Source organism: Ruegeria sp. BHSB172 (genome assembly GCF_059613165.1).
Genome location: NZ_JBXWRZ010000009.1, coordinates 1 through 55,690 on the forward strand (window position 1 = coordinate 1; position 55,690 = coordinate 55,690).

Genomic DNA, 55,690 nt, shown 5'->3' on the forward strand with positions numbered 1-55,690 from the left:
CGAGAGCCGGTCAAGCACCAGCACGATGCCGAACGGGGCGGGCCAGTTGCCAAGCTCGTAGACATGGATGTCGCCACCCGCCGCCTGCGCGGTGATGGTCAACGCGATACCCAGCAGGCCCACCACGCCCGCTACCGAAAAGATGCGCTGCAGGTCCAGATGATAGCGCAGGACCATGATGATGAATGGGGCCAGGATCGCGGGCAGGACGATCGGCGCAACGATCCAGTGGTTCATGCGTCTTCTCCCGCGCCGTCCACGCTGTCGCGCGCGGCCATGTCGATGTGGTCATCCTTGGCCGAGAGATAGGCGCCCAACGCGATCATCACGATCACCGCCGTCATCCCGAACGAGATCACGATGGCCGTCAGCACCAGCGCCTGCGGCAGCGGGTCGGTGTAGGGAACCTCTTCGTATTTGTTCAGAACCGCAGGAGCATTCACGGCCAGCCGTCCCGTGGCGAATAGAAATACGTTGACCGCATAGGTCAGCAAGGACAGGCCCAGGATGACCGGAAAGGTCCGACGGCGCAGGATCAGAAAAATCCCGGCGGCGGTCAGCACGCCAACGGCCGAGGCGACGAGAGCTTCCATCAGCCCTGCTCCTTCTTTTCTTGTTCTTCTTCGATCGGGTCATCGCGCAAAGGGTTGATGTCCATCGGGAATTCTTGCGCCATGCCCGGCCGCCACGCAAAGCGCGACAGGCTGTCCAGAGCCAACATCACAGCGCCCAGAACGGCAAGGAACACGCCTGTGTCGAACAGCATGGCAGTGGCCCATTCGAACTCTTCCAGTGGTGGCCAATGCAGATAGCCGAAATCGCTGGTCAGGAAGGGCCGCTCGTTGAACCAGGCGCCCAAACCAGTAGCCGCAGCGATCAATACGCCCCAGCCGATGGTGCCATGGTAGTAGAACCGTTGCCGCTCGATCGCCCAGGTGTAGCCGCTGGCCATGTACTGCATCAGGAAGGCGATCGCGACTATGAGACCGGCGATGAACCCGCCTCCGGGTTGGTTGTGTCCCCGGAAGAAGATATAGGCACCCACCATAAGGGCAATCGGCATCATCACACGTGTCGCAACAACCATCATCAGCGGGTGAGAGTCGCCCGATTGGGGCCAATGTGGCTTGCGGTTCAGCAGGTAGGCGCGAACACTGGTGCCTAGCACGGCCTCGGTCAAAGCAAAGATGATCAGTGCCGCGATCCCCAGCACGATGATCTCGCCGAAGGTATCAAATCCCCGGAAGTCCACCAGGATCACGTTGACCACATTGGTGCCGCCGCCACCCTTGTAGGAATTGGTCAGGTGGAATTCCGAAATCGTCGGGAAGGCGAAATCGCGCAGCATGAGCGCATAGATCAAGCCCCCAGTTCCGATACCGGCCACCACCGAAATGGCAGCATCACGCCAGCGCCGTGCCGCGCTGCTGTCCCATGGGGTCTCGGTCGGCAGGAAGTTCAGCGAAAGCAGCAGGAGGATCATCGTGACAACTTCGACCGAGATCTGTGTCAGAGCCAGATCAGGCGCGGACAGATAGTTGAAGGCCATCGACACGATCAGCCCCACCACCCCGATCAGGACCAGAGACAGCAGACGGTTGCGGTGGAACCACATGATGCCCATCGTCGCTACGATCAGGCACAGCCAGCCGATGATCGGGATGATGGGGGCCTCCAGCGGAACCCGCGTTTCCAACCCGATCGTGCCGGTTGCGAAAGCATAGTACCCCAGCCCGACGGTGAAGGCGATCAGGATGATCGCATAGCGGCTGATGACACCGTTGTGCAGCTCGTCAGTGATCCAGCGACTGGCGGCGGTCAGCGCACCGATGACGGCGTCGAAGATGGACTTGGCCTCGGGGCGGGGGAGGGCGTTCCAGGCGGTTTCGCCGCGACGGTGCAGGGCCAGCAGAAACAGACCGCCCAGCGTAGCGATGACCGACATATACAGCGCCGGCGTAAACCCGTGCCACAGTTTCAATGAATAATAAGGCAGCTTCTCGCCGCCGATCACCGCGGAAGACACAACCGCGACCAAGGGGCCGACGATGACAGCCGAGTTCAGGCCGATCAGGACGACCAGAACCACCAGGAACGCGGGGGCCAACCACAGGCCTGCAGGGGGGTCGTGTGGATGGGCGGGATAGTCGTCACGCTCGGGGCCCAGAAACACGTGGCTGATGAAGCGGAAGGAATAAGCCGCGGAAAAGATCGCTGCCAGCAGAGCCAGACCTGGCACCAAATAGTGGGAATTGCGCCAGACGGTGTGGACCGTCTCTTCCAACATCATCTCTTTCGACAGGAAGCCGTTCAGCGGCGGAATGCCGGCCATCGACAGCGCGGCGATGGTGCCAAAGGTGAACGTAATCGGCATCAGGTGGCGCAATCCTCCCAGCCGCTTGATGTTCCGAGTGCCGGTTTCATGGTCGACGATCCCCGCGGTCATGAACAGGGCGGCCTTGAAGGTGGCGTGGTTGATGATGTGGAAGATGGCGGCCACGACGGCGATCTTGGTGCCGAACCCCAGCAGCATCGTGACCAGTCCCAGATGCGAAACCGTCGAAAAGGCCAGCAACGCCTTGAGGTCATCCTTGAACAGCGCGATCACTGCACCGATCAGCATTGTTACAAGACCGGTGGTTGCGACGATGTAGAACCACGCCTCGGTCCCCGCCAGAACCGGCCACATGCGTGCCATCAGGAACAGGCCGGCCTTCACCATCGTGGCCGAGTGCAGATAGGCCGAAACCGGCGTTGGCGCGGCCATGGCATGAGGCAGCCAGAAATGGAACGGGAACTGGGCCGACTTGGTGAAACACCCCAGCAGGATCAGCACCAGCGCCGGCAGGTAATAGGGCGAGGCCTGGATCAGCTCGCGGTTTTGCAAGATCACGCTCAGGTCATAGGACCCCACGATGTTGCCAAGGATCAGCATACCTGCGATCATCGCCAGCCCGCCGGACCCGGTCACGGCCAGCGCCATCCGCGCGCCCTGGCGACCTTCGGGCAGGTGCTTCCAATAGCCGATGAGCAGAAACGAGCTGAGCGAGGTCAGCTCCCAGAAAATCAGCAAAAGCAGGATGTTGTCCGACAGAACGATGCCAACCATCGCGCCCTGGAACAGCAGCAGATAGGTATAGAACTGCCCCATCGGATCCTCGCGCGACAGGTAGAACCGCGCGTACAGGATGATCAACAGACCGATGCCAAGGATCAGCAGGGCAAACAGGAACCCCAGCCCGTCCAGCATGAAGTTGGCGTTCAGCCCCAGCCCGGGAATCCAATCGAACCGGGCGGTCACGACCTCACCCTGCATGACGGCGGGGATGTGGATCAACAGCCCCATGAGCGCCAGGAAGGTGGTCAGCCCGGCGGCCGAGGCTGCCGCATTGCGACCGGCCCGGACCAGCAAGGCCGGAAAGACAGCGCCAAGAAACGGAAGGGCCGCGATGAGGAATAGGGACAAGTGCGATACTCCGGGCTGAGCGGTCAGTGTGGGCTTGAATTTGTAAGGATAATTTATTGGCTGTCCAGCTATTGCAAGTTTTTCACCTTGCCCTAACGCCCGTGGATTCCGCCGACCCAAATGCGAAAAAATGACGCAAACTTGATTTCCGCGCGCGAATTTGGCGCGGCGGTGAAAGGGCCCTTGTGCTAGAAACGGGCCATCCCAACCGGAGGGTTCGAGTTGGCAGAGCAGAGGTTGAAACCGCGCAGATGGGTGTTGCTGGTTGGAACGGCCGCTTTGGCCGTGGGGTTTGCGATGCGCGAGTACCGTCTGATCCCCGAGGAGTTTTCCGGCGGCAAGCTGAGCGTCGCGCAGGCGCAGGCCAGCGCCGTGTCCGGCGACGTTCTTCTGATCGACATCCGTACACCGCGGGAATGGCGGGCGACGGGTATCGGGCGGGGCGCGATCCCCTTGGATATGCGGCGCGACGATTTCGTGGCCGCACTCGACCGTCTGACCGGCGGCGACCGCAGCCGTCCGGTTGCCCTGATCTGCGCGCGCGGTGTCCGGTCGGCCCGGCTGAGCAACGCCCTGACCCGCGCCGGTTTTTCCAACATCATCGACGTCCCCGAGGGCATGTTGGGCTCGGCGGCCGGGCCGGGCTGGATCCGGGCCGGGTTGCCGGTCGACCCCTACGAGGTGCAATCGTGAGTGCCGTTGCCCGGTGGCTGTCGGTCTGGGCCGCGTTGCTTGCCGGACCGGCGCTGGCGGCCTGCGATGAGGTCGAAGGGGCGTGTGAAACCGCGCGGGGTACCTATCTGATCGAGGTCCCCGACCAGGACCATCCGCCCTTGGTGGTGTTCCTACATGGTTACGGCGGCAGCGCGTCGGGGACCCTCAGGAACCGCGGAATGGTCGAACCGCTGCTGGCGCGCGGATACGCGGTGATGGCGCCCGATGGCGCGCTGCGCAACGGGCGCAAAAGCTGGAACTTCTATCCCGGTTGGGAGGGCCGCGACGAAGCCGCATTCCTGGCCGAAGTGGTCCGGGATGCCGTCCGCCGGTTTGACATCGACCCCGACCGCGTCATCCTTGGCGGGTTTTCGGGCGGCGGGTTCATGGTGAACTACCTGGCCTGCGCCAAGCCCGACGCGTTTTCGGCCTTTGTTCCGGTATCGGGCGGCTTCTGGCGCCCGCATCCCGACGGCTGCGCCGGGCCTGTCCGCCTGTTCCACACCCATGGCTGGACCGACAACGTGGTGCCGCTCGAGGGGCGGGCGCTGGGTGGCGGCCGGTTCCTGCAGGGTGATATTTTTGCCGGTCTGGAAATCTGGCGGCAGGCCAATGGTTGCGCCGATAACCGCCCGGACGGGATTTCCACTACGGGGCCGTTCCTGCGCCGCAAATGGACCCGCTGCGCCGATGGCAGCGCGCTTGAATTCGCCCTGTTCCCCGGTGGCCACACTGTGCCCGCAGGCTGGGCCGACATGATGCTGGATTGGTACGAAGGCCTACCGGGCGGCTGATCATTCCGCCGGGGTCAGCGTTCGTTTGCACTTGATCAGGCGCTTCAACTCGTTGCGGTGGGCACGTGCGGCGCGGCTGATCGCCGGTTCCTTGACATCCTCGGGCATCCGCAGCAATCGCCGAGCCCGGGCCGCCGAGACCCCGCTGAGCGCCGAGAGCGGCACCGCGAAGGTCAGGCTGACGGCGATCGGGGCCAGCCAGACCGAGACCAGCCCGGACAGGATGCCGACGCTCAGCGCCACGCCGCTGACCGTTTCCAGCGCATGAAACAGGATCAGCGTGCGCAGCCCGTATCGGCCACCCGCGCGCGCCTGGGGCGCCCAGCCCTTTTGCACCCCGAACATCGTGCGGAATACCGCGATCATCTGCTGGACCATCAGGATGGGGGCGAACAGGATCGACAGGATAACCTCGAACAGGAAGGACGCAAAGAAGCGCGCGGCGCCGCCGAAATCGGAATAACGGACACCGCTCAGCGGCAGGGCCAGCGCACCAAGGATCTTGGGCGCCAGCAGCATCGCGTACATCACTAGGATGATCAGAACGTGGCGCGTCTCGGTCATTTCCGGCCATTGCGGGAACAGGGGATTGTCGGGGCTGAAGTAATGCAGGACCGAGGCGTCCTTGCCCTGGCCGATCAGCGCCCACATGAGAAGCAGAGCGAACCACAGGGGTGACATCAGATATCCGACGGCCCCGTGGAACAGGTGAAAACGCGATACGGCCTTGAAACCCGCAGACCCCAGCAGCCGCAGATGCTGCAGGTTGCCCTGGCACCAGCGACGGTCGCGTAGGGCATGGTCGATCAGGGTAGGGGGTGTTTCCTCGTAGGACCCGCGGATGCGGGGCAGGAACCGGACCCCCCATCCGGCCCGGCGCAGCAGGCCGGCCTCCACGAAATCGTGGCTCATGATCAATTGCTCGCGTCCGTTGAGAGCGCGCAGTTTTGGCAGGCCTGCGCAGGCCGCAAAGGCCTTGGTGCGGATGATCGCGTTGTGGCCCCAGTAATTGCCTTCTTGCCCGCACCAGCGGGCCAGCCCCTCGGCAAAGGCGATGCCATAGACGCCGTTGGCGAATTGCTGCATCCGGGCAAAGACCGACTGGGCGCCGATCAACTGCGGATAGCTTTGGATCAGCCCGGCGCCGGGGTCACGGGCCAATGCGTCGGTCAGCCGCGCAATGGCGCGCCCGGTCATCAGGCTGTCGGCATCCAGAACCAGCATCGCATCCCAGGCGCCGCCCCAGCGGCTGACCCAATCGGCGATGTTGCCCACCTTGCGGTCGGTGTTTTCGGCGCGGCGGCGGTAACACAGTTCGAGCCCCGGGGCCAGCGTGGTGCGCAGCGCCTCGACGCTGGCCTGTTCCTGGGCGGCGATATCGGGATCGCGCGTGTCAGACAGGATGAACATCGCATAGTGATGCTGACCGCCGCGCGCGCGCAGGTCTTCCAGCATCGTGCGCGCATTGCCCAGAACGTTCCACGGCACTTCGTTGTAGACCGGCATCAGCAGGGCCACGCGCAACGGCTGCGGCCGGGCCGCGCGCCGGGGCCGGTCTTGGCGGGACAAGGAAACCATTCCCAGCAGAACCGTACTGACGGTGAATGCGATCCAGAAGAAGTTGAACGAAATAAGCGTTAGCAGAATGGCCTCGACCAGGTTGATGCCCTCGGTGTCGAACCAGTCAACCAGAAACCACAACAGGGCCAGCGTCGCGCCCATGGCGGGGGAAAACGCCATTGCCCGCCACAGGCCCGCAGACCGGTCGTCGGGCCGTTCGGGCACTTTCGCGTCGCGAAACCCGGCGCGGAAGTCCTGCGCGGGCATCGGCAGGGGGGCCTGAGGCGGCATGATATGAAGATCGGGGCTCATGCGGTCCACCGGTAAAGCCAGACCTCGGAGGCCGGGGCCTCGCCCAGACGCAGCTGCGCCCGCAATTCGACATGGTCGCGGTCGCCCGGCTGGAAGGAAAATGCCAGCCGCAGCCCGCCGGTGTCGGGGTTGCGCTGCAGTACGCCATCCGACGTTTCGGCATGGGGTGACTGCACGAAGACGCTTAGCACGTCGGGGTCTTCGAACAATTCGCTGGGCTCGAAGTCGATCACGGCCAGCCGGCCCTCGCCAAAGGTGTTCTCGCCCATGGCCGTGCGGATCACCCGGGGCATGGCCGTGCGCTGTGGCTGCTCGCCCCAAGTCAGGCGATAGGCCAGATCGACCTGCGTGCCCGCCGCCATCGGCTCGGCCGGGCGCCAATAGGCGACGATGTTGTCATAGATCTCCCGGTCTGCCGGAATTTCCACCAGCGTCACGGTGCCCTTGCCCCAATCGCCGATCGGTTCGACCCACAGACCCGGGCGTTTGTGGTATTGCGCCTCGAGATCGGCATAGTCGGAAAAGGCGCGCTTGCGCTGCATCAGGCCAAAGCCGCGCGGGTTCATGTCGACGAAAGATGAAATCTGCAGCCGCGTGGGGTTGGCCAGTGGCCGCCAGATCACTTCGCCGGCGCCATTGCGGATCATCAGCCCGTCGCTGTCATGCACCGCGGGGCGGAAATCGTCGAACCGGTTGTGGTTGGTCTGGTCGAACAGGAACATCGAGGTGCCCGGCGCGATGCCCACATGGGTCAGGTCGGTGCGCGGGAACAGGGTTGCCTCGACCTGCATCTGGCAGTCTTCTCCGGCGGTAATGTCAAACCGGTAGGCCCCGGCCACGCTGGGGCTGTCCATCAGCGCATGCACGATCATGTTGCGTTGGCCGGGCCTGGGCCGTTCCAGCCAGAACCGGATGAATTCGGGGAATTCTTCGCCCTCGGGGTCGCCGGTTTTCAGCGCCAAACCACGCGCCGACAGGCCATAGACCTCGTGCAGCCCGATGGCGCGGAAATAGCTGGCGCCTTGGAACACGCAGAACTCGTCGGTCTTGCCGGGGCGGTGCATCTCGGTGCGCAGACGGAACCCCGAGAAGCCAAGTGTGTCGCTGACAGGCAAGGGCGGGACGTCCTCGGCCCGGTCGAACATCTCGAGATCGAAGGGTACGGCCTCGACCCGGCCGCCCTCGACGGTCGAGATCTGGACCGGGCGGGGGAAGTACAGGCCGGGTGCAAAGAAATCCACGTTGAACGGGGTGTCGGACCCGAACCAAAGCCCGTGATCCAGCCGGAACCGGATCGACCGGTACTGCTCATAGGTCAGGTCCAGCCACTCTTGCGGAACCTGGGCGCGCGCCTGATAGGGGCGGCTGGCCAGGTCTCGGGCCATGGCGATTACATCGGCCCGGTCAAACGCAACGTCGCCGCCCGTGGCCCATGCGGCCCGGGCGAAGGCGAGCGCCGTTGTCGATGCCAGAAAGGAACGACGCGTAAGCTTCATGTCTTCGACTTCCACGGGTGTGATTTGAACCAAGCGGCCAGATAGGCAACGCCGATCAGCATTGCAAATCCAAAAAGATTGGCGGTCAGAACGGCGGCGAAATCCCGCCCGAATTCATCCAGGAAAACGCCGATAAGTCGTGCCACTGCCATGGAAAATACGAACACGGCAAGCGATTGCTGGCCGACTTTGGTGATCAGCTTCAGGACCACTTGCCAGATCCGCGCGTAGGCGCCGTGTCCCGTTGCGATCAGCCGGTGCCCATGGGTGCCCGCCGCGACCCAGCCCAGATAGGCCAGCGACAGAAAGTGCACATAGCGGAACAGGCCGAAATCCGTCTTTTCGCGCAGTTCGGCCGTCAGCGGCCAGACCTTGCGGATTTCGGCCGCCAGGTCGGGGGCTGCGGCCTGAACCCACAGAAACACTTTCCATGATCCGAAGGGCGCAGACAGGACCAGAAACGCCACCGCCGCCCAGATCAGGGTCTTGGACACCGGGGGCGCCGGCAGCCAGCCGCGCATGAAGGCAAAGCCTGTGAAGAACAGAAGCTGCCAGCCGAACGGGTTGAAGAACCACTGCCGGTCCGACCACGGCTCGGCCGGCAGGGCCAACGCGCCGGTTTGCGCGACCAGCCAGATCGCGACCGAAACCAGCCCGACCGCCCAGACCCCGACCCGAGACAGCCCCATCAACAGCGGCATCATCGCCAGAACCACCAGGTACATGGGCAGGATGTCGAAATAGTTCGGAACATAGGTCAGCGTGAAAAGACCCACCATCTGCGGCGCCGGGTCGTTGAAGAAATGCTGCAGGTTCAGAGCGTTGACATAGCTTTTGTCGAAGGTACCCGACAGATCCAAGGCCGCCATGGACATGGCGACGAAGAAGAACAGGCAGATATGCGCCCAGTAGACCTGCCAGATGCGGAAGCTGACCCGCGCCGTGCCCATCCACCAGCCCTTGCGCAGGAACGCTCCGCCAAAGGCGATGGCCGAGGCCATGCCCGAACAGAAGACGAAAATCTCTGTGGCGTCGGAAAAGCCGAACCGCGCCGGAATCCAGCGCGACCACGGGTTGTTCGGAATATGTGCGATCAGGATGATGAACATCGCGATGCCGCGATAGAAATCCAGCCGCGGGTCCCGCGTCGCGGGGCGGGCTTCGGCGGGGGTTTCCACCGGGGCGAAATCAGAAACGGGCGATGCGGTCGCCATGCGGTCTCGGGTCCTTCTTGGTCTTGTCGTTATTCTGCAGGCACGCTTTGCGCATCCGACTGGTCGCGCGCGGCGTCGATCAGCGCACGCCGGGCTAGGGCATAATTGTCCTCGGCGCCTCCGCGCTTGGCCCGCCTGTCGTCCAGAATGCGCTCGACCGCGTCGAACCGCCCCGCGCGCAGGCCGGAATCGATGGTGATGCGTTCGAAGACGTCGCGTTGCGCGTGGCTGCCGCCCGCCTGCTGCATGCTGTCGCGCGCGGCCAGCAGGTGGTCAAAGGCGCGGGCATGGTCGCCCTCTCCGAACGCCTCGAGCCCCTTGGCAGCCGCTAGGCCGGGATCGGCCATGCGGCTTGCCGTGTCGGTCTCGGGGGTCTGGGCATCCTTGTGAATGCGCCCCAGCAACTTGGCCGTGGCATCGGCGCGGCTGTCTCCGGTAAGGGCCAGCAGATAGTGCAGATCGGCAAAGATCAGGCAACCGTCCTCGGTGCGCGCCGCGCTCAGATCGGCCAGTTCTTCCCACCTGCTGCCGACATCGACGCCTTCCAGTTCAAGCCGCGACAGCAGCGAAGTCGCGTTCGAGATGTCGCGGTAATCATCCGTCTTGTCCTTGCGGATCTCGTGATCGTAGAGCGCGATCACCTGATCGACCTGACCCAGATCCAGATGCATCAGCGCCTTGTGCCACCAGACGTGATAGCGGAAATTGTTGCAATGCGCCCAGGCTGCCTCGCGCCCCGCGAACCAGTCCAGGCCGGCCTTGGCGTTGCCGGTCATCTCGTGCACATGCGCCACCGCGTGCAGGCCCCAGGCATCGTCCGACACCATCCATAGCGCCTGCCGGCCCGCGATCTCGGCCTTGTCATAGTCGCCGGTTTCCTCGAGCGCGAAGGAATGGCAGCCCAGCAGATAGCCGCGGCCCGGATGATCGGGCGCATAGGCGGGCAGCACCCTCTCGATCGAGCGGCGCATGCCAGCCGCGTCGCCCAGAACGAACCGGGTGGCATGGCTGAGCTTCATGGCCAGCGCGTCTTCGGGGTGGGCGCGCAGGATGGTCTCGAACGTCTGGATCGCGCGCGACGGATGACCCGCCAGCCACTGATCCAGGGCGTCCAGATACAACGCCTCGCGCGGGGTGATCGGCTGGTGATCGGCGGCGGCGCGGGCGGTTGCGGCGGCCTCTTGGGCGACAGCCGTCATTTCGCGCCGGCCCAGCAGCACCATGAACAACCCCTTGACCGCATGGCCCAGCGCAAATTCCGGTTCCAGTTCCAGCACTCTGCCCAGATGCTGGGGTGTTACGGCCGCGTGGGCCAGGAAACCAAGCAGCACACCGTTCCACGCCTCGACCGCGATCGGGTCGGTCAGGGTGTTCATCTGTCCAAAAAGGTCTTGTTTCATGCTTGGGTCCAATCCGGCTGCGCAAAGTGACACCTCTGGGCTTAGCAGAGTGTTCGGGTGCGACGTACCAGTATCGGGCCTGCTCTCGAATTGGTGAAAGCCCGTGTGCGGCAAACGCGAAAAAATCCGCCTGTTCCGGCACATTTTCAGCAACTTGCCGCCGAAACGGGCCAGAGTGTTTCAGTTGCAGGCTGTGTTTGCCGCGCGATCACCCAGAGGTATCTCGCAAGGGACGGTCGGTTTGCCTTTCGGGGCCACAGTTGCCACAGTACGGCGCATAACATGGAGGTGCCCCGTGACAAACGACCTGACCCGCAAGGATTTTGCCGTTGCAATCTGCAAGCAGGCCGGTGAACTCGCCATGCGCTATTTTGCGGATCGCAGTGCGCTGGTCGTCGACCGGAAGGGCGCGCAGGACTGGGTCAGCGAGGCCGACCGGAATGTCGAGACTTTCATCCGCCAGAAGATCGCCGAAACATGGCCCGAGGATGGGGTGGTGGGTGAGGAACACGGCCGCACGCCGGGGACCAGCGGGTTCGATTGGGTGATCGACCCGATAGACGGCACAACGAATTTCGTCAATGGAATCCCGGTCTGGACGGTGGTTCTGGCCGGGCTCGCTGATGGGCGGACCCAGATCGGCGTGATCCATGATCCGAATGTGCACGAAACCTTTGCGGCCGCGCGCGGTGGCGGCGCCACGCTGAACGGAGCACCGATGCAGGTTGCTTCCGGCATCGCGTTGAACTCGGGCACGGTGGCGGTGGGCTATTCGAACCGGATCGAGGCGCGCCATGTCGTGCCGATCGTGTCAGACCTGATTGCGCGCGGGGCGATGTTTCACCGCAATGCCAGTGGGGCCTTGTCTTTGGCCTATGTCGCGGCGGGGCGGTTGTTGGGCTATGTCGAAGAGCACATGAACGCCTGGGACTGCCTGGCGGGGCAACTGATGATCGCCGAGGCCGGTGGCTGTGTCGAAGATCAGGATGCCGATGCCATGATCCGCCAGGGCGGCCGCGTGATCGCGGGCACGCCCGACGTGTTCGACACCCTGCGCGAGATCGCCGAGCAGGCCTGGGCGGACTGACCGCTAGCCGATCGAGCGCCACCCGGTCCGAGGCCGCAAGGTAGCCAGATCCGCGCGCCAGAAATGTCCTTGGAAAGGTTGGTCGAATTGGCGGTCGATGGGCCGGTGCGACAAGGCACACCACAATAGCGTGCCGACGGCCCCATGGGTCACGACCGCAAGATCCGCCCCGTCATGCGTTGCGACAATCCGGGAAACGGCACCGAGCATCCGGGTCTGCGCGGCGCGAGCGGTTTCCCATCCGCAAAAGCTCTGGTCGGGCTGGGCAAAAAACGCGTCGGCCGCGCTTTCGAATACGGTGTGGGGCAAATATCCTGTGGCGCTGCGATCATTTTCGCCCAAGGCCGCGTTTTGTGCCACAGGCAAGGCGCGAGGCGCCGCAAGGATCGCAGCGGTTTCGCGGGCCTTTCTTTCGGTGCTGACCCATATATGTGAAACTTTGTCCATTTCGGGGCTGGCGGCGAATGCCTTGGCCCGGCGGCGGCCCAGGTCGCACAGAGGCCAGTCCACCACCAGGATGTCGGGGTCGACGACGACTTCGGGGTGCGTGATCACCAGCAGGTCGGGCATCTATGTCTCGGGCAGCAAGACCGGGCCTTTGTCGGCGAAGGCCATCCGCACCTGCGCGCCAGGGGCCAGCGGGGTGTCCACGTCCTCGTGCACCGCGAAGACCTGGCCGAAATTGCCGGTCAGCGTGTATTCCATCCGCACACCGACATAGGTTGCTTTGGCCACCGTGGCCGGAATTCCCCGCTCGGCCCCGATCACCAGCCGCGACGGGCGGACGGCGACGGTGCCCGGCCCTTGGGGCAGCCCGCGGGATGGCAGGGAATGGCGATAGCCTTCGATTTCGATCGTTGCGGTTTCGCCTTCGATGGCAACGATCTGACAGGCCAGCAGGTTGGCCTCGCCGATGAAATCGGCCACGAAGCGGTCGTTGGGGGCATCATAAAGCTGTCGGGGCGTTCCGATCTGGGCAATGGCGGCGTTGCGCATCACCACGATCTCGTCCGATACGGCCAGTGCCTCTTCCTGGTCATGGGTGACATAGACCACTGTCAGGCCGAGATCCTGCTGGATGGCGCGGATGTCCTCGCGCACCTGGCGGCGCAGCTTGGCATCCAGATTCGACAGCGGCTCGTCGAACAACAGTACTTGCGGTTCCAGAACCAGCGCACGCGCCACGGCGACCCGCTGCTGCTGACCGCCCGACAGTTCCGATGGCAACCGCGCGTCAAACCCCTTGAGGCCCACCAGATCCAGCCCCTGCAACGCGCGGCTGCGGGCCTCGTCCTTACCGAAGCCCGAAAAGGTCAGGCCATACATGACGTTTTCCAGCACGCTCATGTGCGGGAACAGGGCATAGGACTGGAACACCATCGACACGTCGCGGTCGGTCGCCGGTAGCTTTGTCACGTCGCGGTCGCCGATAAGGATGCGGCCCGAACTGGCCATCTCGAGCCCCGCGATCATGCGCAGGGTCGTGGTCTTGCCGCAGCCCGACGGACCCAGCAACGTGACCAGCTTGCCCGCTTCGACATGCAGGTCGATGGCGTCGACGGCGACGACATCCTTCCCGAAAACCTTGGACACGCGTTCAAAGCGGACCGGGGCGGCCTTCGAGCCGATATGAGTGTCGGTCATGGCAATGTCTCCGTTTCGTGCACTGTGCGCCGCCCGATGCGGACCCGGCCCACCAGAAGTTGCAGCAGCCCGACCGCCGCAAGCATCACGAAGATCAGGGTCGTGGAATAGGCGATGGCCAGGCCGTAATCGTTGTTCTCGACCCGCCCGATGATATAGCTGGTGGCCATGTCATATTCGGCACTGACCAGGAAGATCACGGCCGAGATGGCGGTCATCGCGCGGACGAAGCTGTAGACCAGCGCAGCCAGGATCGCCGGCCGCAGCAGCGGCAGGATGACCCGCCGGAAGGTCTGCCAGGAATTCGCCCCCAGCGTCAGCGAGGATTCATCCAGGCTGCGGTCCAGCTGTGACATGCTGGCGATGCCGGCACGCACACCCACCGGCATGTTGCGAAAGATGAAGCTGACCACCAGGATGACACCGGTTCCCGTGATCTCGATCGGGGGCACGTTAAATGCCAGAATATAGCTGACGCCGATCACCGTGCCGGGAATGGCAAAGGACAGCATGGTGCCGAATTCAAAGGCGTTCTTGCCCGCGAAATTCTGCCGGGTCAGAAGGTAGGCCGTCACCAAACCCACGGCGGCGGTCAGCGGGGCGGCGATGGCGGCGATGGTTATGGTGGTCCAGAAACTGTCCCAGGCGGCGCCGGTCCAGCGGATGCCTTCCGCGTCCAGCCGCACCGAGAAGGCGGTGACGTAGTGCTTGAAGGTCAGCGTGTTGTTGACCCCCCACAGCTCGACCACGCTGCCGTAGACGATCATCGCATAGACGACCACCGTGAACAGCGCCCAGCCCAGCGCGATTACCGCTACCGGGATCGACAGGCCCGTGGGCATCAGTGGATGCACACCGGAATCGCCCTTGCCGGTCACGGTGGTATAGCTTTTCTTGCCCAGCCAGACGCGCTGGGCGTAGAAGGCCGACAGGGTAAAGAACAAAAGCACCATCGCCAGCACCGCCGCGCGGCCCTGATCGTACTGGGCGCCGACGATGGCAAAGAAGATCTCGGTCGACAGCACGTCGAAATTGCCGCCAAGAACCAGCGGGTTGCCGAAATCGGCCATGCTCTCGATGAAGCCCAGCAGGAAGGCGTTCGCCAGGCCCGGTCGCATCAAGGGCAGCGAGACGGTTCTGAAGGTCTGCCACCGGTTGGCCCGCAAGGTCTGTGCGGCCTCCTCCATCGAGGGCGAGACACCCTCGACCACGCCGATCAGCACCAGGAAGGCGATGGGCGTGAAGGCAAGGGTCTGTGCGATCAGGATGCCGGGCATTCCGTACAGCCAGCGCGTGGGCTGGGTGCCGAACAGATCGGCGACGAAGCGCGTTACCGATCCGGACAGGCCGAACAGCAGGATCAGCGCCAGTCCGATCACGAAGGGCGGGGTGATGATCGGCAGCACCGTCAGGGCGCGCAGCGCTCGTTTGTAGCGAAAGCCCGACCGGGTGACGACCAGCGCGAAACACAGGCCCAACGCGGTGGTGAGCAGCCCGACCAGAACCGCCAGCACCAGCGAATTCCAGGCCGCACCGCATTTCGCGCCCCATAGGCACCCTAGCCCCCACAGCCGGTCGTCGAAGAATTTCGAGAAGAAGACCGCCACCGAATAGGCCCCGTCCTCGGTCACGAAGGCGGCAAACAGCATTCTGGCGATCGGGAAGAAGACAAAGGCGGTGACGATGGTGATGACGCCGCCGATGGCGCTGACGACGAACACGTCTCCGTTCACGGCGCCGCGCGCGGCGATCCCTTGGGTCAGCAAAAACAGAAAGCTCGAGGCGCAGATCATCGCGCCATAGCCCATGCCGAACTGCCGGTCGCCCAGCTCTCCGAACAGGGCGGTCAGCCAGTCGAAGTTGAAACCGCGGATGCCGATGCCGAACCCCTGCGCGATCAGCCAGGCAAAGCCGAACGCCCCCGATAGGATCAGGATGCGGGCGTGCAGCGGGTCGGATTTCGGCCGGCCCAGCGCCAGCAGTGGCAAGGCCAGCGCAAGGACCATCGGCGCCAGCCAAAGCTTCTTGCCCTGTGCAATCAGAAAGGCCGCGGGGGCATAGTCGTCGTCAAACGGATAGCCATCGACCAGCCAGTGGAACGACCAGAAGCCGTCCTCGACCATGTACCACGGCAGCAGGCAATAGCCGACCCACCCGGCGGCGATCCAGAAGATCAGCACCGAATGGGCCGTTTTTGTGGTGGAACGCGTCATTTACTGCGGCAGAACCGAAACCTCTTCGTCCCATTTCTGCAGCAGGCGTTTGCGTTCGTCGGACGAGCCGTATTTCTTGAAATCATAGTCGATCAGCTTGATCTGGCTCATGTCCGGCGCGCTGTCCGAGGTCTTGGCTGCCTTGTTCGACGGTACTTGGAAAGCGTTGACCTCGAGCGCCAGGTTCTGCGCCTCGGCGCTCAGGGCCCAGTCATAGAATTTCTTGGCTTCTTCGACGTTGCGGGCGCCGTCGATGATCGACATCGACCCGATCTCATAGCCGGTGCCTTCGCACGGGGCGACCACCTGGATGGGAAAGCCCGCCACGGCTTGTTTTACCGCGTCATGCATGAAGACGATCCCGATGGTCGTCTCGCCACGGGCCGCCGCCTTGATCGGGGCCGAGCCCGATTTGGTGTATTGATTGATGTTCTTGTGCAGGCCCTTCATGAAGTCGAACCCTTCGTCCTCGCCGAAGATCTGCACCATCGAGGCCAGCGTCGTGTAGGCGGTCCCTGACGAGTTCGGGTTCGCCATCTGGATATGGCCCTTGTATTCGGGCTTCAGCAGATCCTTCCAGCAGGACGGCTCGGCCAGGTTGTTGGCTGCCAGCAACTCGGTGTTGTAGCCATAGCCCAGCGCGCCCGAATAGATGCCGATCGTCCGGTTTCCGGCACTTTCGGCCTGCGCGAGCGCCCAGTCATGCAACTGGTCGCGCATGGGCGAGAGATACTCCATCGTCAGGCCCTCTTCTGCGGCCTGCAAGTGCGGATCACCCGTACCGCCCCACCACACGTCGCCCTTGGGGTTGGACGCCTCGGCGCGGATCTGGGCAAAGGTCTCGCCCGAGGATTTGCGGGTCATGTTGACATCGATGCCGGTGGCGTCCTCGAAGCTGCGCGCCATCAGCTGGCACCAGTCTTCCTGCGCCGAGCAGTACAGGGTCAGCTTGTCCGCGTAGGAGGCCGAGACCGAGGTGGTCAGGGCCACGAGTGAACCTGCGAATGTCAGTGTGAGTCGTTTCATGTCTTTCCTCCCAGTTGCATGTCGGTGGCCGGGTTGGCCGCCTCGTACTCGTCCTCACACGGTCTTGCGCCGCTTTGTTTCAGTCCGCTTCCTTCAGGATGCGCCTCCGATCTTGCGGGGGCGGGCCAGTCGGCTGCCCAGCAGATCACCGGTTTCCTCGGCGATCGGATAGGCCACGAAGGCGAGGGCCGCGTTCACCTGCTTGAGCAGGCGCAGTGTTTCCTGATGGATGTTCGTGGTTTCAATGCTGGCCGCCGCGCCGTTCTGCAGACGTTTCAGGTGCCGTTCCTGCAGGTTCTGTTCCTCGATCCGGATCCGGTCCTTCTCGGCCACCAACTGACGGGCGGCCTCGGCGTCGCCGGTTGTCAGAACGCTTAGCGCCAACTGGCCGTTCGTAACGACTTGATCGTGGAAATGTTCGATGTCGGCCAACCCTTCCTTGGAAAAGGTCAACGCTTCGTCGGCCAGTTTTTGCGCCACCGCCACCAGGTTGACCGCGAGCCGGTCGGCGGCCTCTTCCAGGTTGTTGGCCGTGGCCACGATGCCCAGCGATTTCTTTTCCTGCTCCGGCGTCAGGTCGTTTTCGCGCATGCGCGAGATGTAGATCTTGATGGCGAAGTGCATTCGGTCGACCTCGTCCTCGCGCAGCTGGATCACCCGGGCCAGTTCCGGATTCCAGTTCCGAAACAGTTGAACCACCGGCACCAGCATGGCCTGCACCGTTTCTGCCATACGCAGCAGCTCGCGCTGTGCGCAGGCCATTGCCAGAGGCGGGTGGTCGAGGGCGCCGGGATCCAGCGCCGAAACGCTTTCGGTGGTTGACGCCGCGTGGCGCGGCAGAAACCTGTCGACCAATGCAACCAGAGGTTCGGTCAGCGGCAGTGCGACCACCAGAAGGATGGCGTTCAGCAGGATATGCAGCAAGACAACCTGCTGGCCCGGCGCAGCAGCGAGCATGTCCATGTTCAGTATCCCGGCCAGCAGCAGTGTCAGGGCAACCAGCGTCAGACCCGCACGTGCCACGAGGTTCGATAGAACCACCAGCCTGGCCGGGCGCTCGTGTCCCCACAGCAGGGCTACCGGAATCACCGCTCCGCCCAGATTGGCCCCGATCACCAGTGCGGCCGCGACCGGGGCGGCGATCAGTCCCGATGCAGTGAAGGTTGCGAACGTCAGTACCGAGGCCAGGCTGGAATGCATCACCCAGGCCAGCAATGCGCCGATCACATAGGCGCTGAGCAGATCGTTCTCAAAATAGGCGGCAATGCTCTGGACGATCGGGTTGGCCCCGATCGACGCGGTGGCCTCGCGGATCATGCCAAGCGACAGCAGCACCAGGGCAAATCCGATCACGATGCGGCCGACCTGTTTGGTCTTGCGGCGCTGCGCCTTCAAGAAGGTGACCACGCCCGCAAGTAAGGCAAAGGGTATCACCGCCTCGACCGGCAGGAACAGAACCTGCGTCATCAAGGCCGAGCCCAACTCGGCCCCCAGAATCAGGGCCAGAGCCGATTGTGCCGCCAACATCCCCGATACGGCGAATCCTGCGCCGATCAGGGCCACCGCAGTCGCGCTTTGCATCAGCATGGCCGTCAGGCTGCCGCCAAGTGCGGCCGACAGCTTGCGTTCGGATAAGGTTTTCAGTCCACGCTTCAGTTCCGGCAGAAAGGCGCGTTCGATGCCCGTTCGGATCAGCCGGACTGACCACAACAGCAGCGCCACCGCCGCCGCCAGATGTGTGGCAAGTACGATCATGTGGAGGTCGCCCGCTTCAGTCTTTGGTGGCGCATTGTTGACCAACCGCGTTTGTATTCTCGAAGTTTGGCAAGTGTCACCACCAATTTGAGGGTTTTGCAACAAAATATTTGCAAAAATGCTGGAAAGCCCACAGTTTTGCTATGTTGACCGGGCCGGAGTTAAAGATGTCAAACACCAAGGCAAAACAGAAAGACGCCCGGAAGGGAAAGGACCGGCTGAAGAAATCAGACCGGCGGCGCCAGATCCTGCTCGAGCTGAAATTGCGGCCGCATGTCCGGATCAGCGATTTGGCCCGAAGCTTCAACGTCTCGACCGAGACCGTCCGGCGGGATTTTGACGCCCTCGCCAAGGATGGCCTGCTGGCGCGCGCGCATGGCGGGGCCTCGACCGCGTCGCAAGGCCATTACCCCAGCCTTGACGAGCGTACGGCCGCCCGCGCCGCCGAGCGTACGCGTATCGGGGAAACGGCGGCTGCGCTGGTGCAGGAGGGCGACACGGTAATGATCGACTCCGGGTCAACAACGATTCAACTGGCCCGCGCTCTGGCGTTGCAGGGGCGGTCTTGTACGGTGATAACGAACTCGATTCCGGTCGCCGCAGCGCTGGGTGACAGCGCGGCCGACGTGATCCTCTGTCCGGGGGAATTCCTGCCGGCTGAATCGGCCGTGATCGGCGCCGATACGCTCGAGTATCTCTCGCGGTTCAATGTCGATCGCTGCCTGATCGGCGCGACGGGCCTGACCGACGAGGGGGTGTCAGAGGCGATCAGCGGCTTTGCGGCGATCAAGAGGACGATGCTGCAGCGCGCGGCCAACAGGCACCTGCTGATCGATGCACAGAAATTCGGCTGCAAGGGTTTGGTCCGCGCCGGCGCGCTGGCCGATCTGGACAGCGTCGTGGTCGATACCGCGCCGACGGGGCCGCTGCGCGCGGCGCTCGACGCTGCAAACGTGGAAATCGTGTTGGCGGACTTTGGCTGAAACCGGCAAGCTCTGGTCCAAGAAGGGCCGCACAGAGCCGCGCCAAACTTCCGTTGTCCAAATTTGCGCCCAGTTCAGTGTGATCGTCGGGGCGATGGCCCCACATACGCCCGATCAAGGCAGTTCCTGGTCATGCCTCGAACGGGTCGTCCGCGTCCAGGACGGCTTGGGTATCCGCCCCAAAGGTCGGAGGTGCCGTTCGATAGGTCACGGGCGTGCGGGACAGCTTCAGCGGGTTTCCGATCAGTTTGACGGGGGCGGGGCCGGCCTGCATGTCGATCTGCATCTGCCGCGCGGCCACCTGGTCCGAGGCAAAGACCTGATCCAGCGTCTGAACCGGGCCGACCGGCACTTTCAGCGCCTCGAGGCCATCGATGACGGCCTTGGTGTCCAGCCGCTGCAGCGCGGGCCGCAGTACCGCGTTCAGGGCATCGCGGTGTTCCAGCCGGGCCGGGTTGGTGGCGAACCGCGCATCGTCGGGCAGGTGATCGAGGTTCAGAAAGCCGCAGAAGCGCCGGAACTGGCTGTCATTTCCCACGGCCAGAATGACGTGGCCGTCGGCGGTTTCATAAACATCGTAGGGCACGATGTTGGGGTGCCCATTGCCGCGCCGCTGTGGAACCTGGCCCGAGGTCAGATAATTCACGCCCTCGTTGATCAGCCATGCGATCTGGCTGTCGACCAGTGCGATGTCGATCTGCTGGCCTTCGCCGGTTTGATCCCGGTGGCGCAGCGCCGCCAGAATGCCGACGGTCGCGTACATGCCGCACATTACGTCGGCGATGCCCACGCCCACTTTCATCGGGGCTCCGTCCGGCTCGCCCGTCAGCGACATGATCCCGCCATAGCCCTGCGCCATCAGGTCATAGCCAGGCTTGGCCGCGTTCGGGCCGGTCTGGCCGTAGCCCGAGATCGAACAGTAGATCAGCCCCGGAAAGTCGCGCGAGAGGGTTTCATGGTCCAGCCCGTATTTGGCCAGCCCGCCGGGTTTGAAGTTTTCTATGAAGATGTCGGCATGGGAAGCCAGCCGCCGGATCTGTTCCTGCCCCTCTGGCGTGGCGATATCGATGGCGACGGACTTCTTGTTGCGGTTCGCGGCCATGAAATAGGCGCTCAGATCGGTCGGGTTGCCATCCGCATCGGTAACATAAGGCGGCCCCCACTGGCGGGTGTCGTCGCCACCGGTGGCCGGATTTTCCACCTTGATCACGCTGGCGCCTAGATCGCCCAGCAGCTGCGTACAGGTCGGGCCGGCCAGAATGCGCGACAGATCCAGAACCTTGACGCCCTTCAGCGGTCCGTCAGATGCGGCCATCATAGCCTCCGCGGTCGATCTCGGCGGCGATCACGGTGAACGTGTCGGCGGCCATCGCGGCCTTCAGCGCCGCCCGCAGTTCGGCGCGGTTGCGTACGGTGTGGCCGTTTCCGCCGAACGCCCGGCCCATCGCGGCATAGTCATGCCGGTCGAAATCTACGCCCCGGTTGCCCATCTGGCGCTGGCGTTGTTTCAATTCGATCAGTGCCAGGCTGGCATCGACAAAGACCAGAAAGATCGGGTTTCCGCCCATTTCTGCGGCGGTCGACAACTCACCGGCCACCATCAGGAAACCGGCATCGCCGGAAAAACTGATCACCGGTCGGTTTGGTTCGGCCAGTTTCAAGCCGATCGCCATTGGAACGGCGCAACCCATCGTGCACAGCGCCGACGACTGGATCAGGCCGCGCGCTTCGGAGCATTGCCACATCTGGCTAAGGAGGATGCGGTGCGCGCCGCTGTCGGCGGTGGCCAGTGTTTCGGGGGGCAGGGTGTCGCGGGCCTCGGCGATCACGGCGGCGGGGCCCCAGTCGTCATCGGTCGGAAAGGCCGCAGCCAATGCGGCCTTGACCTGCGCCGGTTGGCCTTGGGGCCAAGTCGGTCGTGCAGGGTTGCCCTTGGCGATCGCCTCAAGCGTGGCGCCGGTATCGGCCACCAGGTTCAGCCCCGCCTGGTGCATGTAGTGGTCATTCGCCACGGCCGAGATGTCGATCACGCGTTTCTCGTCCGGGTCCCAGATCTCGCGCCAACCTGGGCGCATTTCGATCGGGTCGTAGCCCAGACACAGGATCAGGTCGGCCTGTTCGACCAGCGGCACAAGGAGCGTGTCGGCCAGGGGCGACAGGCCCGCACCGCCCAGGCACAGCGGGTGATCCTCGGGCACCACGCCCTTGGCCTTGTAGGTCGTGACGAACGGGATGCCGAAATGTTCCAGAAACGCCCGCACAACGCTGCGCGAGTCGTCATACAGCACGTCCAGCCCGATGATCGCCAGCGGACGCTCGGCCTCGGCCACCCAGCGGCGGGCCTTCTCGAGGCATGTCCCCTCGGGCGCGACGCGGGCGGCCCGGGTCAGCCGTCGGCGTTTGGTGACCGACACCCGGGTATCGGCGACGGAAATCGGCACGTCGATATGCACCGGTCCCGGTCGAGGCTGCGTGGCCAGCGACACGGCCTTGTCGGCGATGATGTCGGCGCCCATGGCCGTCAGGGTGAACGTGCCCTTGGTGATCGAGCGATAGACCTGCGCGTGATCCATGACCTGATGGGTATAGGTCAGCGCCTCGTCGGCATCGACGCAGCCGGTCAGCACGATCATCGGCACCCGATCCTGCAGCGCGTTGGCCACGACATTGATGCCGTTCATTGCCCCCGGCCCCAGAGTCGCCACCAGAATCGCTGGCGCGCCGTCGCGGTGGTGCACCGCCTCGGCCATGAAACCAGCGGAGTTTTCGTGCTTGGTCAGGTGAAAGGTGATCCCGGCCTGTTCCAGTGCATCGACCAGTGTCAACACCTCGCCTCCGGGCATGCCGAAGGCGTGGCGGCACCCGGCCTCGTACAGCCGTTGCGCCAGAAGGTCCGCAGCGCGGGGGGACAGGTCCTGCATCGAACAAGCTCCGTAAGTTCCGTTGCGCAGCAGATTGCGGAGGTTCCGGGCCGGCGCAAGCCGCATCACGTCAGTGTGACTAATTGACAGCCATCTCGGCGATGGCGGCGAACTTGGCGTCCAACTCTGCGGCGATCGCGGTCAGGGCGCCGGTGCCATCGGTGTAAGGGGTAAAGACCAGGCTGGGCGTCTTGTAGGACAGCGTAGCGGTTCCGTCCTCGTTTTCCGTGACATAGAGGCGGATCGGCGCCTCGATCATCGCGGGCACCGATTGTTCCAGAACCCGCACCGCATAGTCGTTGTTGAAGACGCCGATGACCCGGTTGCCCGGAATGGTGATGCCGCGCGCGGCGGCGGCCTTGGTCGGCCCGGCCTGGGTGACCACGGCCATCCCGTTTGCCTTGACCGCTGCGATCGTGTCGGCCACCAGCGCGTCATGGGCCTTGGCCGACGGGTGGACGGCCCAACCCGGCCGGGGTTCGATATCGGCCGCCAGCGCGGGAAGCGCCAGCAGGCCGAGGAAAAACACAAGATGTTTCATCGCGGGCTCTCCAAGTCGTGGTTGGCTCGAGTCTTGCCGAAATCACGGGCGCGTACAGTCACAATATCGTGGGTGGCGGGCTTGCGCCGGGGTTGCGAAACCCGCACAAGCGACAGTGTGAAACGGAAAAGGCAGGCGAGGGGCATGCGTGTTTTGATCTGCAGCAGCTGCGCGGGCGAGCGCGACCAGCCGGCCGAGCGACAGGCCGTATTGGAAGCCCTGCGCGCTGCGGGACTGGACGGGCAGGTCGCGATCGCCGAGCACGCCTGTTTCAGTGGCTGCAATGAACCGACCGTGGTGGCGATTCAGGGGGAAAGCTTGGCGTCTTACGTGTTTTCGGGGATCGATCCGGTTGCCGATGCCGATGATATTGCGGCGACCTGCCGGACCATTCTGAACAGCCCGAATGGCTGGATCGAGGACGCCCGGCCGTGCGGGCGGCTTCGCTTGTGTCTGCGGGCGCGGATCCCTGCGCTTCAGTCCACCTGAACCGTGACCGAGGCGCTGACAGGCACCCCATCCACGGCGAGCGGGCTGTGGCTGTTGGCGTTCAGCGAGACCTCAATGGTGGCTTCGCCCTTGGGCAGGTCCGGAAGGTGCATCCAGTCGCCATAAAGCCGCGCTAGCTTGACGCCGTTCACATAGACATGCGCATGGCCTTCGTCAGGCCTGTCCGCCAATGAGGCGTTCTCCGGAGAGAAGTGGAAGTTCTTTGGCACCACATGCAGGTTCCAACCCGCCATCGGGTCAGGGGTGACGGCGATCTCCAGCCCCGGCGCATCCGGTCCGGCGGGCAGGTTGATGGCGGTGCTGTGATCATGGGCCGTGGCCTCGACGTGATGGCCGCCGTGTTGAGCGGGGTCGGTATGGTCGTGACCGTCGAAGGTGACGCCGTTGGCTGCGGCCAGCACGAACCCGGCGCCCCCGCCAAAGACCAGACCGATCGCAAATAGTGCAAGCGAGCGTGTCATCTTGTTTCCTTGAAAAGCAGATGATCCGCCAGTTGGTCGCCGGCGGATCGTGGGATTTCGGGGATCAGGCCGCGGCTTCGACGCGCTTGCCCTCGCTTTGCCAGAAATACCCGGCAAAAGCACCCAGCAGCACCCAGGCCGCAAGACCCACGCCGAAGGCGCGCGCGGCGAACAGGGCCCCGATCTCGGTCGGAACCGGCCCGGTGAACACGTCGGGTTCCGGCGCGCCGATCAGGTGCGGGGCCATCAGAAGCACGGCCGCGACCAGATAGCTGACGATGTTGCCACCAAAGGCGATCAGCCACAGCGCCACCACGGCAGCCGCGACGGTTGCCCACCACCAGATTTGCCGCGCGAACACATCGGCTGCGGCTACGCCCGGAACCTCAGGGGCCAGGGTGAAACCCGGCGCCAGATGAAAGGCGATGAAACCGGCCAGGCCCCACAACACGCCCGTGCGCCCGTCAACCGGGTGGCCCAGCGCCTCGGCCAGCGACATCAGGGCGACCAAAACCAGCGCATAGCCGGTATAGGTCAGCATGGTGAACACCACGCTCAGCCCGTCGCGGGTCAGGTCCGAGAACATGCCCGGCAGCTCGGGATGGGCCGACACGGCCTCGGCCCCGAAATGCACCAACTCCCCGGATTCATAGAGTTCAGCGTGCAGCAACACGGGCTGCACGAATAGCAACTGCAGCAGGGCGACGATCAACCCGGCTGCGGCACCAGCGAACAACGCGCTGGTCAGAATGCGGCTGAACATTGGTTTAGTGGCAGGGGAAGCCGGTTGCGTGGCGCACGTCATGGGCGGCGTCATGCAGCGCCGATGCCTGAACGTGACCGGCCACGGTGATGATCCCCAGGCCCAAGGCCGCCGCGAACACTGCCGAAAGCATGCCGGCGCGTACCGTTGATGCGGTTTGCGTTTGTGTCGTCATTTTCTGTCCTCCTGTGCCGCCGCACCCGACGGCCGGTGTTTCATTGTTCGCCTGGCAGGTCTCCTGGCTTGCGGGTCAGCGCCTCTGTTCGCCTTCCCCCCGAACGGATCGGGAGTGGCTGGTTGAACAGGGCTCACCGCTTACAGTCGCGGGGGCGGCTTTGGATTTGACCTGCGCGCAGGCCGCACCAAATTCCCTCTTAGCATCCGGATGTCTCCGGCAGGACCAGACCCGTCCATTTAGACGTGAATGCCGCTATGGCGCAATCGCCATTTGCGACCTTTCGCGTCAAATCCCGCGCTTTTTGAGGACATAGATATCCATGATCCACCCGTGCCGGGCGCGGGCTTCGGTGCGCGTGCGCAGAATCTCGTCGGCCACATCGGCCAGTGGACCCTTGATCAGGATCTGCTCGGGCATACCCACGTAAGCCCCCCACCAGATGTCAAAATCGGCCATGTTCAGCGTCTGGAACGAACACGCGCCATCCAGCATCACCGCAACCGTATGCGCGTCTCTGGGCCAGCCCTCGTCGCGGATGCGCCGGCCGGTGGTGACCAGATAAGGCGCGCCGATCTCGTTGATGGGCATGGCATGGGCCGCCGTCAGCGCCTGCAGCGCCGTGATGCCTGGGATCACGGTGGTGTTTGGCTGCGGGTCCAGCCGCGCCGCGATTCGCAGCGAACTGTCATAGAGCGACGGGTCGCCCCAGATCAGCAGGGCGACGGTGCGTGCCTCGGGGTGCCGAGCCATCGCCTCCTGCCAGCGCAGGGCGATTGCGTCGTGCCATTCATCCACGCCGCGCAGGTAGCCGTCCTGTGACCGGCGCTCGGGGATGTCGAAATAGGCAATTTGGGGCGGTGTGTCGGTGACCTTGCGGATGATTTCCTCGCGCACCCCCGCCAGATCGGCCTTGTTGACGCCCTTACGCGGGATCAGGATCAGATCGGCCGCGCGGATCGCCTGCGCGCCCTGAAGCGTCACATGATCGGGGTTGCCGGTGCCGATCCCGATCAAGACCAGATCAATCATCGTCGCTCTCCGCCAGCGGACCATAGAGGATCAGCGCCGGCGCGGTACCGATCTCGGAGTTTAGGCGCTCGGCCAGTGCACCGACGGTGGACCGGTGCAGCGACTGCTGAGGCGTCGAAACCGATTCTGCCATCAGCGCAGGGGTGTCCAACGGCAGCCCATGCGCGTGCAGCGCCTGCGCCAGCAGGGGAAAGGTGCGCTTGCCCATGAACACCACCGTCGTCGCGCCCGGGTCGGCCAGCGCGGGCAGGTTCAGGTCCTCGGGCAGCTTGCCGCTGACATCGTGGCCGGTGACGAATTGCACCCGCCGCGCGGTCAGCCGGCGGGTCAGCGGGATGCCCGCCGCCGCGGCCGCGGCAATCGCCGAGGGGATGCCCGGAATGATCTCGTATGCGATCCCGGCGGCGCGCAGGGCTACCAGTTCCTCTTCGAGCCGCCCGAACAGGCCGCCATCGCCCGATTTCAGCCGCACGATTCGTTGGCCGGTCTGGGCGTACTCCACCAGTAGGCGGCTGACGTGGTCCTGCTTGGGCGAGGGCCGCCCGGCGCGCTTACCCACGCCCACAAGGTCGGCCTCTTTGCGCGCATGGCTCAGGATCGGCCCGCTGCTGAGATCGTCGAACAGCACCGCATCGGCCTTTTGCAGCCGGTCCACGGCTTTGAGGGTCAACAACTCCGGGTCGCCGGGACCGGACCCGATGAAGGAAACGAAACCGTTCATGCGCTGGCCTCTGCGATCAGATGGAAGAACGTACCGGTGACATGCCCGCGGCGCGATCCGGTCTGTGGGCCTTCGGCGCCTTCGGCGTCAAAAACCCGGGCCAGGGGTGCATCGGGCTGCTCGACGATCGAGGAATAGTGGAACTCGTGCCCCCGCAGCGCGGTTCCAGCAGAGAACCCGGGCATGTCGGCCAGCAACTCGGCCCGGCGATAGCCCAGGTTGAATTTGCGCTTTTCGTACGAAGTGACCAGGCCCAGCAGCCCGGCCATCCGGTGGCGGGTGCCGTCCTTGTCGATCAGCCCTTGGCCCAAGGCCATGTAGCCGCCGCATTCGCCATGCACGGGCTGCGTTTCGGCATGTTTGCGCAAGCCGGTCAGGAACCGCTCTGCCGCAGCCAGGGTTCCGGCGTGCAGTTCGGGGTACCCGCCGGGCAACCAGACCAGATCGGCATCCGGGGCCGGGGCCTCGTCCGCCAGCGGAGAAAACGGCAGGATCTCGGCCCCGGCCGCTCGCCAGCCTTCCAGAAGATGCGGGTAGGTAAAGGAAAATGCCGCGTCTTGGGCCAGCGCGATCCGTTGCGCCGGAGGGTGCGGCAGCGCGGCCGACGACGGCCCCATCGGGCCCGAGGAGGCCGCCCGCTTGATCGCCTCCAGATCCACATGCGCGCGCAGGAAGGCCGCGTATCCGGCAATCGCGCTTTCCAGATCGGGGTGCTCGACCGCTTGGATCAGGCCCAGATGCCGCTCGGGCAGGGTCACGTCGCCGCGCCGGGGCAAAACGCCCAGAACCGGCAGGCCCGCGCGCTCCATCCCTAGGCGGGTCAGGCGTTCGTGGCGCTGGCTGGCGCAGCGGTTCAGGATCACGCCAGCAAAGGGCAGGTCGGGGTTGTACATCCGAAACCCCAGCGCCGTGGCCGCAGCCGACTGAGCCTGACCGCCCACATCCAGCACCAGAACCACGGGCCAACCCATGCGCAGCGCGGTTTCGGCGCTGGACCCATGGCCCAGTTCGCCCGGCTTGGCGACGCCATCGAACAGGCCCATCGATCCTTCGGCGACAACGATGTCGGCGCCTTTGGCCTGCGCTGCAATCGCGCCCAGTAATGGCGCGCCCATCGCCCAGCTGTCCAGGTTGAACGAGGCCCGCCCCGCCGCCGCCCGGTGAAAGGCCGGGTCGATGTAGTCCGGCCCGCTCTTGAAGGGTTGCACGGTCAGCCCGTCCTCGGCCAGCGCGCGCAGCAGGCCCAGCATCACCGTGGTCTTGCCCGTCCCCGAGGATGGGGCCGAGATCAGCAGTCCGGGCGGGTTAGTCATCTCCGTGACTCCAGCTCGACCACGGGCTGTCGGCGCTTTGTGGGCGGTAACGGCGGTCATAGGTCTTTGAATACAAACAGCTTTCGTCGAATCCTTCACCGGCCAGCGCCGGCCCGACCAGGATCAGCGCGGTGCGCGAGATGCGCTCGTCCAGCGATTCCTTCAACGTGCCCAGGGTGGCGCGGACGATCCGCTCGTCCGGCCAGCTGGCGCGGTACACCACGGCCACGGGGCAATCGGCGCCATATGCGGGGGTCAGGTCAGCCACTACCTTGTCCAAATTGCCGATCGACAGGTGGATGGCCAGTGTGGCGCCAGTGCGGGCGAAGTTTTCCAGCGTTTCGCCCTCGGGCATGGACGAGGCGCGCCCCGGGGTCCGCGTCAGCACCACCGATTGTGCCAGCCCGGGCAGGGTCAGTTCGGTGCCCAAAGCGGCCGCGGCGGCGGCAAAGGACGGAACGCCGGGGGTCACGCTGACGGGAATGCCCATCTGTTTCAGGCGTCGGATCTGTTCGCCCATCGCCGACCAGACCGACAGGTCGCCCGAATGCAGGCGGGCCACGTCCTGACCGGCGTCATGGGCGGTTTTGATTTCAGCCATGATCTGATCCAGATCCATCGGCGCGGTGTTCACGATGCGCGCGCCTTCGGGGCAGTGCGCCAGGATCTCCTCGGGCACAAGCGACCCGGCATACAGGCACACCGGGCAGGCGGCGATGATGTCGCGTCCGCGCAGGGTCAGAAGGTCGGCGGCGCCCGGTCCGGCGCCGATGAAATGAACGGTCATGTCTGTCCTCCGATGGCGACCGCGCAGGTGGCAAGCCGGTCGTCCGAGATCTGTCGGGGTGAAAGCAGCCGCGCGCCCGGTCCGGCGGCGGCAAGGGCGGAAGCTTCGGCCACGCTGCCGGTGCCATGACTGGCGCGGCTGCGGGGCGAGCAGGTGAGGGTGCGTTGCCCGGCCAGATCGGCCGGGTCCGCGAAATGCAGGGGCAGGGCGCAGGCGGCGGCAAATTCGGCCAGCGCCGGATGGCCGGCCTTGTCAGCGGCGGTGGCCAGCGCGTCCACCGCGTGCCCGGCGGTGGCGCGATCGAACGCGGCCCGCAGGCTGGCGCAGGTCGCGGTGGACGAAAACCCAAGCCCGGCCACGATCATAGGGTCACGCTCCACTGAACGACCGGATAGGCCGATTTCCAGCCACGCCGCGGGCCGAGGTCGCCGGCCTGCGCCAGCTCGATCCGCAGCAGGTCGCCGCCCAGCTTGGCGTGCCATCGGCTCAGCACTGCTTCGCTTTCCAATGTCACGGCGTTGGCCACCAGCCGGGTGCCCGAGGGCAGGTTGGCCGCAAGCCAGTCCAGCAGCGCGTCGCTCAGCCCGCCGCCGATGAACACCACGTCAGGCAAGGGTAGGCCGTCCAGCGCGTCAGGCGCCGGGCCATGGATGATCTGCAACCGATCCTGTCCCAGCGCGTCGGCATTGGCGCGGATGCGCGCGGCGCGGTCTGCGCGCGGCTCGATCGTGGTGGCGGTCAGGGACGAGTCGCACATCAGCCACTCGATGCCGATCGAGCCGCTGCCGCCGCCGATGTCCCACAGATGCTCGCCCCGAGCGGGCGCCAGCGCCGACAGGGTCAGCGCGCGCACCGGCCGTTTGGTGATCTGCCCATCGGTTTCGAAGATCTCGTCGGGTTTGCCCGAGGCCAACGGCAGCGCACGCCCGTCGCCCGAAACCTCGAGCGCAACGCAGACCGGATGCTCGAACGAGTCCAGCAGGGCTTCGGTCAGGGACAGGCTGCGCGCGCGTTCCCGAGGGCCGCCGAGGGCCTCCATCACGTGCAGGGTCGTATCGCCGAACCCGGTCTCGGTCAGATAGCGGGCCAGCTCGGCCACAGCGGCACCGTCGCGCAGCAGGACGATGGCGCGCAGGCCGCGGGACAGATGCGGACGCAGGCGGGTCAGGGGGGCGGCGTGCAGGCCGAAGGTGGCAGTGCTTTCCAACGGCCAGCCCAACCGCGCGGCCGCCAGCGAGAAGGTCGACTGCCCAGGCCGTGCCACCCAGTCTTCGGGGGCGAAATTGCGCGCGATCACCGACCCGGAGCCAAACCAGAACGGATCACCCGAGGCCAGCACCACCGTGCGCCGGCCCTTCAGCCCCTGCAGAAAGGGCAGCCCGTCGGCGAACGGCACCGGCCATTCGATGCGTTCGGCTCCGGTTTCGGGAACCAGTGACAGGTGCCGGGGCGGGCCCATGATGACCTCGGCACGCTCCAACTCTTGACGGCTTGCGGCCGACAGGCCATCCAGTCCATCCTCGCCCAGGCCCAGGATGGTCAGCCACGGAGTTTCAGACATGCCCAACCTCCTGATCCTTGGCGGCACGACCGAGGCCAACGCATTGGCCCGCGCCGTGGCGGATTTGGGTGTGGCGGCAACCTATTCCTATGCGGGCCGGGTCGACAACCCGCGGCCGCAACCGCTGCCCACGCGCGTGGGTGGCTTTGGCGGGCCCGAGGGTCTGGCGCGTCATATCCGCGACACCGGCGTGACCCATGTGATCGACGCGACCCATCCCTTTGCCGCGCAGATGAGCCGCAATGCCATCGCCGCCTGCCAGCAGACGCAGACGCCGCTGGCCGCGCTGACCCGCGCGGAATGGACGGCCGCGCCCGGCGACCGGTGGCAACGCGTGCCCGACATCGCCAGCGCCGTTGCCGCGCTGGCCGGGCCGCCGCGTCGGGTGTTCCTTGCGGTGGGGCGCATGCATCTTGATGATTTCGCGGCGCAGCCCCAGCATCACTATCTTCTGCGGCTGGTCGATGAACCCGGCCCGCTGCCCTTCGCCGATTGCGACGTGGTCGTGTCGCGCGGGCCGTTTTCGATTGACGACGACACGGCGCTGATGCGCTGGCACCGAACCGAACTTGTGGTGTCCAAGAACGCTGGCGGCACCGGGGCGCGCGCCAAGCTGGACGCGGCGCGAGCGTTGGGCATCCCGGTGCTTATGATCGACCGGCCCAGGCTGCCCCGCCGGGTCGAGTTGACAAGCGTGCCGCAGGTTCTGGACTGGCTGGCTCATTCCGGCGTGGACCTTGGAGTATAGACGATGGGGCCGATGGGCCGGTCGATGACGCGGGTCAGCGACGAGCCGACGATCACCACCGTCTGCATGTCGGCCATGTCGGGTGTTGCCTCGGCCAGGGTCGCGATGCGGATCGCCTCGTCTGAGCGCGATACGGCACGGGCGAACAGGATCAGACGCTCGGGCTCGCATTCCTGTCGCAGGATTTCCAGCGTCTTTACAAAACCTTCGGGCCGCGACTTCGAGCGTGGATTGTAAAAGGCCATTGCGAAATCGGCCTGCGCGGCCAGCCGCAGGCGTTTCTCGATCACGGCCCAGGGCTTGAGGTTGTCGCTGAGGTTGATGGCGCAGAAATCATGGCCTAGCGGCGCGCCCGCCCGGGCCGCGGCGGCCAGCATGGCGGTGATGCCGGGCAGAACCTCGACAGGGATCTCGTGCCAGGTGTCGGGGCCGTTTTCCAGCGCCTCGAACACGGCGGCGGCCATGGCAAACACGCCCGGGTCGCCCGACGAGACCACGACCACCCGCTTGCCCTCGGCCGCCATGCGCAGCGCGTGCTGCGAGCGGTCGATCTCGACCCGGTTATCGCTGGCGTGCAGGGTCAGGCCCGGCCGTTCGGCCACCCGCGCGACGTAGGGAATATAGCCCACCACATCAGTCGCATCGGCCAAGGCGGCGGTCACCTCGGGGGTCACCAGCGCCTCGTTTCCGGGGCCAAGCCCGGCGATCTTGACCCAGCCGTTCATGGCCGCCGCCCCTGTCCATGCACGATGATGATCGAGAAATAGGGCGTGACCTCGGTGCAGGCGTCGCTCAGCTTGCGAACGGTCTGGTTGGGCATCTGCGCGTATTCCACGATCCAGGCCCGGTCGAACAGGCCCGCCGTTTTCAGCGCGCGTTTCACCTTGTCGATGTTGCGGCCGATCTTCATCACCACCAGCGCGTCGGTGCGCGCCATGCGGTCGGCCAGAACCTCTTCGGGCAGGGTACCCATCAGCACCGTGAGGATGTCGTCGCCCCAGGTGATCGGATCACCCGAGGCCGTCCAAGCGCCCGACATGCCGGTGATCGCCGGCACCACCTCGACGGGCACCACGTCGCGCAGGCGGCTGTAGAGATGCATGAACGAGCCATAAAAGAACGGGTCTCCCTCGCACAACACCACCACGTCCTCGCCCTGATCGGCCAGTTCTTTCAAGCGCGCGGTGCAGCGTTCGTAGAACTCGGCCAGAAGCGCGTTGTAGCGCGGATCGGTGACCGGGATCTCAGTTGTGACTGGGTATTCCATGGGAAACTCGACCGCATCGTCGCGGATCATCCCGTTGACGATCTTGCGCGCCTGCCCGCTTCGGCCGGGCTTGCGGAAATAGGCCACGTGTTTCGCGTTGCGCAACAGGCGGTCGGCCCGGACGCTCATCAAATCGGGATCGCCTGGGCCGAGGCCCACGCCATAGATCGTGCCCATGGTCATTCCGCCCGGCTTGCGATGGCATTGATGGCCGCCACGGTGATGGCGCTGCCGCCCAGACGACCCTTGACGATGCAGCTGGGGACGGGCTGGGCCTCCCACAGCGCGTCCTTGGATTCGACCGCGCCGACAAATCCCACCGGGCAGCCGATGATCGCGGCGGGGCGGGGGCAGTCTGGGTCCTCGAGCATGTTCAGCAGGTGAAACAGCGCCGTGGGCGCGTTGCCGATGGCGACAAGCGCGCCTTCAAGGTGCGGGCGCCACAGTTCCAGCGCGGCGGCGGATCGGGTGTTGCCCATCTTCTCGGCCAGCGGGCGCACGCGCTCGTCCTGCAGCGTGCAGATGACCTGATTGTCGGCGGGCAGGCGAAAGCGGGTGACGCCTTCGGACACCATCCGCGCGTCGCACAGGATCGGCGCGCCGTTCTCCAGCGCCGCGCGCGCGGTGCGCACGAAGCCGGGTGAGAAATGGATGAACTCTTCCAGACCGACCATCCCGGCGGCATGGATCATGCGGACGGCGACCTGCTCTTCGTCGGGGTCGAAACGGGCCAGATCGGCCTCGGCCCGGATCGTGGCGAAGGATTGCTTGTAGATCGCCGCGCCGTCGGTTTCGTATTCATAGGGCATCAGGTCAGGTCCATGGTCTTCAGTGTTTCGGGGTCCAGCCCGCGCTGCAGGGGCTCATCTCCCGCGCGGCCGTGTTTTACAAGATCAAAGCGCCCGTCGCGGCCCACCAGCGTCAGATCGGCTGCGCCCATGCGCGCGCAGCCTTTTGCGCAGCCCGAGACATGCAGGCTGCCGGACACGCGCGGAGCCAGCGCGCGGGCGATGGCGCGGGTCTCGGCCTGCGCCTGCGGGCAGAATGGCGCGCCGGGGCAGGCGTCGGTGGTAAGCAGAGGGTCGGCGCCGTCGGTCACGAAGGCCGGGGCGGGGATCGCCGCCCCGCCTTCCAACATGAACAGCCGCCAGGGCGTGACACGCAGGGCAGCGGCGCCCGAGGCTTCGACCAGCGCGCGCAGGTCGTCGGCGGGCAGTTGCCCGAAGGCCGCGCCGTAGATCGGGCCGATTGCGTTATTGCCGGGTTGTGGCGCGGGTGCCACGGGGCCGGGGGCGTGGCCCTGCCATTCCTTGGGCAGCTCCTGCGCTGCGATCAGACGGGCCATGCGGCGGGTGTCAGAAGTGAAGCGCTCGGCGAACCACTGGGCCAGTTCGATCACGCAGTCGATCGCCGCGTCCTCGGTCACCAAACGGCCGGTCTCGGCCCCGTCGGCGCGCAGGATCAGGCCCGAAGGTCCCCGCTCCAGCCGAATATCGGCCGAGTCCCCGGCCAGCAGCCGCGCCTGGTCGGTATCCACCGCAAAGCCGAACTTGGCGGGCAGGGCGGGCAGGTCGCCCAGCCGGTCGGCCAATGCCTGTGTCAGGCGCGCGGTCAGGTCGCCCGGCTGGTACAGCGGCGACACAAGGATGTTGCGCCGGGTCTCAAGCCCCGGTTCAGGATCTAGAAGGTTCAGCGCCGACAGCTCGGCCAGCAGCGCATGATGGTCCGTCTCGGCCACGCCGCGCAGTTGCAGGTTGGCGCGGTTGGTCAGGTCGATGGTCCCGTTGCCGAACCGCAGGGCCAGATCACACAGCCCCAGCGTCTGCGCGGCGCTCAGCCGGGCCAGACGCGGGCGCACCCGCACGACCAGCCCGTCTCCGGACATCATCGGGCGATGCGCGCCGGGGCACCAGCCCTGAACGACCGGGGCGCTCATCCCAGCCCCTCCAGATCGGCGCGGATCGAGTTGCGGCGGGTGTTCCACAGCCCGGCCTCGTAAAGCGCGCGGAACCGGTCCTGCATGGCTTGATGGGCCTGCGGATTGGCCTGCTGCAGGAACGCGTCCACCTCGGGGTTGCCCAAGGTCGCATCGTGGTAGAGGTCGAACAGATGCGGGGCGACGCTGCCTGACAAATGCGCGAAAGACGCCATGTGGTCGAGCGTTGCCGCGATCTCGGCCGCACCGCGGAAGCCGTGGCGCTGCATCCCGGCGATCCAGTCAGGATTGGCGGCGCGCGCATGGACCACGCGGCTGATTTCCTCGGGCAGAGTGCGGGCGCGGGGTGTTTCAGGGCGGGTATTGTCCAGGTGGTACAGCTGCGCCTGCCCGCCGGTCAGCTTCTTGGCGGCGGCAAATCCGGCCTCGTGCGTGGCATAGTCGTTTGCCAGCAGCAGGTCGGTTTCGGTCAGGTCCTGCAGGTGCACGAAACTGTCGGCCTGCGCCACGCGCTGGGTGATCCCGTCGGGGTCGTGGGCGATGTGTTCGCCTTCGAAGGCAAAGGCACTGGCGTCCAGCCAGGCCTGACCGGCCTGCGCGCGCGCCTCGTCTGTATAGGTTTCCGACAGGTGGGTCATGTTCAGCCCATAGCTGCCTGGCGCCGGGCCATAGACGCGGGCAGTGGGCGGCTGACCCGCATAGGGGTTCCAGTCGGGCGCCTCGTCGCGTTCCGACAGCGCCCGGACCGCCTGTCCGAACAGGGCCGACAGGGTCGGGAACACGTCGCGGAACAGGCCCGAGACGCGCAGAGTCACGTCCAGCCGGGGGCGCTCCAGATCGGTGATCGGCAGAACCTCGATCCCGCTCACGCGCTCCGACCCCGGATCCCAGACCGGTTTGACGCCCAGCAGGTGCAGCGCCATGGCGAATTCCTCGCCCGCCGTACGCATCGTGGCCGAGCCCCACAGATCGACGATCAGGCCTTTGGGATAGTCGCCTTCCTCCTGCAGGTGGCGGCGCACCAGTTCTTCGGCCAGTTTCACCCCCTGCGCGTAGGCCGCGCGGGTCGGGACGGAGCGCGGATCGGTGGTGAACAGGTTGCGGCCCGTGGGCAGCACGTCGGTGCGCCCGCGATAGGGCGAGCCGGACGGCCCGGCCTCGATCCGCTTGCCGGCCAGCGCATCCAGCAGGGCCTGCCGTTCGGCCTGTGCCGACGCGGCAGCGTCGAAATTGCCCGCACCCTGCGGCGCGCGGCCAAAGACATGCAGCCCGTCGCCGAACTGGCTTTCCTTGATGTCACAGACGAAACGGTCGATGCGGGTGATCGCCTCGGCGGTGCCGGTGGCCTGATCCAGCCCCAGATCGGCCTCGAGCCCGATGGCGCGGGCCTCGTCGCGGATATCGGCCTGCAGCCGGTCGCGCCGCTTGGGGTCCAGCCCGTCGGCGTTCGAGAACTCGTCCAGCAGCGATTCCAACCGCACCATGCGGTCGGGCGTGCTGCTCTGCTTCATCGGCGGCGGGATGTGGCCCAGCGTGACGGCCCCGATCCGGCGCTTGGCCTGCGCGGCTTCGCCCGGATCGTTCACGATGAACGGGTAGATCACCGGCAGATCGCCGATCAGCGCCTCGGGCCAGCATTCCGCCGAGAGCGCCACCGATTTGCCCGGCAGCCATTCCAACGTTCCGTGTGCGCCGATATGAATCAGCGCATCCGTCCCCAACCCGTGCCTCAGCCACAGGTAAAAGGCCACATATCCGTGCCGGGGCGTGCGCGACAGGTCGTGATATTCGTCGTCCCGCAATTCCGGCGTGCCGCGTTCGGGCTGCAGCGCCACCAGCGCCTTGCCGCGCCGAAGCGCGGTGAAGTGGAATGCCCCATCGGCGCAGGCCGGGTCATCCTCGGGCGCACCCCAGACGGTTTCCAGATCGGCGCGCAACGCTTCTGGCAGTTGCGCAAGTGCGGCGCGGTATGCCGAGACCGGCCATGAAATCCGGGCGTCCAGCAGCGTGTCGGCAATCGGCTCGGCGGGGGCGGTGTCATACCCCGCGCCCTGCAGGTCGGACAGGATCGCCTCGGCCGAGGCCAGCGCGTCCAGCCCCACTGCATGGGCCATCTGCCAGTCCTTGCCGGGATAGGTGGACAGGACCAGCGCGGGTACCTGTTGCGCCTTTGGTTTCTCGGCCAGCTCCACCCAGGCCATCGCCCGGTCGACGATGGCGGCAATCCGGTCGGGCTCGGGGCGGTGGGCGAAGCGGGAATATTCCAGGTGTGGGTCGCGCCTGCCCGGTTCCTTGAACGAGGCGACACCGGCCGAGATGCGCCCGTCCACCTCGGGCAGCACAACATGCATGGCCAGGTCGGCAGGCGACAGGCCGCGCTCGGCCTCAGCCCAGGCCTTGCGGCGCGAAGTGGCCAGAGCGACCTGAAACACCGGCACGCCCGCCTCGTCCAAGGGCGATGTGCCCGACGCGCCCTTGCCCGAAAACGAGGTGGCATTGATAATGGTAGAGGGCGCCATCGCTGGGATGTTCTCAGCCAGCCATTGCGCCGCCGCAGGCGCTTTGAGCGAGGGTGCGAACAGCCCCACCGCCTGATGACCCCGCGCGCGGATTTCCCGGATCAGGGCCGCGACCGGCGCGGTATCGGCCGAAGTCAGATAGGCGCGGTAGAAGGTTACGACAATGCGCCGGCCTTCGCCTGCGAAGGCGTCCTCGGGCGCGATCACGCCGCGATCCGGGCACCACGCTCCGCATTCGGGCAGGGTCTTGGCCCCCATAACCGGCCCGGCATAAAGCCCCGCCGCCAGCGCCATCTGCGCCAATGCGGCTTGGGCCGCGACCTCGCCACCGGTGTCGCACAGATGCGCCAGTCGCCGTAGGGTCGAGACCGGCAGGGTCGAATAATCGTCCAGCCGCGTATCTTCGCGCCCGTCGGCGGGCAGCACCGCCAGCGCGATGCTCTTGGCCTGCGCCAGCGCCAGCACCTGCTGCAACCCGTAGGACCAGTAGGGCACGCCGCCGATCAGCCGGATCAGGATGCCCTTGGCGCCCTCCAGCGTCTGCTCGACATAGGTATCGACCGACAGCGGATGTTTCAGCGCCGTCAGGTTCGCCAGCCGCAACGAGGGCATCCGCCCCTCGGGCCCGCCGCCGCGATGCCAGCCGGCCGCGAAAGCACCCAGATCGCTGTCCGAAAAGGACAACACCACCAGATCCGCCGGGCTCTGGCCCAGATCGGTCGGGGTCTCGGTTTCTTCGAGCCCGTGGCTTTCGCGGAAGACGACGTGCATCGGTGCTTACTCGGCGGCCTCGGTGACACCGGTCAGGATGCCGCGGATCGCGGCTTCGTCGATGTCGTCATGCTCGGCGATGACCACAAGGCGCGAGCGGCGCTCTTCGTCCGGTTTCCACGGGCGGTCATACTGGTGCCGGACCCGCGCGCCGACCGCCTGAACCAGCAGGCGCATCGGCTTGCCCTGAACGGCGGCATAGCCCTTGACCCGCAGGATGTTCAGCTCGTTCGCCAGACGTTCGATATTGGCGACCAACTGCGCCGGGTCGGTCTGTTCGGGCAGTTCGACCACGATGCTTTCGAAATCGTCATGTTCATGGTCGTCATGGCCATCGTGATGCGAGGGGCGGGCGTCCATGTCGTCCTCGGCCGCGGCGCCTAGCCCCAGCACCACGCGCACGTCTACCGCACCTTCGGCCACTTCGACCACGGGCAGGGGGCGGGCCGCCTCGGCGGCGATGATCTCGCGCGCTTTGGCCACGCCTTCGGGGCCGGCCAGGTCGGGCTTGGTCAGCAGGATGATGTCGGCGCACGAGATCTGGTCCTCGAACACCTCGGACAGGGGTGTTTCGTGGTCGATCGAGTCATCGGCCATGCGCTGGGCGTCCACCGCCGCGACATTCGGGGCAAAGCGGCCTGCGGCCACGGCCTCGGCATCGGCCAGGGCGATCACGCCGTCCACGGTGATCTTGGAACGGATATCGGGCCAGTCGAACGCCTTGAGCAGCGGTTTCGGCAGGGCCAGACCGCTGGTTTCGATCAGGATGTGATCGGGGCGCGGGTCCAGCGCCATCAGCGCCTCGATCGTGGGGATGAAGTCATCGGCCACGGTGCAGCAGATGCAGCCATTGGCCAGTTCCATGATGTTTTCCGCCGGGCATTCGGGGATGGCGCAGCTCTTCAGGATTTCGCCATCGACACCCACATCGCCGAATTCGTTGACCACCACGGCCAGGCGCTTGCCCTGCGGGTTCTGCATCAGGTGGCGGATCAGCGTGGTCTTGCCCGAGCCGAGAAAGCCGGTGATGACGGTGACGGGAAGTTTTTCGAGGGTGCTCATGCTCAGGCTCCAATCGGGGGAATGCGGGCGGCGCAGTTCTTGCGGAAATGTTCGGGGCGGTCGCGCCATTTCACAAGGCCATCCTCGGTGGCCTGGTACTTGGTGGCGCCCTCGACGATGATCTCGACATGGTCGGATTCGTTCAGGTTCTCATAGACGAAGGTCCAGCGAGACGGCCCGCCGCGCAAAACGATCGAGCAGCCCTGATCGCAGTTCGACAGGCATTCGACCGGCTTCAGGGTGATGCCTTCGGGCAGGTCGGCTGCGGCCAGCGCCTTGTGCAGCAGCGTGCCGGGGCGCTGGGCGTCATCCTCGATGGGCAGCCCGCGTCGGCAGGTGGTGCAGACCAGCAGCTCGACTGGTGCGGTCTCGGTCACGTCTCTCATCCCCCCTCAATTGGTTGTCGGGGGACGGGGTATGCGCGGGCCACGTTGCCGACATGGGCCCGACACCGGAACACCCCGTCCGGTTTGTCTTCGGGCGTTGGCAGGTCTCCCGGCTTGCGGATGTCAGAGCGGTGCTCTGTCGGATGTCCCGCCTTCCCGGCCTGCGGCCAGTGGCATTTGGGCACCCTCTCCGGTCACGGTCGCGGGGGCGGCTGCGTTTGACGGAAAACCGCTGACGCATTCCCTTTTCATCTGCTTGCACAGACACCAACGCAAGCGACATGCGGCACGGGCAGGGGGGTTGTCAAGCGCGCGGGGCCAAGTGCCTTGCCTCGGATCGAAAAAGCGACTTGCCAGGATCAATCCGCGGCATCGCTGGCCAGGCAGTCGCGCAGCCAGGCCAGGAACAACTGGGCAGGGATGGACGGAGGCGCCGCGCTGACGCTGCGGATCAGGTAATGTGACTGGGCAAAGGGAATCGCCGGCCCCGCAATCCGGATCGGCGCACCCTGGGCGATGGCGTTGCGCGCGAACCGCTCCAGAACAGTGGCGTAGCCCGCGCCGGCCATCACCAGTTGCAGCGCCGTGACGGTCGTATCCGCCGAATGGCGCGCGGGGCGGTCGGGCAGGTCGATGCCCGTGGCCTCGAAGTACCGCGCCCAGTTGTCCTCGTACCCCAGAATGTGGATCAACGGGCCGTTTTGCAGGTCTGGCGACGAGTCCTGCGCCCGGCAGACGGGCACCAGCCGTTCCGAGCACAGTCGGTCCGCCGCAACACCGGGCCAGTCGCCATAGCCCAGCCGGATTTCCACGTCTTCATCCGCGGGCGCGGCCGAGTCGTTCCAGATATGTGACACCAGCCGCACCGGGATCTCGGGGTGCTGAGCGCTGAACTCGGGCAGCTCGGCCGCGATCCAGTAGGTCATCGTCGATATCGCCGCCCGGATGGTCAGCGCCTGCCGCGAGGCGGGGCCGAACAAGCTGTTGGTGGAAAGCGCGATATCCGACAGCGCCCGGCGCACGGTCAGCGCATAGGACTGGCCCAGCTCGGTCAGCGACAGGTGTCGCGCGTTGCGGGCAAAAAGCGGCTGCCCGAGGTCCGCCTCGAGCGAGCGGATATGCAGCGATACCGCCGTCTGGGTCAGGCCCAATTCTTGCGCGGCGGTGGTGAAATTCAGGTGGCGGGCGGCGGCCTCGAAGCTACGCAGCCACGCCGGATTGGGCAGGCGGTCCATTTAGCACCAAAATAATTTCTGTATAGATAGCTTTATTATTCGTTTCTTTTGTCGATGGGCAACGGAAATACTCGGGCCAACGAAAACGCGCCTGCGGGAGGGCAGAACATGAAGGTCGGGTTCATCGGTTTGGGCAATGTGGGGGGCAAGCTGTCGGGGTCGCTGCTGCGCAACGGTATCGACCTGACGGTGTACGACCTGAACCCCGATCTTGTGGCGGAATTCGCGGCCAAGGGGGCCAAGGCCGGCGAAAGCCCGGCCCAGATGATGCGCGATTGCGATGCGGTCATCACCTGCCTGCCGTCGCCAGCTGCCTCGGACGCGGTGATGCAGCAGATGCTGCCCGAGGTGAGCCAGGGCAAGATCTGGATGGAGATGTCCACCACCGATGAGGCCGAGGTCAAACGGCTTGGGGCCATGGTGATCGAACGCGGCGGCGCGGCGGTGGACTGCCCGGTTTCGGGCGGGTGCCACCGGGCGGCCACGGGCAATATCTCGATCTTCGCGGGCTGCGACCGGGCCACGTTCGAGCGGATTCTGCCGTTCCTGACGACGATGGGCCGGCGCATCCTGCATACCGGCGATCTGGGCACGGCCTCGGTTCTGAAGGTGCTGACCAACTATCTGGCCACTGCCAACCTGATCACCTGCGCCGAGGCGCTGGTGACCGCCAAGGCCGCCGGGATGGACCTGAACACCACCTACGAGGCGATCAAGATCTCGTCCGGCACGTCCTTCGTGCATGAGACCGAAAGCCAGGTGATCCTGAACGGCTCGCGCGACATTTCCTTCACCATGGACCTGGTGAAAAAGGATATCGGCCTGTTCCAGGAGGTCGCAGACCGCGCCGGCGTGCCGTTGGAGATGAACCCGTTGATGATCAAGATTTTCGACGACGCCATCGCCCGCTATGGCGCGCGCGAGCTGTCGCCCAACGTCATTCGACGGCTCGAGGATGCAACCGGGCTGAGCATTACCGCGCCCGGTTTTCCGGCCGAGATGCAGGACGATGAACCGGAAGAGCCGGGGTACGAGGTGATTCCGCAAGGCCGAAGCACGGTCTGAACCGACGGTCAGCAAAACGGCGGCCTTCGGGGGGCGTCTTGCTCGAAACCCAAGGTGGCAGTGTCCCCTTGCGCGGCCAAGAACAGTTCGAGCTGGATTTCGACCAACCGGAAGGCAGCGACGCGGTACCAAGTCGGAGCAGTGGAGGCGAGTACCGGAATCGAACCGGTGTACACGGATTTGCAATCCGCTGCGTCACCACTCCGCCAACTCGCCTTTTCAAGCAATATCAATTACTTGCCGTGGTGCAGCAGCGGTTCTAGCAGCTTTCCCGCGCGGCGTCCAGAGGGCGCGCAAAGAATCTGCACGGGAAATGACCGTCACCGGTATTCGAGACGCAACGCCAATTGTCGCGGGCCGGAATTTGCGTGCAAGGGCCGTTGCCGGGGCGCGTGCATTGTGGCAAAAGCCATCCGAACCAGGGAAATGATTGAGCGGTCACATGACGGATTTCGCAGCCCGACGCCAAACGATGGTCGATACCCAGATTCGGCCGTCCGATGTCACAAAGTTTCCGATTATCGATGCCATGCTGAAAATCCGGCGGGAAGATTTCGTGCCGGATTCCCAGCGCGAGGTGGCCTATGTCGGCGATTTGATCGATCTGGGGGGCGGTCGGTGCCTACTGGAGCCGCGGACCCTGGCCAAAATGCTGGACGCGCTTAATATTTCCAATGACGAGGTCGTGCTGGATATCGGTCCGGCCTATGGCTATTCGACGGCCGTCGCCGCGCGCATGGCGCAACTGGTGGTGGGCGTCGAGGAAGACGAGGCAATGGCCGCCGAGGCGCAGGCCAATCTCAGCCAGGCCGATATCGACAATGCGATCATCCATGTCGGCCCATTGGCGCAAGGGGCCGCCGAGCATGGCCCCTATGACGTGATCATGGTTCAGGGCGGGGTTGAACGGGTTCCGGACGCGTTGCTGGAACAGCTCAAGGAACATGGCCGCATTGCCTGCCTGTTCGTTGATGGCAATCTGGGCACCGTCCGGATCGGTCGCAAGGTCGGCGGGCGCGTGACTTGGCGCCACGCGTTCAATGCCGCGGCGCCGGTCTTGCCGGGATTTGCGAAAGAACGGGCATTTTCGCTATAGTTCGGAAACACTTTTCCGTTCCCTATTGATTAGTTGAGAATCTGGCCGCAAACTGTTCCGAAATCAGAACAAATTTTGGTTTACGGGGTTGGATTATGCGTGGGACATCAGCAGCGAAACTGATCAAGGGGTTGGTGTTTTCAGCCTGCCTTGCACTGAATGTAGCGTCCGAGCGGACGGCTTGGGCAGACAACCTGACCGATGCGTTCATCGGGGCCTACAACTCCAGCGGCCTGCTGGAGCAGAACCGCGCTCTGTTGCGGGCCGCTGATGAAGACGTCGCGATCGCGCTTTCGGCCCTGCGCCCGATCATCAACTGGACCGTTCGGGTCAGTCAGGATTACACTAAGAACCGGATCGGCACGACGGTATTATCGGTCGAACCCTCGCGATTCTTTTCGGGGATAACGCTCAGCCAACTGTTGTACGACGGCGGCGCATCCTTGCTGGGCAAGCAGTCGGCGCAGGAAACCGTTCTGGCGACCCGGCAGGCGCTGATCGATATCGAGCAGCAGGTGCTGTTCCGGGCCGCAACGGCCTATCTGGGTGTTTTGCTGGAAGAAGAGCGGGTCCGAATCCGCCAAAACAACGTGAACCTGTCGGGTGAGGAGCTTCGCGCGACCCAGGACCGCTTCGAGGTGGGTGAAGTGACCCGCACGGATGTGGCCCTGTCCGAGTCGCAACTGGCCAGCTCGCAGGCCGATCTTGCCGATGCGCGCGGCAACCTCAGCACGGCGCAGGCTGAATATGTCAATGCGGTGGGCAAGACTCCGGGTCGCACGGCGGGGCAGCCCAGTCTGCCGGCACTGCCGCGATCTGCGGACGAGGCGATCAGCCTGGCCATGCGGAACCACCCGGCCATCCTGTCCGCACAGCATCAGGTGCGCGCCCTCGATCTGGTGGTTCAGCAGCAACGCGCGGGTCTTGGCCCGAATGTCAGCCTGAATGCCGATGTCGGGATTACCGAGAGCTACGACAACGACGACTACACCAACGACGCGTCGATCTCTCTGAATCTGAACCAGCCCATCTATGCGGGCGGCCGTCTGGCGGCAAACGTTCGCCGCGCCATGGCGCAGCGGGATGCCGCGAGGGCCAATCTGCTGAACGTGCAGAAAGACATCACGCAGGGGGTGACCAACGCCTATGTCCGCTTCCAGACCGCGACGGCCAGTCTGCGCGCGTCAGAAGAGCGGGTCCGGGCCTCTCAGGTCGCCTTTGACGGCATCCGCGAAGAGGCCACCTTGGGCGCGCGCACCACGCTGGATGTTCTGACCGCACAGCAAGACCTGCTGGATGCGCAACTGGCCGAGATCGCATCGCGGACCGAACGCTCGCTGGCGGCCTACCAGTTGCTTCAGGCGCAGGGGCTTTTGACCGCCGAACGTCTTGGTTTGGCCGTCCAGATCTATGACCCGACGCTATACTACAACCTGGTCAAGAAAGCGCCGGCGCAGATCAGCAAGCAGAGCCGGGATCTGGATCGTGTGCTCAAGGCGTTGCGTCGCGAGTGATCGCGCGCACTATCTGTTGTTCCGCACCGATTGTTTGGTTACACTTGATCAAAAGGCCAGATCGGTAGAGAGCCATGTCGGATAGCAGTGTCACAGCAGGTGTCGAGGACGTTTTAGCGTCGATCAAACGACTTGTCGGCGATCAGGGGCGCAAGGCTGAGCCAGGCGCCGGCTCCCGGCCGAAACCGGGGCGGCTGGTTTTGTCCCAGTCGCTGCGAGTCTCGGACGCACCCGATCCGCCTTCGCAGAGTGGGACCGGGTTGTCGAGCCTTGCACGGGACTTCTCGGTTGACGCCTTTCTGATGAAGGACGCCGAGTTCGCGAGCATTCATCCCGCAAACCAGAAGCCCGAGCCGATGGTTCTCAGTGCGTCCGACCGGGTCTATCCGACCGCCACCGAAACGACGGCAGAAAAGGCTGGCGCTCTGCCAAAAGAGAATCAGACCGGTCCACGGGATCTTGCCGGCAGTCTGAGTGCCAAGATTGAAGCCTTGGAGGCGGCAATCGCTCGGACAGAAGATCAATGGGAACCCGATGGAAACAGTGGCGACGAATATGCGGGAACCCGCACTCGGCGCATCCACTGGGATTTCGAAGCCGGCGGGGGCGCCACAACGGCAGCCGAGACCGAACGCGACGAGTCTTTGCAAGCGCAGCAGCCGCAGACGACAGCGCAATTCGTGCGGGATCGCGGGGCGGTCGAGACCGTCGAGACCGATGTAGAGGCCACCGCGACGATGGAGGTCGAAGAACTGAAGGCGTTGATCGCCCAGGTCGTGCGCGAAGAACTGCAAGGCGCACTGGGCGAGCGGATCACCCGAAACATTCGCAAGCTGGTCCGGCGCGAAATCAACCGCGCATTGGATGCAAGAGAGCTCGAGTAGTCCTCAGCCGCGCTGCGGTTTCGCCGCCATGGACAGCAGAAGATCCAGATCCATATGCTTTTCAAGGTGATCGGCCAGGGCATCGAGGGTCTGTTCGACGCCGTCCTCATAGGCCAGGTCCGATTTGACGCCCAACTGCCGCAGATAGCGCGCCCGAAAGGCATCCGAGGAAAATACCCCATGCAGATAGCTGCCGCGGACCCGGTCGCTGGCGTTGGCTGCGCCTTCGGCACGGCCCTCGACCTCGAGCCAGGCGCGTGCGCAATCGGGGCCGTCGGTGCGGCCCATGTGGATTTCATATCCGCTGACGGGTTCGCCGCCGGGCCGTGCTTTGGCCCTGCGCAGGCGGACTTGCTTGTCCTTGGCCATGACCGTTTCGACATCCAGCAGGCCCAGGCCTTCGACCGTACCCGGCCGCCCGTCGACGCCGTCGGGGTCCGAGATGGTCTTTCCCAGCATCTGATAACCGCCGCACAGGCCCAGAACATGGCCGCCGCGGCGCACATGCGCGTACAGGTCGATATCCCAACCCTGACGGCGCAAGAATGCAAGATCGCCGATGGTGGATTTGCTGCCCGGCAGCAGCACCAGATCGGCATCGCCAGGCAGGGCGCGGCCGGCGTGAACGATTTCGACCGTGACACCGGGTTCGGCTGACAGCGGATCGAGATCGTCGAAATTCGCCATCCGCTCAAGCTGTGGCACGGCCACTTTGACCGCTCCGCCCGGGGCCGAACGGATGTCCATCATGTCCTCGGCGGGCAGTTTCCACGCGTCGTCGAACCAGGGCACCACGCCCAGGCAGGGCCACCCGGTGCGGGCCGCGATGTCGTCGCGGCCATCATCGAACAGGCTGACATCACCCTTGAAGCGATTGACCGCAAAGCCCCGGATCATCGCCAGATCGCCCGCTTCCAGAACCGCCTGTGTTCCCACGATCTGCGCGATCACGCCGCCCCGGTGGATGTCGCCCACCAGGATCACGGGAACACCGGCGGCACAGGCAAAGCCCATATTGGCGATGTCGCCACTGCGCAGATTGGTCTCGGCCGGGCTGCCCGCGCCTTCCACCAGAACTAGATCGGCATCGGCGCACAGTCTGTCAAAGCTCTCAAGCGCGGCGGCCAGCAAGCGCGACTTGTCCTTGCGGTAATCCTTGGCCCGCATAGTTCCGGCGCGCTGGCCCTGTACGATGACCTGGGCGCCGGTGTCGGTCTCTGGCTTCAGCAAGATCGGGTTCATGTCGGTATGTGGGGCGCGGCCTGCGGCGCGGGCTTGAAGGGCCTGTGCGCGGCCGATTTCGCCGCCGTCTTCGGTGACGGCCGCGTTGTTCGACATGTTCTGCGGCTTGAACGGCGCCACCCGAAGGCCGCGCCGGGCAAAGGCCCGCGCCATGCCGGCCACCAGAACCGATTTCCCGACATTGCTGCCGGTGCCTTGAATCATGATCGCGCGCACCATTCATGCCTCCTGCGGTTGGTGGCAGATGATCGTATTTGAGCGGCCAAGGAAAGCGCGGAACGGGCGAATGGCGCGCTGAATCCGACATCAGGTGTCCGGGCAACAAAAAAGCGCGCCGCAATCGCGGGCGCGCCTTTTTGAGATACCGCAAAGCCTCAGGCGGCTTCGGCCTGCTGTGCAGCGTTGCGACGCTCGCTTTCTTCGCGCGACAGGGCAACCGAGGTCCGCACACCGCGGCCCACGAATTCCATCAGGCCTTTGACGACACGTTCGTTCGGGTCGATACCGGCACAGGTCAGCACCTCACGACCATCGCGCGAGCGGGCCCAGCGGGCAATCTGTTCCGGGCCGTTGCCGTATTTCTTGTCATCGGCAATGGCGTCGTCCAGGGCAGCCAGTACAACAGCCGCGAAAAGTTTGCGGGCACGGTTGCCTTGTTCATTGTTAAAGGCGGTGCCGTCAACGAAATCTCTCATCTCGTCTTCCTTGTTCTTGCTCTTGTAATTTTCGGCGTGGCGGTCCTTATGACCGATTTAGTGCGATTCGGATACACCTATTTTGCATGGTTGCGTTGCGTCATTTGCATAGCTCTCTGCGGGTGCAGCACTAGGTTTCGTTGTCTTGCATGGAATGTTCCCGCCAGATATAGGGACGGCAACGAACGCATCAACCTTGTGTGAAGGATTTATCTCATGCCCAAGATCAACGGGAACGAAATTCGTCCGGGCAACGTGCTGGAGCACAACGGCGGCCTGTGGGCAGCGGTCAAGGTCGAGCATGTCAAACCCGGCAAGGGCGGCGCCTTTGCTCAGGTCGAACTGCGCAACCTGCGCAACGGCACCAAGCTGAACGAACGGTTCCGCTCGGCGGACAAGGTCGAGCGGGTGCGGCTGGAACAGAAGGACCAGCAATTCCTGTACGAGAACGACGGCATGCTGGTATTCATGGATGCCGAAACCTATGAACAGATTGAATTGCCTGCCGATTTGCTGGGCGAGCGCCGGCCGTTTCTACAGGACGGCATGACCATCGTCGTCGAATTTTATGAAAACGAGGCGTTGAACGCGACGCTGCCGCAAAAGGTCACTTGCAAGGTCGTCGAGACCGAGCCGGTCGTCAAGGGCCAGACAGCGGCGAACTCGTTCAAGCCGGCGGTTCTGGACAATGGCGTCAAGGTCATGGTTCCGCCCTTTATCGCGCAGGACGAGATGATCGTGGTGAATACCGAAACCATGGAATATTCCGAGCGCGCGTAACGTCGCGTCACGGATACGGATCAGGGCCGCGCCGGAAGACCCGGGGCGGCCTGTTTCATGCCCGTGCATCGGGCTGGCGGTATCGCTCGCGGTCGGGGCCGAACAGTTCCAGCATCAGTTCGAATTTGATGCGATTGGCGCTGACCTGCCGATAGAAGGCGATTAGGAACGCGGTGGGGCCCTGGATGCGGGCCAGCCCGCTGGTGGCCGCCACCACGGTGCCCACGTCGGTTTTTCCGTTCAGGACAAGCCATCCCCCCAGCATCAGTACGGCCACCGTACCTGCGCCGTTGATCACGCTCAGGGCAAATTTGGCGGACAGTTTCCACAGAAACATGCGGCGCCGCGTCTCATAGATGGCGTCGAACTGGTCGTGGATGTCCTGGGTGACCCGTTGCAGGTCGTCGCTGGTCAGATGGTCGGTGGCGTTTCGCAGGATGCGCACGCGCTCGGCGACGAAGCGGTTTACCTTGCGCTGGGAAATCAGCACGATGGCGATCTGCGGTGCGATCATCGACAAGGCGATCAGACCCAGCCAGGGCTGGGTGGACGAAATGTAGGCGATCACACTGACCAATGTGCCGATCTGCACGACCGGATCGGTGAAGGCGCCGCCGGCAAATTTGCCAAGCTCTTCGGCCTCGGCGGAAATGGCCGTTGTCAGCGTGCCTTTCCCGACATCCTCGTCGGCCTCGTCAACATCTTTTGCGCGCGCCAGAAGCAATCGGCGGATCCGGCGGATCATGTCCTCGCCCAGCGTGCCAGCGCGATATCCAAGCAACCATTTCAGGGCGAGGCTCAGCAGGATGACGCCCATCATGCCGGCACTCATCCAGATCAGTTGGGCCTTTTCGACCGCATCCGAGGTCAGGTGGTTGATGATGTCACGCTGAAATTCCAGCGGCGCAGCGGCCAGCGCAGCAACTGCAAGAGACAGCAGGATCAGTATGACCTGCCGCTTGGCGCTGGCGCGCCAGATGGTTGCGTACAGTCTCAGCATCCCTCGGCCCGTTCAATTCGTGCCTGCCTGTTCTACTCCGGGTACCGCACCGGAGAAATGCCCTGCGCAAGCCCCGTGCAGGGTCGTGCCGGTTGAGCAACAGAGGTCAGTCGATCAGCCACAGCCGCGCATCCGTGGCCTGCATGTCCGCGCCGGCGCGGTCCAGCCGCAGATGAGCGATGGCCTTGCCCCCCGATTGAGTGAACAGGGTGCCCGCCGGTTTGCCTTCGGACGTGATCTGGGTGCCGACCGGGGCGGCGCCTTCGATTCCAACCACCTGCAATCCCTTGCGCAGCTGGGTCTTGTGCTTCATGCGGGCGGTGACTTCCTGTCCGACATAGCAGCCTTTTTTGAAATCCACGCCGCGCAGCCGCTCGAACCCGGCCTCGAGGATATAGGTGTCGGGTGTCAGTTCGATCCCGCTTTCTGGAATGCAATGGGCGACCCGGATCGCGTCCCAGTCGGTTCCGTCATCGGCCTCGGCGGCGGGCGAATAGGCGCGCCATCCCAAATCCGGATGACGCGGGTCGGACAGGGCGCCTTGGGGCGCCGGGCCGGTTCCGCGCTGCAGATGCAGCTCGGTTTCGCCGATCGTCACGTCCGCGCGCAGTTTGTACATGCTCAGCCGTTTGATCAGCATGTCTGCCAGATCCTCGGCCACGTCCAGCAGCACGCCGTCGCCATCGCGTTTCAGGAAAAAGTCCGCGATGTATTTTCCCTGCGGCGTCAGCAACGCGGCATAGACCAGCCCGTGGTCCAGCCCGCGGATGTCATTGGTGACCAGACCTTGCAGAAAGCTGTCGGTATCCGCGCCGGTCAGGCGCACAATGCGGCGGGTGCTCATCTTTGGGTCCTCGTGCAATCGGTGCGGCTGTTCATATAAGCGAATGGACCGGCAAGGCCAGAGGTTTCGCCACCGAGGCGCATGCGGTCAGGCACCCAGGCTGCTGCGCAGCTCGACCACCGATTTTCCCAGACGGAACGGGGCGGCAAAACTGACAAGGCACAGCGCGATGATCTGCAGAACCAGAATATGCGCGTTGGCCTGCAGGTATTCCCATTCATCCTTCAGCTTCCCCACCTGTTCGATCAGGTCATCATAGCTTTGGGCCAGAATGATGTAGTCGCCGGCGATGGCCGGAACCTTGCGGCGCATGTTGTCGATCGCCTCCTGAGTTTTGTCGTCAAGCGTGGTGAAGATGAGGAACTGCTCGATGTCGAAGGCATCGGCCCGGGCGGCCTTTTCGTGCATCTCGTCCATCTGCGCGCGACTGCGGCCGCCCAGCAGAAAGTGCAGGCCCTGCAGCGGCGCGACCTCGTTGGTGACCGCGATGAACAGGGGCAGGTCGGCATTGTTGGCGGTCGAGGCCGAGAGGAACTCGACCTTTTCGCACAGCACGGCGGTGTCGGGGTCATAGGCCGGGTCACAAAAGCGCAGGCGAAAGCGCGCGGCGTCGCGGTCAAAGGCCTGAGAGGCAGCGTAGGCCACGTCGATCTGCCGGTCGAGGCGCGAACTGTCGGCGGTATAGAGCCCCGCCAGCACCGCCACCAGCGCGCCCAGCCCGCCCAGCACGACCCAGACCAGATCGGCCAGCTTCCACGCCCGGTGCCCGGCGGGTTTGCGGAATAGAAAGGCGGTGCCCACCAGCCCGGCGGCAAAGAACAGCAACAGCAACAGAAGCTGGTTGTCGGTGATGAAACTCATGCGGCGAGTCTAAGGGGCAGGGGGGCGCAGGCAATGGGGCTCACGAAGATGTAGGGTGGGGTGATTTGGGGAGGGGCGCGCCCACCGGCAGCGCGGGGTTTGTGGTTGGGGTAGGGTGGGGTTTTACCCCACTGTTGCGAGGTGATTTGTCGGAGGGGAGGTGGGTTGGAAACCCACCCTACGGCTTGCTGAAGTCCCAATCAGATTTGCGAAGATCGCCGGTTTGGTGAAAGTGCCGCACGACTTTGATGTATTGACGGAAATCAGAATTTTCCTGCACTAGTCTGTCGGCGCTGAGCCAATCGACCGACTGTCTCTCTCTGGCAGGGATCAAAATTTGGCTGTCGCTGGGCGATGAAGGGTTCAACTCCATCACTCCGATACCGTGCACTCCGGATAGGGTCCGAAGTTCCTGCATGGTCAATCTGCCTTCAATCTCAGCAGCCACAAGGTATCCAAGGTTGGCCCACGACGAATTACTCACGGTTTGGAAATATGCTTCCCTTACATTGGTTGAATTCAGATGAAGCTTCACCTCGAAAGACCAAAGCTTGGCCCTCGTGTCCCCAAACTCTTTCACGCAGTCTTTGGTTTCGCGGTCCCACGTGGCGCTTAGATCCTCAAGTCCCACAAGATCGGGAAACAACCACCGATTTCCATTTTGCCCTCTGCGATTGGTGGCGCGTTTTTCATCGATGCGCACCGAAAAAACATCCAATTCATCTCTAAGGTAATTGGACAATAGAGGGTAAAGATCGGACTCTCGGATTTGGTTCGATGCTAAGGTGGTCTTGTCAGACAGATTGGCCGAGCCGACCTCATCGTCCTCGCTTAGTTCAGAATAATAGAATTTCCGGGGTCGACCTTCTGTCGCGCGAATTTTCGGGTTTCGCGTAATCGACCGCCTCTGCGATCCAATTTCAGCAACGAGTTGTTGGATGAGTGCGTCATCCGTGTCCAAGGGGATTTTCTTCGCCCTGCTGCGTGCACGTTTTTCTTCACAGTCTTGGCGGTAGTTTTCGAATATCCACGTCGCGATCTCTCGCGCCGTGAAGCGCTTTTCTGGATTGCTCGAAAGGAATTCTGGAACGACCTTAGTGATGCTCAGGGCCATACGTCAAACATCCAACTCCTCCACAAACCGCGCGTTCTCCTGAATGTACTGGAACCGCAGTTCGGGTTTCTTGCCCATCAGGCGCTCGACCAGGTCGCCGGTCTCGCCGGGTTCGTCCTCGTCGATGGTCACGCGGATCAATTTGCGCGACTTGGGGTCCATCGTGGTTTCCTTGAGGTCCTTGGCGTCCATCTCGCCCAGACCCTTGAAGCGGCTGACGTCGATCTTGCCCTTGCCGCCCAGGCCTTTTTCCAGCCACATGTCGCGCTCGGCCTCGTCCAGGCAATAGACGCGTTTCGCGCCTTGGGTCAGGCGGTAGAGCGGCGGGCAGGCGAGATACAGGTGGCCCGCGTCGATCATCGGACGCATCTGGGTGAAGAAGAAGGTCATCAACAGCGAGGCGATATGCGCGCCGTCCACGTCGGCGTCGGTCATGATGATGACCTTGTCATAGCGCAGATCGTCGAGGTTGAAATTGCTGCCCAGCCCCACGCCCAGCGCCTGCGTCAGGTCGTTGATCTCGGCGTTCGAGCCCAGTTTCGATGAGGCCGCGCCCAGCACGTTCAGGATCTTGCCGCGCAGGGGCAGCAGGGCCTGGGTCTTGCGGTCGCGGGCCATCTTGGCCGAGCCGCCGGCCGAGTCGCCCTCGACGATGAACAACTCGGTGCCCTCGCGGTTGGTGGCCGAGCAATCGACCAGCTTGCCGGGCAGGCGCAGTTTCTTGGTGGCGGTCTTGCGGGCGGTTTCCTTTTCCTGGCGGCGGCGCAGGCGTTCCTCGGCCCGCAGGATCAGGAAGTCGAGGATGGCGCCGGCGGATTTGGTGTCGGCGGCCAGCCAGTTGTCGAAATGGTCGCGGACCGAGTTCTCCACCAGCCGCTGCGCCTCGACCGTGGCGAGGCGGTCCTTGGTCTGGCCGACGAATTCCGGCTCGCGAATGAAGCACGAGACCAGCGCGCAGCCCCCGGTGATGAGGTCTTCGCGGGTGATCTGGGCGGCCTTCTTGTTGTTGATCAGCTCGCCGTAAGCCTTGATGCCCTTGAGGATCGCGGCCCAGAAGCCGGCGACATGGGTGCCGCCCTCGGGCGTCGGCACGGTGTTGCAGTAGGACTGGATGAAGCCGTCGCGCGAGGGCGTCCAGTTGATCGCCCATTCGACCTTGCCGGGGGTGCCGAACTTCTCGTTGAAATCGACGGTTCCGGCGAATGGCTGGTCGGCATAGGTCGAGGAGCCGTTCATCGTCTCCTTGAGGTAGTCCGACAGGCCGCCGGGGAAGTGGAAGGTGGCCTCGGTGGGGGTTTCGCCGTCGTCGATGGCGGATTTCCAGCGAATCTCTACGCCCGAGAACAGGTAGGCCTTGGAGCGGATCGACTTGAACAGGCGCGCGGGTTTGAACCGGTGGTGGCCGAAGATCTGGTCGTCGGCGTGGAAGGTGACGGTGGTGCCGCGCCGGTTGGGGGCGGCGCCGACCTTTTCGACCGGGCCCAGCGGGATGCCGCGCGAGAATCGCTGTTCATACAGTTCCTTGTTGCGGGCCACCTGAACGACCATCGAATCCGACAGCGCGTTGACCACCGAGGCACCCACGCCGTGCAGGCCGCCCGAGGTCTGGTAGGCCTTGCCCGAGAACTTGCCGCCCGCGTGCAGGGTGCACAGGATCACCTCGAGCGCGGATTTGTCGGGGAATTTCGGGTGCGGGTCGATCGGGATGCCGCGGCCGTTGTCGCGGATGGTGACCGCGTAATCCTCGTGCAGTTCCACCTCGATCCGGTTGGCGTGGCCGGCGACGGCCTCGTCCATCGAGTTGTCGAGGATCTCGGCCACCATGTGGTGCAGCGCCCGTTCGTCGGTGCCGCCGATATACATGCCCGGTCGCTTGCGGACGGGCTCCAGACCTTCGAGGACCTCGATCGAGGAGGCGTCGTAGGTGGTGGCGGATTCGGGCGTCAACAGGTCGTCGGGCATGGGGGCTGCTCTTGTTCTTGGGTTTGGGCCCATTATGGCAGGTGATGTGGGTCTGGGAAAGAGGGGGGCGAGGTGTTGTGGGCAAAGTCGGGGGGCGGGCGTTGTGCGAGCGAGGGGCGCTGCCCCTCGCGCTCCCCGGGATATTTGAGGCCAGATGAAGGGTCGGGTCAGGTCTTGTCGGCCCAGTCGAGGATGGCTTGCGCGACCTTCTGGGGGTGCTGGTGGTGCAGCCAGTGGTCGGCGCCGGGGATGGTGACGCGGGTGAGGTCGGGGGCGAAATCCTCGAGCCCTTCGGTGGTTTCCGGCAGCAGGGCCTTGTCCTCGGGGCCCCAGATCAGCAGGTGCGGGCAGGCCACGCGCAGCCGCTCGGTCGGCAGTTGCGGTGGGTCGGCCAGCGGCTTGCCGGGGTCGGCGACCTGCAGGGGCGAGGCGCGGTACCAGTTCAGCATGGCGTCGAGGCGGCCGGGGCGGGCCCATTCCGTGCGATAAGATTGCATCTGGTCGGGCGTCAGCCAGTCGGTGCCCATGCCGTGCCGGAAGAACTGTTTGAGTTTGGCGAAATTGTCCGCGGACAGCCAGTCGGCCGAGTTGGGTGCGCGGAGCTGGTTGATGTATTGCGAGGCTTGGGATTGCGCGCCGCCCTTGGCCATCTCGCGCTGGAAGGGGTAGGGGTGGACGCCATTGGCGATGATCAGGCGGCTGACGAGTCCAGGGCGGAACATGGCGAGGCCGTAGGCCACCGAGGCGCCCCAGTCGTGGCCCAGAACGGTGATCGGCGCGCCGATCTGTTCGATCAGGGCGGCCATGTCCGAGACGAGCTGTGAGAGGACGTAATGCTCGGTGCCTTCGGGCGCCCAGCTTTGGCCATAGCCGCGCTGGTCGGGGGCGATGCAGTGGAAATGGTCCGCCAGGTGCGGGGCAAGGTCGGACCAGGCACCCCCGTATTCCGGGAAGCCGTGCAGCATCAGCAATGGTGGAAGGTCTGCATTGCCCCAGCGACGGACGAAGAACGGCTGGCCGTTCAGGTCGAGATATTCGGTTTTCATGCACAATTCCTGGGTGATGCCGCCTGGCACAGCATTTTCGGACCTGAGAGCGAAGTCAACTTGATACGGATCAACGCGAAAAAGATGCAAATTTGCTAGGTGTTTCGGTGAACAGCAAAACCGGAGTGATCGCATGGATGCAGTGACCCAGCAGAAACCGAACTCAACGCCCGAGGCCGCCGCGGCCAAGCCGAAGGCGGATCCGGAGGCGCCGACCCGCGAAAAGATCCGGCAGGCTTTCGAAAGCGGCGAATACCCCTATCGAACCAAGCTGTCCCGCTCGGTCTATGAAAAGCAAAAGGCCCAATTGCAGGCCGAGTTGCTGAAGGTGCAGCTGTGGGCACAGGAGACCGGGCAGAAGTTCGTTCTGCTGTTCGAGGGTCGTGACGCCGCCGGAAAGGGCGGCACGATCAAGCGGTTCATGGAGCATCTGAACCCACGTCAGGCCCGCGTGGTCGCGCTGAACAAACCGACCTGGGAGGAGAAGGGCCAGTGGTATTATCAGCGCTACATTCAGGAATTGCCCACGGTCGGCGAAATGGTGTTCTACGATCGATCCTGGTACAACCGGGCTGGAGTCGAGCGGGTGATGGGGTTCTGCACCCCCAACGAATACCTCGAGTTCATGCGCCAGACGCCCGAGTTGGAGCGCATGTTGGTGCGGTCCGGGATCCAACTTTACAAGTATTGGTTCTCGGTCACGCGGGACGAACAGCTTCGCCGTTTCAAGAGCCGCGAGACCGACCCGCTGAAGCAGTGGAAGCTGTCGCCCATCGACAAGGCCAGTCTGGACAAATGGGACGATTACACCGAGGCGAAAGAGGCAATGTTCTTCTATACCGACACCGCCGACGCGCCCTGGACCATCGTCAAGTCGAACGACAAGAAACGCGCCCGGCTGAACTGCATGCGGCATTTCCTGTCGACGCTGGATTATCCGGACAAGGATCATGACGTCGTGGGCCAGCCCGATCCGTTGATCGTGGGTCAGGCGCATCATGTGGTCCACCGGTCGGATCACATCCTGGGCACGGCCCTGCATCCTGATGCCCGGGCGAGCTGATCGGCGGGCAGCTGGTCTCGGATCGAGATTTTCCAGATGAGCCCTTGCCCCGTGTCGGGGCCGGGCATAAGGCTGGCGGGATGAGCAAGGTGATGACTTATCCTGCCCATGTCCGGGCGATTGCGGTGCTGGGGCTGCCCTTGATCGGTGG

Annotated in this window: 52 protein-coding genes, 1 tRNA gene, 1 pseudogene and 2 riboswitches (1 of these 56 cut by a window edge); of the genes and pseudogenes, 13 read left to right on the forward strand and 41 right to left on the reverse strand. The window is 64.5% G+C overall.

Annotation, left to right across the window (positions count from 1 at the left end; genetic code table 11):
- The 3 genes and pseudogenes from AC2FM3_RS06820 to AC2FM3_RS06830 form a co-directional block, all read right to left on the reverse strand.
- Positions 1-237: pseudogene (locus tag AC2FM3_RS06820) on the reverse strand (monovalent cation/H+ antiporter subunit D); the annotation flags it as partial.
- Positions 234-593: a Na+/H+ antiporter subunit C gene (locus tag AC2FM3_RS06825; RefSeq protein WP_496680150.1), complete on the reverse strand. Its 360-nt coding sequence runs from the start codon at positions 591-593 to the stop codon at positions 234-236. The gene AC2FM3_RS06825 and the pseudogene AC2FM3_RS06820, both read right to left, overlap by 4 nt.
- Positions 593-3,466 carry a monovalent cation/H+ antiporter subunit A gene (locus AC2FM3_RS06830; RefSeq protein WP_496680152.1) on the reverse strand — a complete coding sequence of 958 codons (2,874 nt, stop codon included), beginning with the start codon at positions 3,464-3,466 and terminating at the stop codon, positions 593-595. Before AC2FM3_RS06830 ends, AC2FM3_RS06825 begins: the two co-directional genes overlap by 1 nt.
- A gap of 258 nt (positions 3,467-3,724) precedes the next feature.
- Here AC2FM3_RS06830 and AC2FM3_RS06835 point away from each other — a divergent pair, with 258 nt between their 5' ends.
- Positions 3,725-4,159: a rhodanese-like domain-containing protein gene (locus AC2FM3_RS06835; RefSeq protein WP_496680153.1), complete on the forward strand. Its 435-nt coding sequence runs from the start codon at positions 3,725-3,727 to the stop codon at positions 4,157-4,159.
- Positions 4,156-4,974, forward strand: a complete 819-nt coding sequence (locus AC2FM3_RS06840) for a CE1 family esterase (RefSeq protein WP_496680155.1) — start codon at positions 4,156-4,158, stop codon at positions 4,972-4,974. Before AC2FM3_RS06835 ends, AC2FM3_RS06840 begins: the two co-directional genes overlap by 4 nt.
- Here the strand turns inward: AC2FM3_RS06840 and mdoH are convergent, their stop codons facing one another.
- From mdoH to AC2FM3_RS06860, 4 genes are read right to left on the reverse strand one after another with little or no spacing between them, the layout of a single operon-like run.
- The gene (gene mdoH / locus AC2FM3_RS06845) at positions 4,975-6,846 is read right to left on the reverse strand and encodes a glucans biosynthesis glucosyltransferase MdoH (RefSeq protein ID WP_496680157.1); all 1,872 of its coding nucleotides are present in this window, start codon (positions 6,844-6,846) and stop codon (positions 4,975-4,977) included.
- Entirely contained in the window at positions 6,843-8,342 is a 1,500-nt protein-coding gene (locus AC2FM3_RS06850; RefSeq protein ID WP_496680158.1) for an OpgD/OpgG family glucan biosynthesis protein, read from the reverse strand. Before AC2FM3_RS06850 ends, mdoH begins: the two co-directional genes overlap by 4 nt.
- On the reverse strand, positions 8,339-9,556 hold the full coding sequence (locus AC2FM3_RS06855) for an OpgC family protein (protein WP_496680159.1): 1,218 nt from the start codon (positions 9,554-9,556) through the stop codon (positions 8,339-8,341). The genes AC2FM3_RS06850 and AC2FM3_RS06855 overlap by 4 nt, the downstream gene beginning before the upstream one ends.
- Before the next feature lie 29 nt (positions 9,557-9,585).
- Positions 9,586-10,956: a tetratricopeptide repeat protein gene (locus AC2FM3_RS06860; protein WP_496680161.1), complete on the reverse strand. Its 1,371-nt coding sequence runs from the start codon at positions 10,954-10,956 to the stop codon at positions 9,586-9,588.
- 295 nt (positions 10,957-11,251) lie between these two features.
- Here AC2FM3_RS06860 and AC2FM3_RS06865 point away from each other — a divergent pair, with 295 nt between their 5' ends.
- Positions 11,252-12,043, forward strand: a complete 792-nt coding sequence (locus AC2FM3_RS06865; RefSeq protein WP_496680163.1) for an inositol monophosphatase family protein — start codon at positions 11,252-11,254, stop codon at positions 12,041-12,043.
- Between the two features lie 3 nt (positions 12,044-12,046).
- On the opposite strand, the gene AC2FM3_RS06870 is transcribed toward AC2FM3_RS06865, so the two are convergent.
- The 5 genes from AC2FM3_RS06870 to AC2FM3_RS06890 form a co-directional block, all read right to left on the reverse strand.
- Positions 12,047-12,613, reverse strand: coding sequence for a histidine phosphatase family protein (locus AC2FM3_RS06870; protein ID WP_496680165.1), 567 nt, complete (start codon positions 12,611-12,613; stop codon positions 12,047-12,049).
- Positions 12,614-13,687: an ABC transporter ATP-binding protein gene (locus AC2FM3_RS06875; protein WP_496680166.1), complete on the reverse strand. Its 1,074-nt coding sequence runs from the start codon at positions 13,685-13,687 to the stop codon at positions 12,614-12,616.
- On the reverse strand, positions 13,684-15,900 hold the full coding sequence (locus AC2FM3_RS06880; protein ID WP_496680168.1) for an ABC transporter permease: 2,217 nt from the start codon (positions 15,898-15,900) through the stop codon (positions 13,684-13,686). Before AC2FM3_RS06880 ends, AC2FM3_RS06875 begins: the two co-directional genes overlap by 4 nt.
- On the reverse strand, positions 15,901-16,926 hold the full coding sequence (locus tag AC2FM3_RS06885; protein ID WP_496680169.1) for an ABC transporter substrate-binding protein: 1,026 nt from the start codon (positions 16,924-16,926) through the stop codon (positions 15,901-15,903).
- Between the two features lie 93 nt (positions 16,927-17,019).
- Positions 17,020-18,681 carry a Na/Pi cotransporter family protein gene (locus tag AC2FM3_RS06890; protein WP_496680171.1) on the reverse strand — a complete coding sequence of 554 codons (1,662 nt, stop codon included), beginning with the start codon at positions 18,679-18,681 and terminating at the stop codon, positions 17,020-17,022.
- A gap of 167 nt (positions 18,682-18,848) precedes the next feature.
- Here AC2FM3_RS06890 and AC2FM3_RS06895 point away from each other — a divergent pair, with 167 nt between their 5' ends.
- The gene (locus AC2FM3_RS06895; protein ID WP_496680173.1) at positions 18,849-19,664 is read left to right on the forward strand and encodes a DeoR/GlpR family DNA-binding transcription regulator; all 816 of its coding nucleotides are present in this window, start codon (positions 18,849-18,851) and stop codon (positions 19,662-19,664) included.
- Positions 19,665-19,794: 130 nt separating this feature from the next.
- On the opposite strand, the gene AC2FM3_RS06900 is transcribed toward AC2FM3_RS06895, so the two are convergent.
- From AC2FM3_RS06900 to AC2FM3_RS06910, 3 genes are all read right to left on the reverse strand, one after another.
- Positions 19,795-20,979, reverse strand: a complete 1,185-nt coding sequence (locus AC2FM3_RS06900; RefSeq protein ID WP_496680174.1) for a CaiB/BaiF CoA transferase family protein — start codon at positions 20,977-20,979, stop codon at positions 19,795-19,797.
- On the reverse strand, positions 20,966-22,585 hold the full coding sequence (locus tag AC2FM3_RS06905) for a thiamine pyrophosphate-binding protein (RefSeq protein WP_496680176.1): 1,620 nt from the start codon (positions 22,583-22,585) through the stop codon (positions 20,966-20,968). Before AC2FM3_RS06905 ends, AC2FM3_RS06900 begins: the two co-directional genes overlap by 14 nt.
- A 79-nt stretch (positions 22,586-22,664) precedes the next feature.
- A complete protein-coding gene (locus AC2FM3_RS06910) occupies positions 22,665-23,126 on the reverse strand; it encodes a DUF302 domain-containing protein (RefSeq protein WP_496680178.1) in 462 nt (153 codons plus the stop codon).
- A gap of 144 nt (positions 23,127-23,270) precedes the next feature.
- Here AC2FM3_RS06910 and AC2FM3_RS06915 point away from each other — a divergent pair, with 144 nt between their 5' ends.
- Positions 23,271-23,615, forward strand: coding sequence for a DUF1636 family protein (locus tag AC2FM3_RS06915; RefSeq protein WP_496680180.1), 345 nt, complete (start codon positions 23,271-23,273; stop codon positions 23,613-23,615).
- On the opposite strand, the gene AC2FM3_RS06920 is transcribed toward AC2FM3_RS06915, so the two are convergent.
- From AC2FM3_RS06920 to cbiE, 9 genes are all read right to left on the reverse strand, one after another.
- The gene (locus AC2FM3_RS06920) at positions 23,603-24,097 is read right to left on the reverse strand and encodes a hypothetical protein (protein WP_496680181.1); all 495 of its coding nucleotides are present in this window, start codon (positions 24,095-24,097) and stop codon (positions 23,603-23,605) included. The genes AC2FM3_RS06915 and AC2FM3_RS06920 overlap by 13 nt on opposite strands.
- 64 nt (positions 24,098-24,161) lie before the next feature.
- Positions 24,162-24,860: a CbtA family protein gene (locus tag AC2FM3_RS06925; RefSeq protein ID WP_496680183.1), complete on the reverse strand. Its 699-nt coding sequence runs from the start codon at positions 24,858-24,860 to the stop codon at positions 24,162-24,164.
- 4 nt (positions 24,861-24,864) lie between these two features.
- Positions 24,865-25,035, reverse strand: coding sequence for a CbtB domain-containing protein (locus AC2FM3_RS06930; protein WP_496680184.1), 171 nt, complete (start codon positions 25,033-25,035; stop codon positions 24,865-24,867).
- 36 nt (positions 25,036-25,071) lie between these two features.
- Positions 25,072-25,280: riboswitch (cobalamin riboswitch) on the reverse strand.
- Positions 25,281-25,323: 43 nt separating this feature from the next.
- Positions 25,324-26,067: a precorrin-6A synthase (deacetylating) gene (gene cobF / locus AC2FM3_RS06935; protein WP_496680186.1), complete on the reverse strand. Its 744-nt coding sequence runs from the start codon at positions 26,065-26,067 to the stop codon at positions 25,324-25,326.
- Complete coding sequence (gene cobA, locus AC2FM3_RS06940; RefSeq protein WP_496680188.1) at positions 26,060-26,788, reverse strand: uroporphyrinogen-III C-methyltransferase; 729 nt, start codon at positions 26,786-26,788, stop codon at positions 26,060-26,062. Before cobA ends, cobF begins: the two co-directional genes overlap by 8 nt.
- Positions 26,785-28,101, reverse strand: a complete 1,317-nt coding sequence (locus AC2FM3_RS06945; protein ID WP_496680190.1) for a cobyrinic acid a,c-diamide synthase CobB — start codon at positions 28,099-28,101, stop codon at positions 26,785-26,787. The genes cobA and AC2FM3_RS06945 overlap by 4 nt, the downstream gene beginning before the upstream one ends.
- Positions 28,094-28,888 (reverse strand): precorrin-4 C(11)-methyltransferase, encoded by a 795-nt coding sequence (gene cobM, locus AC2FM3_RS06950; RefSeq protein ID WP_496680192.1) that lies wholly within the window; start codon positions 28,886-28,888, stop codon positions 28,094-28,096. The genes AC2FM3_RS06945 and cobM overlap by 8 nt, the downstream gene beginning before the upstream one ends.
- Entirely contained in the window at positions 28,885-29,253 is a 369-nt protein-coding gene (locus tag AC2FM3_RS06955) for a cobalamin biosynthesis protein (protein ID WP_496680318.1), read from the reverse strand. Before AC2FM3_RS06955 ends, cobM begins: the two co-directional genes overlap by 4 nt.
- Positions 29,250-30,449, reverse strand: a complete 1,200-nt coding sequence (gene cbiE / locus AC2FM3_RS06960) for a precorrin-6y C5,15-methyltransferase (decarboxylating) subunit CbiE (protein WP_496680194.1) — start codon at positions 30,447-30,449, stop codon at positions 29,250-29,252. Before cbiE ends, AC2FM3_RS06955 begins: the two co-directional genes overlap by 4 nt.
- On the opposite strand from cbiE, the gene AC2FM3_RS06965 reads away from it, so the two are divergent.
- Positions 30,448-31,197 (forward strand): cobalt-precorrin-6A reductase, encoded by a 750-nt coding sequence (locus tag AC2FM3_RS06965; RefSeq protein ID WP_496680195.1) that lies wholly within the window; start codon positions 30,448-30,450, stop codon positions 31,195-31,197. The two genes, cbiE and AC2FM3_RS06965, sit on opposite strands and share 2 nt — an antisense overlap.
- On the opposite strand, the gene cobJ is transcribed toward AC2FM3_RS06965, so the two are convergent.
- From cobJ to AC2FM3_RS07005, 8 genes are all read right to left on the reverse strand, one after another.
- Positions 31,170-31,922, reverse strand: coding sequence for a precorrin-3B C(17)-methyltransferase (gene cobJ, locus AC2FM3_RS06970; protein ID WP_496680196.1), 753 nt, complete (start codon positions 31,920-31,922; stop codon positions 31,170-31,172). The two genes, AC2FM3_RS06965 and cobJ, sit on opposite strands and share 28 nt — an antisense overlap.
- Positions 31,919-32,647, reverse strand: a complete 729-nt coding sequence (locus AC2FM3_RS06975; RefSeq protein WP_496680198.1) for a precorrin-2 C(20)-methyltransferase — start codon at positions 32,645-32,647, stop codon at positions 31,919-31,921. Before AC2FM3_RS06975 ends, cobJ begins: the two co-directional genes overlap by 4 nt.
- Entirely contained in the window at positions 32,644-33,273 is a 630-nt protein-coding gene (locus AC2FM3_RS06980) for a precorrin-8X methylmutase (protein ID WP_496680199.1), read from the reverse strand. Before AC2FM3_RS06980 ends, AC2FM3_RS06975 begins: the two co-directional genes overlap by 4 nt.
- Positions 33,273-34,400 carry a ferredoxin-like domain-containing protein gene (locus AC2FM3_RS06985; RefSeq protein WP_496680201.1) on the reverse strand — a complete coding sequence of 376 codons (1,128 nt, stop codon included), beginning with the start codon at positions 34,398-34,400 and terminating at the stop codon, positions 33,273-33,275. The genes AC2FM3_RS06980 and AC2FM3_RS06985 overlap by 1 nt, the downstream gene beginning before the upstream one ends.
- Positions 34,397-37,690: a cobaltochelatase subunit CobN gene (gene cobN, locus AC2FM3_RS06990; protein WP_496680202.1), complete on the reverse strand. Its 3,294-nt coding sequence runs from the start codon at positions 37,688-37,690 to the stop codon at positions 34,397-34,399. The genes AC2FM3_RS06985 and cobN overlap by 4 nt, the downstream gene beginning before the upstream one ends.
- Before the next feature lie 6 nt (positions 37,691-37,696).
- On the reverse strand, positions 37,697-38,752 hold the full coding sequence (gene cobW / locus AC2FM3_RS06995; protein ID WP_496680203.1) for a cobalamin biosynthesis protein CobW: 1,056 nt from the start codon (positions 38,750-38,752) through the stop codon (positions 37,697-37,699).
- Between the two features lie 2 nt (positions 38,753-38,754).
- Positions 38,755-39,138, reverse strand: coding sequence for a DUF1636 family protein (locus AC2FM3_RS07000; RefSeq protein ID WP_496680204.1), 384 nt, complete (start codon positions 39,136-39,138; stop codon positions 38,755-38,757).
- An 82-nt stretch (positions 39,139-39,220) separates the two neighbouring features.
- A riboswitch (cobalamin riboswitch) is annotated at positions 39,221-39,425 on the reverse strand.
- Between the two features lie 72 nt (positions 39,426-39,497).
- Positions 39,498-40,373 (reverse strand): LysR family transcriptional regulator, encoded by an 876-nt coding sequence (locus AC2FM3_RS07005; protein ID WP_496680205.1) that lies wholly within the window; start codon positions 40,371-40,373, stop codon positions 39,498-39,500.
- Between the two features lie 108 nt (positions 40,374-40,481).
- Between AC2FM3_RS07005 and AC2FM3_RS07010 the strand changes: the two genes are divergently transcribed.
- On the forward strand, positions 40,482-41,438 hold the full coding sequence (locus AC2FM3_RS07010; RefSeq protein ID WP_496680206.1) for an NAD(P)-dependent oxidoreductase: 957 nt from the start codon (positions 40,482-40,484) through the stop codon (positions 41,436-41,438).
- A 142-nt stretch (positions 41,439-41,580) separates the two neighbouring features.
- Here AC2FM3_RS07010 and AC2FM3_RS07015 read toward each other — a convergent pair.
- Positions 41,581-41,654 (reverse strand) — tRNA-Cys (locus tag AC2FM3_RS07015).
- Positions 41,655-41,880: 226 nt separating this feature from the next.
- On the opposite strand from AC2FM3_RS07015, the gene AC2FM3_RS07020 reads away from it, so the two are divergent.
- The 3 genes from AC2FM3_RS07020 to AC2FM3_RS07030 all read left to right on the forward strand — a co-directional run bounded on the left by AC2FM3_RS07020 (position 41,881) and on the right by AC2FM3_RS07030 (position 44,932).
- Positions 41,881-42,534, forward strand: coding sequence for a protein-L-isoaspartate O-methyltransferase family protein (locus AC2FM3_RS07020; RefSeq protein WP_496680207.1), 654 nt, complete (start codon positions 41,881-41,883; stop codon positions 42,532-42,534).
- Positions 42,535-42,629: 95 nt separating this feature from the next.
- Complete coding sequence (locus tag AC2FM3_RS07025) at positions 42,630-44,048, forward strand: TolC family outer membrane protein (RefSeq protein ID WP_496680208.1); 1,419 nt, start codon at positions 42,630-42,632, stop codon at positions 44,046-44,048.
- A 302-nt stretch (positions 44,049-44,350) separates the two neighbouring features.
- Positions 44,351-44,932, forward strand: coding sequence for a hypothetical protein (locus AC2FM3_RS07030; RefSeq protein ID WP_496680209.1), 582 nt, complete (start codon positions 44,351-44,353; stop codon positions 44,930-44,932).
- A 3-nt stretch (positions 44,933-44,935) separates the two neighbouring features.
- Here the strand turns inward: AC2FM3_RS07030 and AC2FM3_RS07035 are convergent, their stop codons facing one another.
- Positions 44,936-46,393 carry a cobyric acid synthase gene (locus AC2FM3_RS07035; RefSeq protein ID WP_496680210.1) on the reverse strand — a complete coding sequence of 486 codons (1,458 nt, stop codon included), beginning with the start codon at positions 46,391-46,393 and terminating at the stop codon, positions 44,936-44,938.
- A gap of 155 nt (positions 46,394-46,548) precedes the next feature.
- Positions 46,549-46,869 (reverse strand): DUF6280 family protein, encoded by a 321-nt coding sequence (locus AC2FM3_RS07040; protein ID WP_005982071.1) that lies wholly within the window; start codon positions 46,867-46,869, stop codon positions 46,549-46,551.
- Between the two features lie 216 nt (positions 46,870-47,085).
- Between AC2FM3_RS07040 and efp the strand changes: the two genes are divergently transcribed.
- Positions 47,086-47,649, forward strand: a complete 564-nt coding sequence (gene efp, locus AC2FM3_RS07045; protein ID WP_490361604.1) for an elongation factor P — start codon at positions 47,086-47,088, stop codon at positions 47,647-47,649.
- Between the two features lie 55 nt (positions 47,650-47,704).
- On the opposite strand, the gene AC2FM3_RS07050 is transcribed toward efp, so the two are convergent.
- The 6 genes from AC2FM3_RS07050 to AC2FM3_RS07075 all read right to left on the reverse strand — a co-directional run bounded on the left by AC2FM3_RS07050 (position 47,705) and on the right by AC2FM3_RS07075 (position 54,476).
- Positions 47,705-48,649: an ABC transporter transmembrane domain-containing protein gene (locus tag AC2FM3_RS07050; RefSeq protein ID WP_496680211.1), complete on the reverse strand. Its 945-nt coding sequence runs from the start codon at positions 48,647-48,649 to the stop codon at positions 47,705-47,707.
- 106 nt (positions 48,650-48,755) lie between these two features.
- Positions 48,756-49,493, reverse strand: coding sequence for a CAF17-like 4Fe-4S cluster assembly/insertion protein YgfZ (gene ygfZ, locus AC2FM3_RS07055; protein WP_496680212.1), 738 nt, complete (start codon positions 49,491-49,493; stop codon positions 48,756-48,758).
- Between the two features lie 87 nt (positions 49,494-49,580).
- Positions 49,581-50,354 carry a hypothetical protein gene (locus tag AC2FM3_RS07060; protein WP_496680214.1) on the reverse strand — a complete coding sequence of 258 codons (774 nt, stop codon included), beginning with the start codon at positions 50,352-50,354 and terminating at the stop codon, positions 49,581-49,583.
- Between the two features lie 178 nt (positions 50,355-50,532).
- Positions 50,533-51,468: a COG2958 family protein gene (locus tag AC2FM3_RS07065; RefSeq protein WP_496680216.1), complete on the reverse strand. Its 936-nt coding sequence runs from the start codon at positions 51,466-51,468 to the stop codon at positions 50,533-50,535.
- A gap of 3 nt (positions 51,469-51,471) precedes the next feature.
- Positions 51,472-53,430 carry a DNA topoisomerase IV subunit B gene (parE, locus tag AC2FM3_RS07070; RefSeq protein ID WP_496680218.1) on the reverse strand — a complete coding sequence of 653 codons (1,959 nt, stop codon included), beginning with the start codon at positions 53,428-53,430 and terminating at the stop codon, positions 51,472-51,474.
- 167 nt (positions 53,431-53,597) lie between these two features.
- Positions 53,598-54,476 (reverse strand): alpha/beta fold hydrolase, encoded by an 879-nt coding sequence (locus tag AC2FM3_RS07075; RefSeq protein ID WP_496680220.1) that lies wholly within the window; start codon positions 54,474-54,476, stop codon positions 53,598-53,600.
- 133 nt (positions 54,477-54,609) lie between these two features.
- Here AC2FM3_RS07075 and ppk2 point away from each other — a divergent pair, with 133 nt between their 5' ends.
- Entirely contained in the window at positions 54,610-55,539 is a 930-nt protein-coding gene (gene ppk2 / locus AC2FM3_RS07080) for a polyphosphate kinase 2 (RefSeq protein WP_496680221.1), read from the forward strand.
- A gap of 80 nt (positions 55,540-55,619) precedes the next feature.
- Positions 55,620-55,690, forward strand: the beginning of a protein-coding gene (locus tag AC2FM3_RS07085) for an MATE family efflux transporter (protein ID WP_496680223.1). It continues 1,294 nt past the right edge of the window; the window shows 71 of its 1,365 coding nt (coding positions 1-71); the start codon lies at positions 55,620-55,622; its stop codon lies beyond the right edge, outside the window.

Bases quoted from the DNA above. Each gene is read 5' to 3' on its own strand.
- AC2FM3_RS06825 (WP_496680150.1), bottom strand. From the start codon at position 593: ATGGAAGCTCTCGTCGCCTCGGCCGTTGGCGTGCTGACCGCCGCCGGG.
- mdoH (WP_496680157.1), bottom strand. From the start codon at position 6,846: ATGAGCCCCGATCTTCATATCATGCCGCCTCAGGCCCCCCTGCCGATG.
- AC2FM3_RS06850 (WP_496680158.1), bottom strand. From the start codon at position 8,342: ATGAAGCTTACGCGTCGTTCCTTTCTGGCATCGACAACGGCGCTCGCC.
- AC2FM3_RS06855 (WP_496680159.1), bottom strand. From the start codon at position 9,556: ATGGCGACCGCATCGCCCGTTTCTGATTTCGCCCCGGTGGAAACCCCC.
- AC2FM3_RS06860 (WP_496680161.1), bottom strand. From the start codon at position 10,956: ATGAAACAAGACCTTTTTGGACAGATGAACACCCTGACCGACCCGATC.
- AC2FM3_RS06870 (WP_496680165.1), bottom strand. From the start codon at position 12,613: ATGCCCGACCTGCTGGTGATCACGCACCCCGAAGTCGTCGTCGACCCC.
- AC2FM3_RS06875 (WP_496680166.1), bottom strand. From the start codon at position 13,687: ATGACCGACACTCATATCGGCTCGAAGGCCGCCCCGGTCCGCTTTGAA.
- AC2FM3_RS06880 (WP_496680168.1), bottom strand. From the start codon at position 15,900: ATGACGCGTTCCACCACAAAAACGGCCCATTCGGTGCTGATCTTCTGG.
- AC2FM3_RS06885 (WP_496680169.1), bottom strand. From the start codon at position 16,926: ATGAAACGACTCACACTGACATTCGCAGGTTCACTCGTGGCCCTGACC.
- AC2FM3_RS06890 (WP_496680171.1), bottom strand. From the start codon at position 18,681: ATGATCGTACTTGCCACACATCTGGCGGCGGCGGTGGCGCTGCTGTTG.
- AC2FM3_RS06895 (WP_496680173.1), top strand. From the start codon at position 18,849: ATGTCAAACACCAAGGCAAAACAGAAAGACGCCCGGAAGGGAAAGGAC.
- AC2FM3_RS06900 (WP_496680174.1), bottom strand. From the start codon at position 20,979: ATGGCCGCATCTGACGGACCGCTGAAGGGCGTCAAGGTTCTGGATCTG.
- AC2FM3_RS06905 (WP_496680176.1), bottom strand. From the start codon at position 22,585: ATGCAGGACCTGTCCCCCCGCGCTGCGGACCTTCTGGCGCAACGGCTG.
- AC2FM3_RS06910 (WP_496680178.1), bottom strand. From the start codon at position 23,126: ATGAAACATCTTGTGTTTTTCCTCGGCCTGCTGGCGCTTCCCGCGCTG.
- AC2FM3_RS06915 (WP_496680180.1), top strand. From the start codon at position 23,271: ATGCGTGTTTTGATCTGCAGCAGCTGCGCGGGCGAGCGCGACCAGCCG.
- AC2FM3_RS06920 (WP_496680181.1), bottom strand. From the start codon at position 24,097: ATGACACGCTCGCTTGCACTATTTGCGATCGGTCTGGTCTTTGGCGGG.
- AC2FM3_RS06925 (WP_496680183.1), bottom strand. From the start codon at position 24,860: ATGTTCAGCCGCATTCTGACCAGCGCGTTGTTCGCTGGTGCCGCAGCC.
- AC2FM3_RS06930 (WP_496680184.1), bottom strand. From the start codon at position 25,035: ATGACGACACAAACGCAAACCGCATCAACGGTACGCGCCGGCATGCTT.
- cobF (WP_496680186.1), bottom strand. From the start codon at position 26,067: ATGATTGATCTGGTCTTGATCGGGATCGGCACCGGCAACCCCGATCAT.
- cobA (WP_496680188.1), bottom strand. From the start codon at position 26,788: ATGAACGGTTTCGTTTCCTTCATCGGGTCCGGTCCCGGCGACCCGGAG.
- AC2FM3_RS06945 (WP_496680190.1), bottom strand. From the start codon at position 28,101: ATGACTAACCCGCCCGGACTGCTGATCTCGGCCCCATCCTCGGGGACG.
- cobM (WP_496680192.1), bottom strand. From the start codon at position 28,888: ATGACCGTTCATTTCATCGGCGCCGGACCGGGCGCCGCCGACCTTCTG.
- AC2FM3_RS06955 (WP_496680318.1), bottom strand. From the start codon at position 29,253: ATGATCGTGGCCGGGCTTGGGTTTTCGTCCACCGCGACCTGCGCCAGC.
- AC2FM3_RS06965 (WP_496680195.1), top strand. From the start codon at position 30,448: ATGCCCAACCTCCTGATCCTTGGCGGCACGACCGAGGCCAACGCATTG.
- cbiE (WP_496680194.1), bottom strand. From the start codon at position 30,449: ATGTCTGAAACTCCGTGGCTGACCATCCTGGGCCTGGGCGAGGATGGA.
- cobJ (WP_496680196.1), bottom strand. From the start codon at position 31,922: ATGAACGGCTGGGTCAAGATCGCCGGGCTTGGCCCCGGAAACGAGGCG.
- AC2FM3_RS06975 (WP_496680198.1), bottom strand. From the start codon at position 32,647: ATGACCATGGGCACGATCTATGGCGTGGGCCTCGGCCCAGGCGATCCC.
- AC2FM3_RS06980 (WP_496680199.1), bottom strand. From the start codon at position 33,273: ATGCCCTATGAATACGAAACCGACGGCGCGGCGATCTACAAGCAATCC.
- AC2FM3_RS06985 (WP_496680201.1), bottom strand. From the start codon at position 34,400: ATGAGCGCCCCGGTCGTTCAGGGCTGGTGCCCCGGCGCGCATCGCCCG.
- cobN (WP_496680202.1), bottom strand. From the start codon at position 37,690: ATGCACGTCGTCTTCCGCGAAAGCCACGGGCTCGAAGAAACCGAGACC.
- cobW (WP_496680203.1), bottom strand. From the start codon at position 38,752: ATGAGCACCCTCGAAAAACTTCCCGTCACCGTCATCACCGGCTTTCTC.
- AC2FM3_RS07000 (WP_496680204.1), bottom strand. From the start codon at position 39,138: ATGAGAGACGTGACCGAGACCGCACCAGTCGAGCTGCTGGTCTGCACC.
- AC2FM3_RS07005 (WP_496680205.1), bottom strand. From the start codon at position 40,373: ATGGACCGCCTGCCCAATCCGGCGTGGCTGCGTAGCTTCGAGGCCGCC.
- AC2FM3_RS07010 (WP_496680206.1), top strand. From the start codon at position 40,482: ATGAAGGTCGGGTTCATCGGTTTGGGCAATGTGGGGGGCAAGCTGTCG.
- AC2FM3_RS07020 (WP_496680207.1), top strand. From the start codon at position 41,881: ATGACGGATTTCGCAGCCCGACGCCAAACGATGGTCGATACCCAGATT.
- AC2FM3_RS07025 (WP_496680208.1), top strand. From the start codon at position 42,630: ATGCGTGGGACATCAGCAGCGAAACTGATCAAGGGGTTGGTGTTTTCA.
- AC2FM3_RS07030 (WP_496680209.1), top strand. From the start codon at position 44,351: ATGAAGGACGCCGAGTTCGCGAGCATTCATCCCGCAAACCAGAAGCCC.
- AC2FM3_RS07035 (WP_496680210.1), bottom strand. From the start codon at position 46,393: ATGGTGCGCGCGATCATGATTCAAGGCACCGGCAGCAATGTCGGGAAA.
- AC2FM3_RS07040 (WP_005982071.1), bottom strand. From the start codon at position 46,869: ATGAGAGATTTCGTTGACGGCACCGCCTTTAACAATGAACAAGGCAAC.
- efp (WP_490361604.1), top strand. From the start codon at position 47,086: ATGCCCAAGATCAACGGGAACGAAATTCGTCCGGGCAACGTGCTGGAG.
- AC2FM3_RS07050 (WP_496680211.1), bottom strand. From the start codon at position 48,649: ATGCTGAGACTGTACGCAACCATCTGGCGCGCCAGCGCCAAGCGGCAG.
- ygfZ (WP_496680212.1), bottom strand. From the start codon at position 49,493: ATGAGCACCCGCCGCATTGTGCGCCTGACCGGCGCGGATACCGACAGC.
- AC2FM3_RS07060 (WP_496680214.1), bottom strand. From the start codon at position 50,354: ATGAGTTTCATCACCGACAACCAGCTTCTGTTGCTGTTGCTGTTCTTT.
- AC2FM3_RS07065 (WP_496680216.1), bottom strand. From the start codon at position 51,468: ATGGCCCTGAGCATCACTAAGGTCGTTCCAGAATTCCTTTCGAGCAAT.
- parE (WP_496680218.1), bottom strand. From the start codon at position 53,430: ATGCCCGACGACCTGTTGACGCCCGAATCCGCCACCACCTACGACGCC.
- AC2FM3_RS07075 (WP_496680220.1), bottom strand. From the start codon at position 54,476: ATGAAAACCGAATATCTCGACCTGAACGGCCAGCCGTTCTTCGTCCGT.
- ppk2 (WP_496680221.1), top strand. From the start codon at position 54,610: ATGGATGCAGTGACCCAGCAGAAACCGAACTCAACGCCCGAGGCCGCC.